This is a genomic window from Xenorhabdus szentirmaii DSM 16338 (assembly GCF_002632585.1).
Classification (GTDB): Bacteria; Pseudomonadota; Gammaproteobacteria; order Enterobacterales; family Enterobacteriaceae; genus Xenorhabdus; species Xenorhabdus szentirmaii.
Genome location: NZ_NIBV01000001.1, coordinates 113801 through 171471, shown reverse-complemented (window position 1 = coordinate 171471; position 57671 = coordinate 113801). Strand labels below are relative to the sequence as shown.

The 57671-nt window shown below is 42.5% G+C and carries 53 protein-coding genes and 1 pseudogene (2 of these 54 running past the window's edge); 25 read left to right on the top strand and 29 right to left on the bottom strand.

The genetic code is table 11. From position 1 onward, the window contains the following. Both Xsze_RS00875 and Xsze_RS00870 read left to right on the top strand, forming a co-directional pair. A protein-coding gene (locus tag Xsze_RS00875) for an ABC transporter substrate-binding protein (RefSeq protein WP_084616244.1) crosses the window boundary here: on the top strand, positions 1-794 show its 3' portion. Its footprint begins 841 nt before the window's first position; only the last 794 of its 1635 coding nucleotides appear in the window; its start codon lies off the left edge, out of view; it ends in the stop codon at positions 792-794. A gap of 99 nt (positions 795-893) precedes the next feature. After that, complete coding sequence (locus Xsze_RS00870) at positions 894-2504, top strand: ABC transporter substrate-binding protein (RefSeq protein WP_038238551.1); 1611 nt, start codon at positions 894-896, stop codon at positions 2502-2504. 80 nt (positions 2505-2584) lie between these two features. Here Xsze_RS00870 and Xsze_RS00865 read toward each other — a convergent pair whose 3' ends face one another. After that, a complete protein-coding gene (locus tag Xsze_RS00865; RefSeq protein ID WP_038238549.1) occupies positions 2585-3025 on the bottom strand; it encodes a VapA/VapB family virulence-associated protein in 441 nt (146 codons plus the stop codon). 904 nt (positions 3026-3929) lie between these two features. Here Xsze_RS00865 and Xsze_RS00860 point away from each other — a divergent pair. Then, positions 3930-5552, top strand: coding sequence for an ABC transporter substrate-binding protein (locus Xsze_RS00860; RefSeq protein WP_038238547.1), 1623 nt, complete (start codon positions 3930-3932; stop codon positions 5550-5552). A 57-nt stretch (positions 5553-5609) separates the two neighbouring features. Here the strand turns inward: Xsze_RS00860 and Xsze_RS00855 are convergent, their stop codons facing one another. The 4 genes from Xsze_RS00855 to sbcD form a co-directional block, all read right to left on the bottom strand. Next, positions 5610-5846 (bottom strand): type II toxin-antitoxin system HicB family antitoxin, encoded by a 237-nt coding sequence (locus Xsze_RS00855; RefSeq protein WP_051462399.1) that lies wholly within the window; start codon positions 5844-5846, stop codon positions 5610-5612. Positions 5847-5939: 93 nt separating this feature from the next. Beyond that, on the bottom strand, positions 5940-6017 hold the full coding sequence (locus Xsze_RS23265; protein WP_408672827.1) for a hypothetical protein: 78 nt from the start codon (positions 6015-6017) through the stop codon (positions 5940-5942). A 194-nt stretch (positions 6018-6211) separates the two neighbouring features. After that, positions 6212-9892, bottom strand: coding sequence for an AAA family ATPase (locus Xsze_RS00845; RefSeq protein ID WP_038238545.1), 3681 nt, complete (start codon positions 9890-9892; stop codon positions 6212-6214). A 17-nt stretch (positions 9893-9909) separates the two neighbouring features. Continuing rightward, on the bottom strand, positions 9910-11127 hold the full coding sequence (gene sbcD / locus Xsze_RS00840; RefSeq protein ID WP_038238543.1) for an exonuclease subunit SbcD: 1218 nt from the start codon (positions 11125-11127) through the stop codon (positions 9910-9912). A 269-nt stretch (positions 11128-11396) separates the two neighbouring features. Here sbcD and phoB point away from each other — a divergent pair, with 269 nt between their 5' ends. The 3 genes from phoB to brnQ all read left to right on the top strand — a co-directional run bounded on the left by phoB (position 11397) and on the right by brnQ (position 15252). Beyond that, the gene (phoB, locus tag Xsze_RS00835; protein ID WP_038238541.1) at positions 11397-12086 is read left to right on the top strand and encodes a phosphate regulon transcriptional regulator PhoB; all 690 of its coding nucleotides are present in this window, start codon (positions 11397-11399) and stop codon (positions 12084-12086) included. A gap of 119 nt (positions 12087-12205) precedes the next feature. Next, a complete protein-coding gene (phoR, locus tag Xsze_RS00830) occupies positions 12206-13516 on the top strand; it encodes a phosphate regulon sensor histidine kinase PhoR (RefSeq protein ID WP_038238538.1) in 1311 nt (436 codons plus the stop codon). 383 nt (positions 13517-13899) lie between these two features. Continuing rightward, positions 13900-15252: a branched-chain amino acid transport system II carrier protein gene (gene brnQ / locus Xsze_RS00820; protein ID WP_038238534.1), complete on the top strand. Its 1353-nt coding sequence runs from the start codon at positions 13900-13902 to the stop codon at positions 15250-15252. A gap of 124 nt (positions 15253-15376) precedes the next feature. Here the strand turns inward: brnQ and ggt are convergent, their stop codons facing one another. After that, positions 15377-17137, bottom strand: a complete 1761-nt coding sequence (gene ggt, locus Xsze_RS00815) for a gamma-glutamyltransferase (protein ID WP_038238530.1) — start codon at positions 17135-17137, stop codon at positions 15377-15379. 190 nt (positions 17138-17327) lie between these two features. After that, positions 17328-17672: pseudogene (locus tag Xsze_RS00810) on the bottom strand (helix-turn-helix domain-containing protein); the annotation flags it as partial. Between the two features lie 434 nt (positions 17673-18106). On the opposite strand from Xsze_RS00810, the gene Xsze_RS00805 reads away from it, so the two are divergent. Further along, entirely contained in the window at positions 18107-19600 is a 1494-nt protein-coding gene (locus Xsze_RS00805) for an APC family permease (RefSeq protein WP_038238527.1), read from the top strand. After that, entirely contained in the window at positions 19575-20168 is a 594-nt protein-coding gene (locus Xsze_RS00800; RefSeq protein WP_244431796.1) for a DUF3156 family protein, read from the top strand. Before Xsze_RS00805 ends, Xsze_RS00800 begins: the two co-directional genes overlap by 26 nt. 75 nt (positions 20169-20243) lie before the next feature. On the opposite strand, the gene Xsze_RS00795 is transcribed toward Xsze_RS00800, so the two are convergent. Continuing rightward, a complete protein-coding gene (locus Xsze_RS00795) occupies positions 20244-20846 on the bottom strand; it encodes a peroxiredoxin C (protein ID WP_038238524.1) in 603 nt (200 codons plus the stop codon). A 156-nt stretch (positions 20847-21002) separates the two neighbouring features. Next, on the bottom strand, positions 21003-21626 hold the full coding sequence (locus Xsze_RS00790) for an acyl carrier protein phosphodiesterase (RefSeq protein WP_051462398.1): 624 nt from the start codon (positions 21624-21626) through the stop codon (positions 21003-21005). A 104-nt stretch (positions 21627-21730) separates the two neighbouring features. Here Xsze_RS00790 and queA point away from each other — a divergent pair, with 104 nt between their 5' ends. The 11 genes from queA to pgpA all read left to right on the top strand — a co-directional run bounded on the left by queA (position 21731) and on the right by pgpA (position 31817). Further along, positions 21731-22816, top strand: a complete 1086-nt coding sequence (gene queA, locus Xsze_RS00785) for a tRNA preQ1(34) S-adenosylmethionine ribosyltransferase-isomerase QueA (RefSeq protein ID WP_038238521.1) — start codon at positions 21731-21733, stop codon at positions 22814-22816. A gap of 114 nt (positions 22817-22930) precedes the next feature. Beyond that, positions 22931-24055 (top strand): tRNA guanosine(34) transglycosylase Tgt, encoded by a 1125-nt coding sequence (gene tgt / locus Xsze_RS00780; protein WP_038238518.1) that lies wholly within the window; start codon positions 22931-22933, stop codon positions 24053-24055. Between the two features lie 141 nt (positions 24056-24196). Next, positions 24197-24535 (top strand): preprotein translocase subunit YajC, encoded by a 339-nt coding sequence (gene yajC, locus Xsze_RS00775; protein WP_038238515.1) that lies wholly within the window; start codon positions 24197-24199, stop codon positions 24533-24535. A 28-nt stretch (positions 24536-24563) separates the two neighbouring features. Beyond that, entirely contained in the window at positions 24564-26411 is a 1848-nt protein-coding gene (secD, locus tag Xsze_RS00770) for a protein translocase subunit SecD (RefSeq protein ID WP_071991783.1), read from the top strand. A gap of 10 nt (positions 26412-26421) precedes the next feature. Next, positions 26422-27390, top strand: coding sequence for a protein translocase subunit SecF (gene secF, locus Xsze_RS00765; RefSeq protein ID WP_038238512.1), 969 nt, complete (start codon positions 26422-26424; stop codon positions 27388-27390). Positions 27391-27512: 122 nt separating this feature from the next. Further along, positions 27513-27962 carry a transcriptional regulator NrdR gene (nrdR, locus tag Xsze_RS00760; RefSeq protein WP_038238510.1) on the top strand — a complete coding sequence of 150 codons (450 nt, stop codon included), beginning with the start codon at positions 27513-27515 and terminating at the stop codon, positions 27960-27962. A gap of 31 nt (positions 27963-27993) precedes the next feature. Further along, a complete protein-coding gene (gene ribD / locus Xsze_RS00755) occupies positions 27994-29100 on the top strand; it encodes a bifunctional diaminohydroxyphosphoribosylaminopyrimidine deaminase/5-amino-6-(5-phosphoribosylamino)uracil reductase RibD (RefSeq protein ID WP_038238507.1) in 1107 nt (368 codons plus the stop codon). A gap of 168 nt (positions 29101-29268) precedes the next feature. Further along, positions 29269-29739, top strand: a complete 471-nt coding sequence (ribH, locus tag Xsze_RS00750) for a 6,7-dimethyl-8-ribityllumazine synthase (protein WP_038238504.1) — start codon at positions 29269-29271, stop codon at positions 29737-29739. A 29-nt stretch (positions 29740-29768) separates the two neighbouring features. After that, positions 29769-30185 carry a transcription antitermination factor NusB gene (gene nusB, locus Xsze_RS00745; protein ID WP_038238501.1) on the top strand — a complete coding sequence of 139 codons (417 nt, stop codon included), beginning with the start codon at positions 29769-29771 and terminating at the stop codon, positions 30183-30185. A gap of 101 nt (positions 30186-30286) precedes the next feature. Beyond that, complete coding sequence (gene thiL, locus Xsze_RS00740; RefSeq protein WP_038238498.1) at positions 30287-31333, top strand: thiamine-phosphate kinase; 1047 nt, start codon at positions 30287-30289, stop codon at positions 31331-31333. After that, positions 31326-31817 (top strand): phosphatidylglycerophosphatase A, encoded by a 492-nt coding sequence (pgpA, locus tag Xsze_RS00735; RefSeq protein ID WP_038238496.1) that lies wholly within the window; start codon positions 31326-31328, stop codon positions 31815-31817. Before thiL ends, pgpA begins: the two co-directional genes overlap by 8 nt. Positions 31818-31852: 35 nt before the next feature. Here the strand turns inward: pgpA and pcp are convergent, their stop codons facing one another. The 3 genes from pcp to Xsze_RS00720 are packed head-to-tail and all read right to left on the bottom strand — an operon-like array spanning position 31853 to position 34286. Beyond that, positions 31853-32506 (bottom strand): pyroglutamyl-peptidase I, encoded by a 654-nt coding sequence (gene pcp / locus Xsze_RS00730; protein WP_038238495.1) that lies wholly within the window; start codon positions 32504-32506, stop codon positions 31853-31855. Between the two features lie 23 nt (positions 32507-32529). Beyond that, positions 32530-33546: a DUF979 domain-containing protein gene (locus tag Xsze_RS00725; protein ID WP_176553690.1), complete on the bottom strand. Its 1017-nt coding sequence runs from the start codon at positions 33544-33546 to the stop codon at positions 32530-32532. Next, positions 33543-34286 carry a DUF969 domain-containing protein gene (locus Xsze_RS00720; protein WP_038238489.1) on the bottom strand — a complete coding sequence of 248 codons (744 nt, stop codon included), beginning with the start codon at positions 34284-34286 and terminating at the stop codon, positions 33543-33545. The genes Xsze_RS00725 and Xsze_RS00720 overlap by 4 nt, the downstream gene beginning before the upstream one ends. Positions 34287-35127: 841 nt before the next feature. Between Xsze_RS00720 and Xsze_RS00715 the strand changes: the two genes are divergently transcribed. The 3 genes from Xsze_RS00715 to Xsze_RS00700 all read left to right on the top strand — a co-directional run bounded on the left by Xsze_RS00715 (position 35128) and on the right by Xsze_RS00700 (position 36565). Then, a complete protein-coding gene (locus Xsze_RS00715) occupies positions 35128-35409 on the top strand; it encodes a type VI secretion system baseplate subunit TssF (protein ID WP_038238486.1) in 282 nt (93 codons plus the stop codon). After that, positions 35388-35576 (top strand): hypothetical protein, encoded by a 189-nt coding sequence (locus Xsze_RS00710; protein WP_038238484.1) that lies wholly within the window; start codon positions 35388-35390, stop codon positions 35574-35576. The genes Xsze_RS00715 and Xsze_RS00710 overlap by 22 nt, the downstream gene beginning before the upstream one ends. A 635-nt stretch (positions 35577-36211) precedes the next feature. Further along, positions 36212-36565: a hypothetical protein gene (locus tag Xsze_RS00700; protein WP_038238480.1), complete on the top strand. Its 354-nt coding sequence runs from the start codon at positions 36212-36214 to the stop codon at positions 36563-36565. 229 nt (positions 36566-36794) lie between these two features. On the opposite strand, the gene Xsze_RS00695 is transcribed toward Xsze_RS00700, so the two are convergent. The 9 genes from Xsze_RS00695 to xseB form a co-directional block, all read right to left on the bottom strand. Then, entirely contained in the window at positions 36795-38021 is a 1227-nt protein-coding gene (locus Xsze_RS00695; RefSeq protein ID WP_038238478.1) for an MFS transporter, read from the bottom strand. Positions 38022-38026: 5 nt separating this feature from the next. Continuing rightward, a complete protein-coding gene (locus tag Xsze_RS00690) occupies positions 38027-38752 on the bottom strand; it encodes a 2OG-Fe dioxygenase family protein (RefSeq protein ID WP_038238476.1) in 726 nt (241 codons plus the stop codon). 11 nt (positions 38753-38763) lie between these two features. Then, the gene (locus Xsze_RS00685) at positions 38764-40125 is read right to left on the bottom strand and encodes an ATP-grasp domain-containing protein (protein ID WP_038238474.1); all 1362 of its coding nucleotides are present in this window, start codon (positions 40123-40125) and stop codon (positions 38764-38766) included. 67 nt (positions 40126-40192) lie between these two features. Further along, positions 40193-41362: a KamA family radical SAM protein gene (locus Xsze_RS00680; protein WP_038238472.1), complete on the bottom strand. Its 1170-nt coding sequence runs from the start codon at positions 41360-41362 to the stop codon at positions 40193-40195. Between the two features lie 277 nt (positions 41363-41639). Then, on the bottom strand, positions 41640-41807 hold the full coding sequence (locus Xsze_RS22025; protein ID WP_156935882.1) for a hypothetical protein: 168 nt from the start codon (positions 41805-41807) through the stop codon (positions 41640-41642). Positions 41808-41810: 3 nt separating this feature from the next. Continuing rightward, positions 41811-42275 (bottom strand): hypothetical protein, encoded by a 465-nt coding sequence (locus tag Xsze_RS00675; RefSeq protein ID WP_038238470.1) that lies wholly within the window; start codon positions 42273-42275, stop codon positions 41811-41813. Positions 42276-42714: 439 nt separating this feature from the next. Then, positions 42715-44580: a 1-deoxy-D-xylulose-5-phosphate synthase gene (gene dxs / locus Xsze_RS00670; RefSeq protein WP_038238468.1), complete on the bottom strand. Its 1866-nt coding sequence runs from the start codon at positions 44578-44580 to the stop codon at positions 42715-42717. 301 nt (positions 44581-44881) lie between these two features. Further along, positions 44882-45799 carry a (2E,6E)-farnesyl diphosphate synthase gene (gene ispA, locus Xsze_RS00665; RefSeq protein WP_038238466.1) on the bottom strand — a complete coding sequence of 306 codons (918 nt, stop codon included), beginning with the start codon at positions 45797-45799 and terminating at the stop codon, positions 44882-44884. Between the two features lie 4 nt (positions 45800-45803). After that, the gene (xseB, locus tag Xsze_RS00660) at positions 45804-46061 is read right to left on the bottom strand and encodes an exodeoxyribonuclease VII small subunit (protein ID WP_038238464.1); all 258 of its coding nucleotides are present in this window, start codon (positions 46059-46061) and stop codon (positions 45804-45806) included. A gap of 228 nt (positions 46062-46289) precedes the next feature. On the opposite strand from xseB, the gene thiI reads away from it, so the two are divergent. Continuing rightward, the gene (gene thiI, locus Xsze_RS00655; RefSeq protein ID WP_038238462.1) at positions 46290-47738 is read left to right on the top strand and encodes a tRNA uracil 4-sulfurtransferase ThiI; all 1449 of its coding nucleotides are present in this window, start codon (positions 46290-46292) and stop codon (positions 47736-47738) included. 65 nt (positions 47739-47803) lie between these two features. Here the strand turns inward: thiI and yajL are convergent, their stop codons facing one another. Both yajL and panE read right to left on the bottom strand, forming a co-directional pair. Beyond that, positions 47804-48400 (bottom strand): protein deglycase YajL, encoded by a 597-nt coding sequence (gene yajL, locus Xsze_RS00650; protein WP_038238460.1) that lies wholly within the window; start codon positions 48398-48400, stop codon positions 47804-47806. Next, positions 48360-49280 (bottom strand): 2-dehydropantoate 2-reductase, encoded by a 921-nt coding sequence (panE, locus tag Xsze_RS00645; RefSeq protein ID WP_038238664.1) that lies wholly within the window; start codon positions 49278-49280, stop codon positions 48360-48362. Before panE ends, yajL begins: the two co-directional genes overlap by 41 nt. A gap of 176 nt (positions 49281-49456) precedes the next feature. Here panE and Xsze_RS00640 point away from each other — a divergent pair, with 176 nt between their 5' ends. Both Xsze_RS00640 and Xsze_RS00635 read left to right on the top strand, forming a co-directional pair. Beyond that, the gene (locus tag Xsze_RS00640; protein ID WP_038238457.1) at positions 49457-49948 is read left to right on the top strand and encodes a YajQ family cyclic di-GMP-binding protein; all 492 of its coding nucleotides are present in this window, start codon (positions 49457-49459) and stop codon (positions 49946-49948) included. 387 nt (positions 49949-50335) lie between these two features. Then, positions 50336-51832 (top strand): glycoside hydrolase family 18 protein, encoded by a 1497-nt coding sequence (locus Xsze_RS00635; protein ID WP_038238453.1) that lies wholly within the window; start codon positions 50336-50338, stop codon positions 51830-51832. Between the two features lie 79 nt (positions 51833-51911). Here Xsze_RS00635 and Xsze_RS00630 read toward each other — a convergent pair whose 3' ends face one another. The 6 genes from Xsze_RS00630 to cyoA all read right to left on the bottom strand — a co-directional run. Continuing rightward, the gene (locus Xsze_RS00630) at positions 51912-53279 is read right to left on the bottom strand and encodes an MFS transporter (protein ID WP_038238450.1); all 1368 of its coding nucleotides are present in this window, start codon (positions 53277-53279) and stop codon (positions 51912-51914) included. A 134-nt stretch (positions 53280-53413) separates the two neighbouring features. Beyond that, complete coding sequence (gene cyoE / locus Xsze_RS00625; RefSeq protein WP_038238447.1) at positions 53414-54298, bottom strand: heme o synthase; 885 nt, start codon at positions 54296-54298, stop codon at positions 53414-53416. A gap of 12 nt (positions 54299-54310) precedes the next feature. Then, complete coding sequence (locus Xsze_RS00620; protein ID WP_038238444.1) at positions 54311-54643, bottom strand: cytochrome o ubiquinol oxidase subunit IV; 333 nt, start codon at positions 54641-54643, stop codon at positions 54311-54313. Beyond that, entirely contained in the window at positions 54643-55254 is a 612-nt protein-coding gene (locus Xsze_RS00615) for a cytochrome o ubiquinol oxidase subunit III (protein WP_038238441.1), read from the bottom strand. Before Xsze_RS00615 ends, Xsze_RS00620 begins: the two co-directional genes overlap by 1 nt. Next, entirely contained in the window at positions 55254-57242 is a 1989-nt protein-coding gene (gene cyoB / locus Xsze_RS00610; RefSeq protein WP_038238439.1) for a cytochrome o ubiquinol oxidase subunit I, read from the bottom strand. Before cyoB ends, Xsze_RS00615 begins: the two co-directional genes overlap by 1 nt. A 4-nt stretch (positions 57243-57246) precedes the next feature. After that, positions 57247-57671: the 3' portion of a cytochrome o ubiquinol oxidase subunit II gene (gene cyoA / locus Xsze_RS00605; RefSeq protein WP_038238436.1), read on the bottom strand. The gene runs 541 nt beyond the window's last position; the window shows 425 of its 966 coding nt (coding positions 542-966); its start codon lies beyond the right edge, outside the window — the gene reads right to left on this strand; it ends in the stop codon at positions 57247-57249.

Sequence of the window (57671 nt, the reverse complement as noted above, 5' to 3'; positions counted from 1 at the left end):
CGCTGGAATCATTTCAATCTATAAAACAAAAATTAGGCGACCAAGTTCATATCACGCCGGGGCTGGCTGTTTATTATTATGCATTTAATGTGGAAAAGCCGCCGTTTAATGATGTTCGTGTCAGACAAGCTCTGAATCTGGCATTGGACCGAGATGTGATTTCACAGAAAGTTTTGGGGCATGGGCAAATCTCAGCCTATGATATTTTGCCACCGGATATTGGTGGTTTTAATTTCAAACGACCGGATTATGCATCATGGACACAAGAGCAGCGCATCGCAAAAGCGAAGGCGTTGTTGAATGAGGCTGGATTTAATCAAAGCAATCCACTCACCGTTAATCTGTTGTATAACACGCTGGAGTCACATAAAAAAATTGCGATTGCTGCCAGCTCAATGTGGAAGAAAAATCTTGGCGTCAATGTCGTCTTACATAATCAGGAATGGAAAGTGATGCTGGATACTATGCATCAAGGCAATTTTGAACTCGTCAGGTATACATGGGTAGCTGATTTTAATAGTCCGATATCATTTTTAGATATATTTACATCTGGGAACACCCAAAATACTCCAAAGTATAAAAATAAGCATTTTGACAACCTGATTTTCAAAGCTAAAGAAACGAATGAATTAAAATATTATCAACAGGCGAGTGATATTTTTAATCACGATGTACCGGTTATCCCTTTCTATTATTATGTCAATGTAAAATTGGTGAAGCCTTATGTGGGTGGGTATTATATAAACCCGACGGGATATATCTCGACAAAAGATCTTTATATTATTCAACATTAACGATGTAACGGATAAAGGGTTTGTACCAGCAGGCTCTTATTATGATGGACTAAACTTGTAGAGAGAAAAAATAAAATGAAACACAAGAAAATAAAATTAATGATAACGAAACCCATCCGGGTATTATCTTGTTCAATTGCCATGATATTGGGCAGCATAGCGTTATCCCATGCGGCAGTGATTCCGGCTGGCACTCAATTGGCGGATAAACAAGAAATTGTACGAGCCAATGGCGCAGAGCCGGCATCACTGGATGTCCATAAAGTTGAAAGTGAAGTTGAGTTCAGTATTATCCATGATTTTTTTGACGGATTGGTTTATACCAATAATCAAGGCAACATCACGCCCCGGTTGGCGGAACGCTGGGAAACGAAAGATAATCAAACATGGGTCTTCCATCTAAGGAAAGGGAATCAGTGGTCTGATGGTTCACCGATTACGGCACATGATGTGGTATTCAGCTGGCGGCGTTTGGTGAGTCCTGAGGTGATATCACCTTATGGTAGTTATCTCGGGAATGCCTCGGTAGTGAATGCAAACCAAGTGCTGGCCGGAAAGAAAAAAGCAGAAGAACTTGGCGTAAAAGCATTGGATGATTTCACGGTAGAAGTGACTTTAGATAAACCTGTCGCCGATTTTTTACAGATAGTCGCACATCCGGTCATGGCACCAATCAGTGAAAAAGCAGTCACAAAATATGGTGATAAATGGACTCAGCCGGAAGTTTTTGTCAGTAGTGGACCGTTTAAATTATCTGAATGGAAAGTGAATGAAAAAGTGGTCGGTGTCAGAAATTCCCGCTATTGGGATGATAAAAACACCGTCATAAATAAAGTGACTTATCTCTCCCTTGCTTCAGAAAAAGCTGAGCTTAATCGTTATCTGGCGGGAGAAGTTGATATAACAAAATACATTCCTTTGGATTCTTTTTCCCATCTCAAGAAAACAATGGGTGAGCAAGTCCATGTTTCTCCAAAAGCCAGTATTTACTATTATGAATTCAACAATAAAAAACCTCCTTTTGATGACATTAGAGTCAGGCAGGCATTAAGTTTGTCTTTGGATAGGGAAATTCTTACTGACAAGGTTTTAGGGCAGGGGCAAACACCGGCTTATAACATAATCCCACCGAATACAGGTGGTTTTGATTTGCAACAACCCGATTATGCTTCATGGACACAGGAACAACGTATTGATAAAGCCAAAGCATTGTTGAATGAAGCGGGTTTTGGGGAAGATAATCCACTGAAATTTAATCTTCTTTATAATACTCAGGAAATGCATAAAAAAATCGCTATTGCTGCCAGCTCTATGTGGAAAAAGAACCTTGGTGTGGAGATTTCCTTACAAAATCAGGAATGGAAAGTTGTTCTGGATAATATGCAACAAGGTAAATTCGATTTGGTAAGAAGCGGATGGGTGGGTGATTATAATAGCCCAATGGCATTTCTGGGTATTTTTATATCAAGCCATTCTAATAATACAGGTTTATACTCAAATAAAGACTTTGATAATTGGGTGAAAAAGTCTGGTGAGACGAATAAACAGGAAGATTATCAGCAGGCACTTGATCTCATAACAAAAGACACACCTATTATTCCGGTTTATTATTTTGTAAATACAAAAATGGTTAAACCTTATATTGGTGGTTTTTATATTAACCCAAGGGGCTATATTTCAACAAAGGATTTGTATGTTATCAAACATTAAGAAAAGTCATTTTTAAGAAATTTCAAGCTGCATCTGAGAAAGTTGCAGCTTGAAATAGTATGGAAGATAAGCTTAAATAGCTAATACCATTCACCATGACCAGAAGCCAAACCTATCATTAGTTTCCCTACTCCTGCAAAAGTTCCTAAAGGCTCAAATGATGCACTAGAAAATAATATACCAACTCCTCCAGCAGTATCCACCATACTAAAATAATTTCCTTCTGTGGTGAGCTTATCAATATCATTTGTTAATAACTCGCCATAAAAAATAGTCTTATTCCAAGACTCAATACCCCAAGAATTTCCTGTAAATTTCTTTCCAATTTCAAGCTGTAATTCAAGCGTTGTGTAAAAAACACTACTATCTATAGTCGCTGTACCTGAGTAATTATTTATACCGAAGTTCAATACTTTTTCTTTTATATTGTTAATGGTATTATTGTCTGGTTTTTTATCCATGCTATTAACCAGTTGATTTACTAGTTTAATTTTGCCATCTATAGAAAGTAAATTCGTCATATAATTATTCCTGTGTTTTTTAATGATAATAAATTAATAACATTTAAATTTATTATTGATGAGTTAAAATAAGAGGATGAGAATTAATTTTTGATTCCAGTATCAGAACTGATTCTTCCTGCTGTTCTGAAATATTTTCAATTAATGATTTTTATTTCACAACCACTTCTATATTTTAATTTTAAAAAATATTTAAAATATTTCGATTAATATGTGTCAGTTAGATAGTTTTGTGGATAGGCTTTTTTGTGAAAATTTTTATATTTAAATTAAAGTAGATGTTCAAATGTTTTCAAGGTGAAATCATATTGCTTTTTGTGATTAAGATTGAGTTTAATATGAGGTGGTCATTATTGATTGTTTTTTATTACCATTATAGTAGCTGAGTTAAGGTTTGATAAATGAGTCGATATGCCCATAGTGTCGTTTACAGAAAGTAATAAGTGATTTAGCCATACATTTATTTTTGTCAGGTAATGTAAAATAACTGCATGATTTTTAAAGTGACTTTGAAAATACCTAAATTAAATAATTGGTTAGATAAAACAGCTACGCTAGAGTGGGGATATGCGGAAAAAATTATTAATTTTATACTAATATTATATTAGCTTTAAAAGCTAGAGCGCGATGAGAAATTTTCTCCTTTTTATTATTAATATTACCATGTTAATAACTTCACTTGCGCAGTTGTAAATAGAAAATCATCTTATCTTCTGAATACTTATTTTTTTCATCGCCTTACATTCTGAAATCAATGGAATATATTTGAATATGAAATATTTCTCACTAGGTTTTGTTTGCTAATGTGCTTTTATAATTAATAAAGATATTTTATGTATTAATTTATGCCTAAAAAGACTTAAATCTAATAAAAGCACCCTTGGTGTAATTATGGGTGATTGATATGTCCAATAAAATTAGAATTAATGCCATGAAAACATTATCTTACTCTATCAGTATTATGTTGATGGGCATTACATTATCTTATGCCGCTGTGATCCCACCCGGAACACAATTGGCAGAAAAACAAGAGATTGTACGCAATAATGGAGCAGAACCAGCATCGTTGGATGTTGATAAAGTTGAAGGAAATGTAGCCATTAATATTATAAATGATTTTTTTGATACATTGGTCAGTGTAGACAACAAAGGAAATATCGTACCTAAACTGGCTGAGAGCTGGGAAACTAAAGATAACAAAACGTGGATTTTCCATTTAAGGAAGGGGATCAAGTGGTCTGATGGCACCCCCATTACTGCCGACGATGTTGTGTTCAGCTGGCGACGTTTAACCGATCCTAAAACGTTATCTCCATACGGCAGCTATTTTGTGGATGCTTCTGTGGTGAATGCAAAAGAAATTTTAGCTGGAAAGAAAAAAGTGGAAGAGCTTGGTGTTAAGGCATTGGATGACATGATATTGGTAATAACCTTAGAAAAACCCGTTGGGTATTTTTTACATATGCTGGCTTTCGCTATTACATCTCCGATTGATGAAAAAATTGTCAAAAAATATGGGGATAAATGGACCAATCCTAAATATTTTGTTTCCAGTGGTGCATTTAAATTATCTGAATGGAAAGTCAATGAAAAAATCGTGGGTATCAGAAATCCTTATTATTGGGATAACAAGAATACGGTCATTAATAAAGTTACCTATTTGCCCCTTACATCAAGTATTTCAGATTTAAACCGTTATCTGGCCGGAGAAATAGACATGACATTTACTATCCCGCTGGAACATTCCTCATCATTAAAAAAACAAATTGGCTCACAAATTCATATTACTCCCATTCTTAGTACATATTACTTTAATTTTAATAATAAAAAGCCGCCCTTTAACGATGTCAGAGTCAGGCTGGCATTGGGCTTGGCTTTGGATAGAGATATTATTGCTAATAAAGTTGTGGCTCAAGGGCAAATACCCGCTTATGCAATTCTCCCTCCGGGAATCGGTGGTTTTAATTTTAAAAAGCCGGATTATGAATCTTGGACGCAAGAACAGAGAAATCAAAAAGCTAAGCAATTATTGAGTGAAGCTGGTTTTAATAAAACACATCCACTGACATTCAATTTAGTTTATAACTCGTCAGATCTTCATAAGAAAATTGCGATTGCAGCGACGTCAATGTGGAAAAAAAATCTTGGTGTCATTGTTAACATGCAAACTGAAGAATGGAAGGTGTTGTTAGATAATGAGCATCAAGGGAAATTTGATGTTGTCAGGGGGGGATGGGTTAGCGATTATAACAATCCAATGTCTTTTTTAGTTATTTTTACAACAAATCAGACAAATAACACTTCATTTTATTCAAATAAGGATTATGACAGTTTGGTGAGGAAAGCGGGAGAAACCAATAATCAAGAGGATTTTCAAAAGGCAGCGGATCTTCTGACAAAAGATATGCCTATAATTCCTGTTTATTATTATGTCAATGCGATATTGGTGAAACCTTACATTGGGGGATATTCTTCTAACTCTTTGGGGCAAACATTAACAAAAGATCTTTATGTTATTAAACATTAAGCACATTCATTTTTCGATTTCACTGAGAGCCTGCTGATGCAGGCTCCATTAGGCGGATTATTGCAATGCCTTGCGGGCAGCTAAGGCTAAAAAACCACTGCGACTGCTATATTTAGGGTATTGTTTAACTTTTGCATCGATGCGGCTAATTAAACGTAGTGGCAATGTAATATTAATACGCTCGATTTTGCCTTCAAACTGGCTCAAATCGACAGGAATCAAAATCCATTGTCCATTTTGGTATTCATCAATACTTGCTGCAAGATGCTCTTGCATGGTTTTTGGCACTGCCATCTTGATCTAATTCGATAAATGCAGGATATAACATAAATTTTTCCATTTTTGCGTATGCGATTTTTAAGAGTAATTCATTATTTATTAAATATATTATTTAAGTTTTGCATCTTTTAAACTCTTGTTCAGAGTTCCTTGTTTTATATCTTTACGGGGATGAGGAAGCGTTATGACGATAGAAAACTCAGGATGAAAGCACTGATAATGGCTTCCTTTATTCGCTTAAGTTTCCAGCCATTTATTTCCAGTAATTTCATTAGGTCTGAGCTATTCAAGCAGCCTCCTTTCCGCTTGGGATATCATATACACAATACACATTGTTCAAGTGTATGCTAGTTAACCATGTTGCTATCTGCCGTTATGGGTTAAACCCGAAATTCTGGTGCTAATTGGCTAAAACCCAATCCATTCTTTTTTTCTACTTTTATTTGGATCGGAATACGTTCTTTTAATGCTTCAACATGGCTAATGATTCCGATGGTTTTTCCTGATGCATTGAGGTGATCCAAGGCATCCAGGGCAATATCAAGGGTTTCAGGATCAAGTGTGCCAAAACCTTCATCAAGAAACAGGGATTCTATTTGTGTTTTGTTGCTTACCAGATCAGATAAAGCAAGGGCAAGAGCAAGGCTGACAAGAAAACTTTCCCCGCCTGAAAGGGTTTTGGTATCCCGGATGGCATCGGCCTGCCAAGTATCAATGACCTGTAATTCCAGACTGCCATTATCTTTGCGTAGTAAGTCGTAGCGGCCATGTAATTTTTCCAGACGGATATTTGCCAGATGTACGAGGTGATCCAGTGTTAGTCCTTGGGCAAAACGACGGAACTTAGCGCCATCTGCGGAGCCAATGAGGTTATTGAGGTAACTCCAGTCATCATAATTTTGTTGTGAAAGTGCAATTTGTGCCAGTAATGTTTGCTGCTGCTGGCGACGAGTAGCATCGCTATTCAGTTGTGTCCTGACTTCGCCTTGGTGTTGGTTGTTACGTTTTAGTTGAGCCGCAGCATCGGTCAATATGGCGGATAATTGCGGTGCGTCAAGTTGCTCAAGCAATGAGGGTTTGATTTCTGTATGTTTCTGTAATGCTATTTCTGATTCATGGTGCCTTGTTTTGGCCTGCAATTGTTGGTGTTCGAGTTTTTCTTGTAACTGCTGTAATTTTTCCCGTTGTTCCGGCGTTAATAATGCATGTTCAAAAGTGCGTTGATCCGGAAAACCTTGTTGTGACAATCCGTTCCGGAAGTGTTCGGCAGCAAGGATATATTCTGCTTCTGTGGCAGCAAGGTTCTTTTCAATTTCACTGGCTGCACCGGTTAATTGATTCATTTTATTTTGCAGTTGTTGCAGGTGGAGGAGACTGTGTTTATAGGTGTTTTCCAGTTCATTGGTTTTTTGTTGTAAGGTTTGATGAATGTCAGAGATGGATTGATTGCCAAATAAGTGCTGACGTTCCCGGCGTGTCTGCTCCAATGTCTGCTTTTGTTTTTGCTGCTCTTTATTCAGGTCGTGGCAATGAGCGGTTAGTTTATTTTTTTGTTTTTCCAGCTCACCGAGTTTGCTTTGCAATCCCGCCAGCTCTGTTTGCAGGAATTGCCATCTTTCACGTGAGTCATGGTAATTTTTCATTTCCTGCTCGCGTTGTTGCAGCCAGCTTGCTGTCTCTTGATGAGAAGGCAATGTAAAAGGCAGATGCTGCAATTGGTCGCTTAATTGCTGTGTTGTTGCTGAAACATCTGCTTCTATCTGCCGGAGTTCGGCTGTTTTTTCTGCCAGCTGTTTTTCAGCAGCCTCCAGCCTGACCTTTTCCAACATGATCTTCTGTTCAGATTCCTGATATTGTTCGCGAGCCAGTGCCCATGTTTTTTCTGCTGACTGGCAGGCTTTTTCTGCCTGTAATAACGCTTCTTTTTGGTGCTGGTATTGTTGATAAGCAGATTGTCGCTGGCCGATAAAATCGTTGACCTGTTCTGTATCCATCGGCAGCTCTGTGATTTGCAAATACTGGCAATGCTGATCCCATTGTTTGATCAATCCGGCTAACTGAATGCTGTGTTGTTCGATATTTTGTTGCAATTGTTCGCAATGTTGCTGATGAATCTGCTGTTTTTGTTGTAATTCAGTGCGCTTTTCTTGCAGTTGTTCAATTTGTTGACGCAGATTTTTTAATCGTGCTTCTGATTCTGGCAGGGCAATAGTCTGGTATTCATTGATTAAAGGATGATGAGTTGCGCCGCACAGCGGGCAGGATTCACCTTTTTTCAATTGTGCCCGCTCTTGTTCCAGACTGACGATCCGCTGCTCCAGACGAATTCGATTGTTGAGATCGTCATAATGTTGCTGTTTTTCTGCAAGTTTCTGATTGAAGGTTGTTATCTGAACAGGCAAGGATTGTACTAATGCCTGAGATTGTGTCAGTTGAATCTGTGAGGCTGAGAGAGTTGCCTGATGCTGTTGGATCTGAGGCAGCAATATCTCAAGTTGATTTTGCGATGCCAGTTGTTGTTGATAATTTTCCAAATATTTCTGTAAATGTGCCAATGGATGTTCTTGCTGCAAGGCTGCGAACAGTTTTTCAGCTTTGGCAAGATCGCGCTGTAATATTTGGTTTTGATCTTTTTGTTTTGCCCATTCAGTATGTAATTTATTTAATTGATCAACTGAGTGAGTCACCTCTGCGGCAATGTGTTGAGTGTTTTGTGTGAGCTGGTTTATTTTTGTTTGTCGTTCATTCTGACGGGCGAATAGTTGCTTCCATTCAGGCAGCTTGCTCTCCAAATCACGGTAATGAGGGTTAGCCTCATAATAGTTTTCCAGTGATTTTTGTTCTTTATTCATCGTATCTGTTTGATTTTTTGTATTTTGGTATTGGGATACGATGTCAGATAGTTCGTGCTTTTTCCCCGCAATATCTTTTTCTAGTGTCAGCAAATCTTTTGATTGAATATCAATTTTATGATCGAGCGGCATAACGTGTTCAGAAATGAGTTTTTCCTGCTGTTGCTGATAGTGTTTATGCTCTTCCCGATGTTTTTCCAATAGGGTGAGTTGCTGTTCGGCTGGTTGTAGCAGGGCCAGTTGCTGCTGACGTTCATTTTCTATCTTTGCCTGTTGCTCTATGAGCCGCTGTTTTTCATTCCGGATACGGTTTTGTCTATCCCACAATGGGCGAATTTTTTCTGCTGGCTCACTGGCAGTAAGTTGCTGTAATTGAGGCTGTGCTTCCTGAATGGCTTGTTCTGATTGTTGTAAGAGCAGTGTATTTCGGGTCAGTGATTGCTGGAACTCATCCCGTCTGGACAGCCATTGCTCAGCAAGTTGCCATGCCTTGATTTGCTGGCTGAGTTGCGTTTCTTCTGCAATTAATTGCTGTTGCTGCTCTTGGTACGACTGCTGCTGTTCTGGTGTCAGCAATTCAATGGAAGCTGCTTTGGCCTGCTGGATATTCAGTTCAGACTGGGCCTCTTTATGGCGCTGATAAATCTCCTGAGACAAAATGCCGTAAATTTCAGTGCCGGTCAGTTCTTCTAATAGATCCGCCCGATCTATATCTTTGGCATTTAAAAATGCAGCAAAATTCCCCTGCGACAACAGGATGGATTTGGTAAAACGGTAAAAGTCCAGGCCTGTGATTTCAGCGATTTTTTCTTTTTTTTCCGGGAGCTTGTCAGCCAGAATTTTTCCGTCTGCTTTGAAAACTAATTCTCCTTTTGGTGACTGAAGTTTGCCGTTTACCTGATTGCGGGCGCGGCGCTGGCTCCAGAATGCCCGATAGGTGATGCCCTTGACTTCGAATTCCACTTCCGCAAGGCACTCTGCGGTATGTCGGGTCATTAATTCGTTTTGAGAAGCAGAGATGATACCGAGCCGTGGGGTTTCATGGTACAGGGCAAGGCAAATGGCATCCAGCAAGGAGGTCTTACCTGCCCCAGTTGGGCCAATGATGGCAAATAACCCGTTGCTGGCAAAAGGTTCTGCGGTAAAGTCAATTTTCCATTCACCTTGCAGGGAGTTGATATTTTTCAACCGTAAACTAAGAATTTTCATGGCATATTCTCTTGGTGTTATTGCTGAGAAATATCATCCAGCGTTTGTTTAAAAAGGGTGGTCAGGCGTTGTTTTTGCAACATATCGTCTATTTCGGCCAGCGCCAAACGGCGTTCAAAAACGTCAGTTACACTTAATTCAGTCAGGGTTTCTTTATTTTTTTCAGAGAGTGGGAGCTGACGAGTATTTTTGCTACGCCGAAGCAAAATGATTTCAACAGGCAGATTTTCACTCAGGCTCTGGATACGCTTCTGGATATCGTGCAGGTAATCTTGGGTGACAACTTCAATATCCAGCCAAACGGGTCGCTCTCCTTGGTATTGTTTGAAAGCCTGTAACTGCTCTTCTATTTGCTTTAAATTGCCGCGAATAAGCTGCATGGGTTGATAGCATGGGATGGGTAACAATGTGATGCTATTAAGCTTGTCAGCGTTAAAGTCAACCAAGCAGACACTTTTTTCCTGACCCACTTCATCGAAGCTCAGAGGAATGGGCGAACCACTGTAGCGTATGTGTTCTGATTTACCGACAATTTGCGACCGGTGAATATGCCCGAGTGCGATGTAATCAGCAGGGGGGAAAGCCTGTGCAGGAAAGGCATCAAGTGTACCAATGTATATATCACGGACAGAATCCGAGGTAGATGCTCCCACCGTGGTGAGGTGTCCGGTGGCAATGATTGGCAAGGGGGGATCAAATTGTTCCCGCAATTCAGAAGCTTGTTGATAGAGTTGTTGGTAGTGTTTGGTAATGGCATCTTGCAAGGCTTGCTGTTTTTGCATACCTGATTGCCCTGCCTGACTGGTCATAATATCTCGCGGGCGAAGGTAAGGGATAGCGCAAAGAATTGCGCCAGCACTGCCGTCTCGATTATTCAATACCTTGATTTGTTGCTCTGGAGCGTCAGATTCAGCATTGGCAATGACAGTTGTATTTAAATAGGAGAGAAGCGCTTTTGATTCATTGAGTGTAGCCACTGAATCATGGTTTCCTCCGAGGACAATAAGCTGGCAGCCTGTGGGCTGTAGATCCACAATGAATTTATTATAAAGTTCACGGGCATAGCTGGGAGGGGAACCTGTATCAAAAATATCCCCGGCGATGATCAGTGCATCAACCTGATGCTGAATGATCTGCTGGATAATCCATTGCAAAAAGGATTTATGTTCTGCGGCTCGGGTTTTGGTAAAGAAGTATTGACCAAGATGCCAGTCTGATGTGTGAATGATATGCATGTTTTTCGCCTATGCTTTCTCTTACCTATGACAAGCGCTAATTATAATAGGGATATGAGGGATGTCCTGTGTCATTTTGTTTTCATTCCTGAATTTTCGAGCAGGTTCGCATCCATAATGCAATATGACAAAAGTGCCATATATTCTCCGTGAATCTGATCGAAGCTTGTTAATCAAGGAGTAAGGTTTTTCATAAAATTGTCATAAAATTAACTCATAATGACATAAAGTGAATATTACTGACTTCAATGATATTGACAGGATTAACCATGGTTAAACGTATTTTGGTAGTTGAAGATGAAGTACCGATTCGTGAAATGGTTTGTTTTGTACTGGAGAAAAATGGTTATCAGGCTGTTGAAGCTGAAAATTATGATGCGGCAATAAGCCGGCTATCAGAACCTTACCCTGATTTGGTGTTATTGGACTGGATGCTTCCTGGTGGCTCGGGGGTACAGATCATTAAGCAAATGAAGCGGGATAATGATACCAAGATGATCCCCGTCATTATGGTAACGGCGCGAGCAGAAGAAGATGATCGGGTATGTGGCCTTGATGCCGGAGCTGATGATTATATCACTAAACCTTTTTCACCGAAGGAACTGATTGCTCGCGTTAAGGCAGTTCTCCGGCGAACATCTTTGGAAAAGTCAGGGGAACTCATTGATATGGAAGGCTTGGTTTTGGACCCATCATCTCATCGTGTTTCCAGTCTGGGGCAGGATTTGAAGATGGGGCCGACGGAATTCAAACTTCTTTACTTTTTTATGACCCATCCTGAGCGGGTTTACAGCCGTGAACAACTGCTTGATTATGTGTGGGGTACGAATGTCTATGTGGAAGATCGCACTGTAGACGTGCATATCCGGCGCTTGCGTAAAGTATTGGAAGTCGGTAACCACCATAGAATGGTACAGACTGTTCGCGGCACGGGATATCGTTTTTCTACCCGTTATTGATGGCACTGAAACAGTAGCCGTGTTGGTTCGGGTGACTATGCTAATGGAAACTCAGAGTCACGGTATTTTCGGGTAACAGAAGTATCAGATAATCATGTTTTCATGCCGGAGAAAATAGTGTGCTTGAGCGTTTATCTTGGAAAAAATTGGCATGGAGTCTCATGCTTTTTTGCCTGCCCGTTGTCATTTTGTCTCTTTTCGTTGGTCATCTGGCATGGTTGCTTATTATCGCTATGCTCTTAGCGCTGGGGTGGCATGGCTATAATTTGCTGAAGTTATCTGATTGGTTATGGTTAGATCGCAGTTCGTTACCTCCTGCCGGACGAGGGGAATGGGAACCCATTTTTTATGGTATTCATAAGATGCAACAGCGTAACCGTAAACGGCGTCGTGAACTTGCGTTGTTGATCAAGCGCTTTCGCAGTGGGGCTGAATCATTGCCGGATGGTATTGTGATGATCACAACAGAAGGCAATATTTTCTGGTGCAATCGCCTGGCTTTGCATTTACTCGGATTTCGTTGGCCTGAGGATAATGGTCAGCATATTTTCAATTTACTCCGTTATCCGGATTTTAGTCGCTATATCATGGCAAATGATTTTTCCCGCCCTTTGTCCATCGAGTTAAATAACGGAAATATGATGGAGTTTAGGGTAATGCCTTACTCTGAAAGGCAGTTATTGATGGTGGTACGCGACATTACTCAAAAAAGGTTGCTGGAAAATGCCAGACAGGATTTCTTTGCCAATGTTAGTCACGAGTTAAGGACACCACTCACTGTATTGCAAGGCTATCTGGAGATGATTCAGGATCAAGATCTGGACAGCAAAAGCAATAAAAAAGCAGTGAGTACTATGCAGGAACAGATAAGAAGAATGGACAGTCTGGTTAAGCAATTGTTGCACCTGTCCAGAATTGAGGCTGGGCCGCAAATTGATATGAATGAAGTGATTGATGTTCCTGAAATATTGAAGTTATTGCGGCAGGAGGCATTGGCTCTGGGAAATAATCAGTACGATATTGTCTTCCATATCGATGAAAAACTAAAAGTGTTTGGGAATGAAGAACAACTGCGCAGTGCGATGTCGAATCTGGTCTATAACGCCATCAACCATACTTCTCCGGGGACGCGGATTGAGGTAAGTTGGAAGAGTCTCTCTCTGGGGGCACTGTTTATGGTTAAGGACAATGGCAATGGAATTAATGCTGAACATTTGCCGCGTCTGACAGAGCGTTTTTACCGTGTGGATCGCGCACGCTCACGGCAAACCGGGGGCAGCGGGCTTGGGCTTGCGATAGTGAAACATGCATTGCATCACTATAATACGCATCTTGATATTTCGAGTATACCAGGCAAAGGTTCTGCTTTTAGCTTTCTACTGGCGCCTAGGCTTATCGTTTCTTCTAAAAATAACCAGATAATAAAATAATCAGTTAAATGGAGCCAAATGGTAATAAGATGGACAAAAAATGATTCATTTAGCTACTGGGAACAAAAAATATACAAATCATATAGTGTGTATTCAATGATAGATAACAATAACATCTAATTTTAAAAATTAGTTTGAAATATTGTTCTGGTTTTTGGTTTGTCGCTTGCCTTTTGACGCTATAAAAGTTTTACTTGGGGGCAGTTGTTGGCGATTCTAGCTATTATTACCACTATCATTCTGTATCTTGCGATTATCAGTGCATATTATGTTGATCACTGACTGTTACATCAGAATTCAGTCTCGCCAGTGAAAAATCAAGTATTTGCGGTAACTTCTATCGCACATGCAATTCTTTTGGCAATAATACATTAATAATCATTATGGCATACCGTTTATCATCTAAGGATATTTGGGCATTGGGCTTTATGACTTTTGCCTTGTTCGTTGGTGCGGGAAATATCATTTTCCCGCCTATGGTTGGCTTACAAGCGGGAGAAAATGTTTGGATTGCAGCTCTCGGCTTTTTGGTAACGGCGGTTGGCCTGCCAGTTATTACCGTCATTGCTTTGGCAAAAGTAGGTGGTGGCATTGAAGCGCTCAGCTCACCTATTGGTAAAACCGCAGGCCTGATTTTGGCAACAGTTTGCTATATGGCGGTTGGCCCTCTGTTCGCAACACCAAGAACAACGACAGTCTCTTTTGAAGTTGGGATCGCACCGATTACCGGAGACGGTGATCTTCCGTTACTTATTTATAGTATTGCTTATTTTTCACTCGTTATTTTGATTTCATTGTATCCGGGTAAGCTACTGGATAATGTCGGACATATATTGGCGCCAATCAAAATCCTGGCCTTGGCCGTTCTGGGGATTGCTGCTGTGTTATGGCCTGCGGGTAGCCCTATTTCAGCCGTTGAAAGCTATCGGGACGTTCCATTCTCAAATGGTTTTGTCAGTGGTTATTTGACTATGGACACGCTGGCCGCGATGGTCTTTGGCATTGTTATTGTCAATGCTGCGCGTTCCAGAGGGGTTGAATCTTCTTCTTTGTTGACCCGTTATGCGATATGGGCAGGTATCATTGCCGGTTTGGGATTGGCACTGGTATATCTTTCTCTGTTCAAATTAGGAGAAAACAGTGGTTCACTCGTACCCACAGCTGAAAATGGTGCACAAATTCTGCATGCTTATGTCCAGAGTGTGTTTGGTAACTACGGCAGTTTCTTCCTCGCGGTTTTGATTTTCGTTGCTTGTATGGTAACTGCGGTGGGGTTGACTTGTGCTTGTGCTGAGTTCTTCAGCCGCTATTTGTCACTGTCTTACCGCTCTTTGGTACTGATTCTGGGCACTTTTTCCATGCTGGTGTCTAATTTGGGACTGAACTATCTGATCAAGTTCTCAGCGCCAGTACTGACAGCAATTTATCCGCCATGTATTGTTCTGGTATTGCTGAGCTTTACTATAAGCTGGTGGAAGAACTTTACACGCATTCTGGCTCCGGCCATGTTGGTGAGTTTGCTGTTCGGGATCCTGGATGCGGTGAAATCTTCTGAGTATTTGGCGCACTTATTGCCACAATGGGCGAAACACCTGCCGTTGGCAAATCAAGGGTTGGCATGGTTGCTGCCAACATTGCTGACTGTTGTTGGATGTGCCGTTTATGACCGTGTGATGGGAAGTGCCAAGCTCCCAAAGTATAAAATGCAATATGAAGAAAAACAGGAACACAATTAATTCGTCGTTTTCTGTGGGTTGTCGTCCGCCCGCTTCATAGTGCTTTGTAATATCAATAGTACGTTGTGATATCAACAACAAGGGTGAACAAGTTAAAGCTGTCCACCCTTGTTTATTTTATGCGTCAATAACCAATGGCTGCGCCTGCCGGCCTGCGTGCGTCATTTGCTCCGTAAATATAACCTTCACGCACGGTATCTGATACAGCAGAGTCATTGCCTGAATCGGCTGGGGTCACTCCGGCCGCGTCCGGTAGCCCGACCATGATTAATTCTGTTGCTCCCCATGGTGTTTGTTCTATCATTTTGTATCCCATTTTCTCCAGTAAGTTCAGTGTATCTTTCGATAATCCACGTTGCTCATAATAAACCTCATCCGGTAGCCATTGATGATGAATACGCGGACTATTGACGGCATCTTGTGGCGGCATATTGAAGTCGATGATATTCAAAACACTTTGCAGTGTGATAGAGATAATGCGCGATCCTCCCGGAGAACCTAAGACCAGAAAGATTTTGCCATTTTTTGTCACGAGTGTCGGGCTCATTGATGATAGTGGGCGCTTACCCGGTGCAATGGAGTTGGTTGCACCTTGTACAAGGCCATACAGGTTTTTTTCACCAACCTTGGTTGTGAAATCATCCATTTCGTCATTCAGGAAAAAACCGGTTCCCGGAGCGATGACAACTGCACCAAATCGACCATTGACAGTGTAGGTCGTCGAGACGGCATTACCTTCTTTATCAACCACAGAATAATGAGTCGTTTCTGTTTTCTCATGGGGGCCTAAACTGGGCTGGACATTTGTTGAAGGTGTGGCTTTATTCGGTTGGATCTCTTTTCTGATAGAACTCGCATAGCTTTTACTTAACAGCTGATCGAGTGGGTTTTTGATAAATGCCGGGTCACCCAGATAGGTATTTCTGTCCATGTAGGCATGACGCATGGCTTCTGTTAATGTGTGAATATAGTTTGCGGAATTGAGACCCATTGATTTCAAATCGTAACCTTCAACAATATTTAATATTTCACATAATGTAACACCGCCTGAACTTGGAGGAGGCGAAGAGATAAATTTGTAGCCACGATAGCTACAGGTTACAGGGGTAGTCTCTGTAATGCGGTAATTGGCAAAATCTGCTGCGGTAATAATTCCTCCTGACTTTTTTGAAGTTTCTTCAACCAGTTGGGGGATTTTTCCGTGATAGAAAGCATCTGGCCCTTTTTTAGCGATCATTTCCAGCGTATTGGCTAAATCGGTTTGAATGAGTCTGTCTCCGGGTTTGAATGGTGTTCCGTCTTTATGCAGGAAAATACGTGCAGCTTCAGGATTTTGCGCAAAACGTTTAATTGTGGTGTCCAAAATATCAGTATCACCGCGAGTCAGGATATAACCTTCCCGCGCCAGTTTGATGGCCGGCGCCATGACTTGTTCGCGGGTTAAAGTCCCATATTTTTTTAATGCCTCTTCAAATCCCATAACAGTACCGGGTACAGCAACGGCAGTGTAGCCATACAGACTGGCGTTCTTGATAAGGTTACCGTCTTTGTCCAGATACATGTTGGCACTGGCTGCCGCAGGGGCTGTTTCGCGGAAATTGATGAAGGTATCTTTGCCATTGGCAAGATGGATGGTCATGAAACCACCGCCACCAATGTTTCCACAGCAGGGATTAACAACCGCTTGGGCATAACCCACTGCAACTGCGGCATCAATGGCATTGCCTCCCATTTTGAGAATATCGATGCCCACTTGCGAAGCAAGATGTTGTGCACTGACAACCATTCCTTGTTTCGCTTCGGTAGCGGGCTCAGTTGCAGCATGAAGGGGAACGGAAATAAATAGGGCGATGGCTATAAAGGGAGTTCTCCATATCAGGGGCATAAGTGTTGTTCTCCTAATCTGAATGAATAGTGATAGGGATAATTTTGTTTGTAATTTTTTTGTTAAAGCAGAGTGATTCACCTTATCGGAAGCCCTGAATTTTGGAAAGATGATTTTCTGAATAGAGGCAGATATACCCAATGGGAGGCAAGTAAAGTGGGGTGACAATGTGTCATTCAGATGACGGAGATTATTTAAAGATCCAAAAACAAGAGGAAACCAATTCTGTGCGGTTAGTGACATTCGCTTTAGTAAAGATATTGCGCAAATGGGTTTTTACGGTGGAAAGTGAAACGTGCAGTTGTAATGCGATACGTTTATTGCTGGCTCCTTCCCTGACCAGATGAATAACTTCCTGTTCTTTGGGGGTAAACGAAATCAGGGGATCGGGGAAAATGTCGAAAGTCATCAATTCAGCAACGGGAAGGATCGCGTTTAACCTCAACATTTCCTGATGTTGAAACGGGCTATCTCTCAGAACTGAGATGCCGGCAATAATCTTATTCCTGCGGCGGATAAAAATTTCGGCCATGTCCGTTGATGATGACTGAAAGGGGCTGTTTTCATTCGTCATTCCACTCTGGTCAAGCTCTATATTTATCATGCCTGCTTTTGTTTTCAATACAAATACACATGTTAATAATGTGATATTGATTGCATTATTTTAAACTTATTTGTTTGATTTTATAGTCTGTTTTATCTCTGAAAAGGTATAATGGTCATGCATTTTATTAATATATTAATAATTTGCATTTTTATTATTGATTGATAACATTTGAATTATGGTGTTTTTTGGTTTTTCTCAAGTACTTTTCGACAAAAATACGTAGGTACTGTCTTGCTGTGGTCATCGTTCTTTAGAACGATAGCGACCTTTTTCCTCTTATTTCTATAGTTAACCTACAGTTATCTTTTGGGTAACAAAATATTTACAATCAAGTGAGCTGTATGCCAGAGGGGAGAAGTAAAATGAGTAAGTCCTCAAAATTAATATCACATATTGAGAAAGGCAAGATAGGTTTTCCGACCACCCTTGCCAGCTCTGTTGGGGTAATTATGGCAAGCCCGGTGATTTTGACGGTAACCAGTGGGTTTGGTATTGGTGGTGATACATTTGCTTTAGCCGTGTTGCTTAGCTTTATCATGATGCAGGCGCAGCTAACCACTTTTTCTGAAGCAGCGGCAATCTTGCCGACTTCTGGGTCAGTATATGACTATATTTCCTGTGGTATGGGGCGTTTTTGGGCAATAACCGGCTCACTTTCTGCTTACCTGATTGTGCATGTTTTTGCCGGTACGGCAGAAACCATTCTCTCTGGTGTTATGGCATTGGTTAATTTTGAAAGCCTTAATACAGTGATGGGGAACAGTAATACGTCTTGGATGGTTGGAGTGGGTTTAGTCATCATCTTTGGCTTGCTCAATGCATTCGGGATTGAAGCTTTCAGTAAAGTGGAAATCATACTGACATTCAGCATGTGGAGTACATTGGTTATTTTTAGTGTGTGCGGTTTATTGATGCCGTTTCATACATCAGTCGATGGCTGGTTTGGTCAGGCACTCAACATTTCTGAGCCAACAACGGTTTTGAGCCTGATTGGTATGGCAATGTTTATGTTTGTTGGCTGTGAACTGGTCACGCCGATGGCCCCGGAAATTAAAAACTCAGCCAGAGTTATTCCGCGCGCGATGGCAATCGGTTTGTGTGGCGTGGCGTTCTGTATGTTTATGTATGGGGCGGCGATGACGCATCAAGTAGAAAATATCATTGTTGATCCTGAAAACAACATCAGCCTACTGGAAACGCCGATGGCAATTCCTGCTTTTGCAGGGCAGGTGATGGGGGATTTTGGTAAATACTGGATTGGTATTGGTTTGTTGCTGGCAGGTGCAGCAACGATTAATACGCTGATGGCGGCGGTTCCCCGCATTTTATACGGAATGGCGCTGGACGGTGCTTTACCCCGCGTTTTTGCCTATCTTCATCCACGCTTTAAGACGCCGGTATTCGGCATCTTAGTCGCCGTATTAATCCCTTGCGTGCATGCATTTGCTATTCAAGGGGATTTGAGCCGTATCATTCCATTGGTATTGGCGGCGGTGTGTTCATGGGGAACGGCTTATTTGCTGGTCACCATTTCAGTTATCCTACTGCGCATTCGACGTCCTGATTTACATCGGGCTTATAAGTCACCGTTCTTCCCGTTGCCACAGATCATTTCAAGTGCAGGGATTATTTTGGCAATTGTTTACATCACGCCACCCGGAATGAATAAAGCAGATGTTTATATTCCTTTCGTGATGATGTTAGGTCTGACAGCTTGCTATGCATTGATTTGGACGATATTTGTTCAGAAAATAAATCCATTCAGGCCTGTTGATGTGGAATCGGTTTTGTCTAAAACGTTCTCTGAAACTGAGTTGAAGGAGGTTCAGCTTGAACCATTGCGCAACCTCGACTAAACCCACTTTTTGGCAAAAAATCAGTCAACAGCGCCTGCCTGCCGGTTATCAGGCGGGAATGACTCTTAACAGGCTAGAGCATGATCTCCGGCCATATCCTTGTGAGCGGCCGGGTATTGGCGAGCTGCTTGTGAAGCCTGATGAACAATTAACAATACAGGTAAGTGAAAGGGTAAAAACGCTGTTTATGGCGTTTATTGTCTATACCCGTTTTTCGGTTTCAGGCACGATAAGCCAGTCTTATCATGCAGATATACAAGTCAGAACGGGCGGGAGCCTGCGAAAAAAACAGGTGCGATTTATTTCAAAGCAAGAAGATGGTTTTGCCGTGATTGAGCAGCTGGAGCAATATCCCATTATCCGGAAAACCTTAGAGGAGCTTGATTTCCGGTTTTTTAACCTGACAATCAGAGAAGGAAAATGGTGCTGTGAAATTGAGCACTTCGCTGCATCTGAAATGGTTTGCCGGCTCCCAATGGCTCGCCGTTATCTGCGTTTGATTGAGGAACAGCGCTATCGTTTGTTGAGTGCATTACATTTAATGCATCAGCTAATGAAAAAATTATAGATAAAAAAAACCAGCCAATAATATGGCTGGTTTGAGAGAGTTCAACAATGTGAACCCATCTGAATTTAAAAGCGATTACAGTTTATCAGCGTTTTTGGTCAGATATTTTGCTACGCCTTCTGGGGAAGCGCCCATACCTTCCTGACCTTTTGCCCACTGTGCTGGACAAACTTCGCCATGTTCTTCGTGGAATTGCAGAGCATCAACCATACGTACCATTTCATCAATGTTACGGCCCAGTGGCAGATCGTTAACCACCTGATGGCGAACAACACCATTTTTGTCGATCAGGAAAGAACCACGCAGAGCAACGCCAGCTTCTGGATGCTCAATACCGTAAGCTTTCATGATGTCACGTTTGATGTCAGCAACCATTGGGTATTTGACTTCGCCAATACCACCTTCGCTGATTGGAGTTTTACGCCATGCGTTGTGCACGAACTCAGAATCGAAAGAAATACCAACAACTTCAACACCACGTTTCTGGAATTCTTCATAACGGTGATCAAATGCGATCAGCTCAGAAGGACAAACAAAAGTGAAGTCCATTGGCCAGAAGAAAATAACGGCAGGGCGGCCATTTAGGTGTTTTTTAAGATTGAAGTTATCAACGATTTCACCGTTACCGAGAACAGCTGCTGCTGTAAAGTCAGGGGCTTGGCGGGTGACTAAAACCATAATTGACTCCTGTGATTTTAAAAAGGTGTTATGTAGGAACGGGTTACAGCATAAGGAATTAGGGTATAGCAATAAAGGACAAAATACCAATTGATATAATAGGTTTTACCTATCAATAAATTGATTTCAATTTTCTTTGGCCTACATAAGATAAAACTATTTGGGAAAAGTGCAAGGCTCTGCATACATTTCCTGAACAGATTGGCTATTATTTGATGCAAATTCCATCATTTGTGGGTAGAACTGCCAAAATAGGGTTTCGAAATCAAAATAATGTTTCTCTATATCCTGATATGATCCTGCCAGCGCCGATAATTTGGGCCGCCTGTGCGCTATGCTTTGCAGTACATTGGCAATGCATGACATATCTGCATAACGAATCAGCAAGTTTTGTGCCCAGAGATAGTGGTTGAATTCTTGGAATTTCTCAGGGGTATCCTCAAGGTGAGGTTCTATCTTGCTGCGGGCTAAATTGACGAATTCAGGCAGAGAGTAATTTTTCTCAATTCTGCCCCAATGCAGGGAAAGAAAGTGATCCCACAGGATATCAAGGGTAATTGGGGCAACACGGCGATATTCACTGCGGAATAACTTACAGGCTTCAAGGACAAGTGGATGTTTGTCTGTCAGGCTGTCTACCCGCCGGTGCATGCGGATCCCGGCTACAATGTCAGGGCTGAATAACCCCTCAGGTGAGCCCCGGACAAAATCCGCCATCAGATTGCCCAATAGTGAGCTTTTTGATAATGCGGCTAAATGAAGGTGTGCGAGAAAGTTCATAGTGGGAGTATATCGCAATTTATTAAATGAGTTGCTTCTTTGTTGCACCCGTGGACTTGCAGCACTAGACTAGTCCGCCTGTTTTTTTGAATGATACAGATAAAATGCGTGTCGCTGATTTTACTTTTGAATTGCCAGAAGAGCTGATAGCTCATTATCCCCAGCCGCAGCGAAGTGGTTGCCGCTTGCTTTCCCTTAATGGTGAAACGGGGAAACTGACACACGGTATTTTTACTGATGTGTTAAATAAATTGGAAGCCGGTGATTTGCTGGTTTTCAATAATACTCGCGTCATTCCTGCCCGACTGTTCGGCCGCAAGGCGACGGGGGGCAAATTGGAAGTTTTAGTCGAAAGGATGCTGGATAATAAGCGAGTACTTGCTCACGTAAGGGCATCCAAGGCGCCGAAAGAAGGGGCTGAATTGATTCTCGGTGAGGATGTTTTAGGTGAAGGGCAGAGCGTTAAGGCAACTATGCTGGCTCGCCACGATACCTTATTCGAAATCCGTTTTGACGATGAGCGCGATGTATTGGCTATTTTGGATCAAATTGGTCATATGCCATTGCCTCCCTATATTGCACGCCCTGATGAAGATGCCGATCGTGAGTTATATCAAACGGTCTACAGTGAGCGTCCTGGCGCGGTCGCTGCACCAACGGCCGGATTGCATTTTGATGAATCCCTTTTGGCTGCTTTGAATGAAAAGGGGGTTGAAATGGCTTTTGTCACCCTGCATGTTGGCGCGGGAACTTTTCAGCCAGTTCGGGTAGAAACCATTGAAGACCATGTGATGCATGCTGAGTACGCAGAAGTGCCGCAGAACGTGGTAGATGCGGTATTGGCATGCAAAGTGCGCGGCAATAGAGTCATTGCCGTGGGAACCACGTCAGTGCGTTCATTGGAAAGTGCTGCGAGGGCTTGTCAGGATGGTATTATCGCGCCATTTTTTGATGACACCCAAATTTTTATTTACCCTGGTTTTGAATATCAGGTTGTTGATGCATTGATTACCAATTTCCATTTACCAGAATCCACTCTGATCATGCTGGTATCTGCATTTGCGGGTTATAAAAATACCATGAATGCCTATAAAGAAGCGGTAGAGGAAAAGTACCGCTTTTTCAGTTATGGTGATGCGATGTTCATTAGCCGTAACATGCAGGCATCAAAAGAAACGGTATCAAAATAAAGATATTGCAATAAAATATTATATTGAAATCAAAAAGATCATCATCTCAGCTACGCTGATTTGAATGGCGTTTAAACATAGCATCAGACTGTTTTTCTGATGTCTGGAGGTTAAGTGAAATTTGAGCTACAAAAGACAGACGGAAATGCCCGTCGTGGTCGTTTGATTTTTGATCGTGGTGTTGTCGAAACCCCGGCATTTATGCCCGTGGGAACTTACGGTACAGTAAAAGGAATGACGCCGGAAGAGGTGAAAGAAACGGGGGCTCAGATCCTGTTGGGGAATACGTTCCATCTTTGGTTGCGCCCGGGTCAGGAGATCATGAAATTACATGGCGATTTGCATGATTTTATGCAATGGCAGGGGCCAATCCTGACTGATTCCGGCGGTTTTCAGGTTTTCAGCCTCGGGGCGATGCGTAAAATCAAGGAAGAAGGTGTTCATTTCCGCAATCCAATCAATGGAACGCCCGTTTTTCTCAGCCCTGAAAAATCCATGGAAATCCAATATGATTTGGGTTCCGATATCGTCATGATTTTTGATGAATGTACGCCATATCCTGCTGACTGGGATTATGCCAAGCGTTCCATGGAAATGTCACTGCGCTGGGCTGCACGCAGCCGCCAACGTTTTGATGAACTGAATAATAAGAATGCCTTGTTTGGCATTATTCAGGGCAGCGTTTATGAAGACTTGCGTGATGTTTCCGTCAAGGGACTGGTGGAGATAGGTTTTGACGGCTATGCAGTGGGTGGTCTGGCTGTTGGTGAACCGAAAGAAGATATGCACCGCATTCTGGAACATGTTTGCCCGCAAATCCCGCAGGATAAACCCCGTTATCTGATGGGGGTTGGTAAGCCGGAAGATTTAGTTGAAGGTGTTCGCCGTGGCATTGACATGTTTGATTGTGTGATGCCAACACGTAATGCCCGCAATGGTCATTTGTTTGTGACAGAAGGTGTCATTAAAATTCGTAATGCTAAACACAAGGAAGACACTTCCCCGTTGGATGAGCATTGTGATTGCTATACTTGCCGCAATTATAGCCGTGCATACCTTCATCACCTTGATCGCTGTAACGAAATTCTTGGTGCAAGGCTGAATACGATACATAATTTAAGGTATTATCAGCGTTTGATGGCCGGAATTCGCAAAGCCATTGAAGAAGGCAAACTGGAACAGTTTGTTGGCGAGTTTTATCAGCGGATCGGGAAACCTGTTCCGTCGTTAAATATATAATTTGGCGTGACTAATCAGCCTCAATATGTGTAGCATATTGGGCTGGTTTTTGATCGAGCCACTGTCGATTTTCGACAACACTTATTTTCGATTACAATTATTTTCGATAACTATGTTTTCGATAACAATGAGGGACATTTGATGAGTTTTTTTATTTCTGACGCTGCGGCAGCTGCTGGCGCACCAGCAGGCTCTCAGGGAAATCCATATTCTCTGATTATCATGCTGGTTGTTTTCGGTTTGATTTTCTATTTCATGATCCTGCGTCCACAACAAAAACGCACCAAAGAACATAAGAAACTGATGGATTCCATCTCCAAGGGAGATGAAGTACTGACTTCTGGTGGTTTGGTTGGTCGTGTCTCTAAAGTGTCTGATACAGGCTATATTGTGATTGCCCTGAATGACACCACAGAAATCACTGTCAAGCGTGACTTCGTTGCCGCCGTTTTGCCGAAAGGTACAATGAAGGCTATTTAATTTTCCGATTTTCCCGAAGGGAACTGCCGTGTTGAACCGTTATCCTTTGTGGAAGTATCTGATGCTGATCGCTGCGATCCTCATCGGTTTGCTTTATGCACTTCCCAACCTTTATGGTGAGGATCCGGCTGTACAAATCACTGGCGCGCGAGGTATCGCCGCCAGTGAAAAAACGCTGGACCAAGTCCGTAATGTTTTAGAAAAAGATCATATTAATAGTAAGTCCATTTCATTAGAAAATGGAATGATCCTGGCCCGTTTCAATAATACGGATGTGCAACTCCGTGCCCGTGAAGCATTGGTTTCTGCATTGGGTGAGCAATATGTCGTGGCATTGAACCTTGCACCCGCGACACCGATGTGGCTGAGGGTCATTGGTGCTGAACCCATGAAACTGGGGCTTGATCTGCGTGGTGGTGTTCACTTCCTGATGGAAGTAGATATGGAAACCGCACTGGGCAAGTTACAGGAACAAAACATTGATAGTTTCCGCTCCGAATTACGCGAGCAAGGCATTCCTTATTCTGCCATCCGCAAAATAAATAATTACGGTGTTGAAGTTCGTTTCCGGGATAATGAAACGCGCTCCAAAGCTGAAAGTTATCTTGAATCTCGCCATCGTGATCTAGTGTTTTCTGCAAGTACAAACAATGCGCTGAAAGTGGTCATGAGTGATGAGCGTTTGCGTGAAGCCCGCACTTATGCGGTGCAGCAGAACATCACCATTTTGCGTAACCGTGTTAACCAACTGGGGGTTGCGGAGCCACTTGTTCAGCGCCAGGGGGCCGATCGCATTGTTGTTGAATTGCCGGGCATCCAGGACACAGCTCGTGCGAAGGAGATTCTGGGGGCGACAGCAACATTGGAATTCCGTCTGGTCAATACCAATATTGACCAAAATGCGGCGTTGTCCGGTCGTATTCCGGCTGATTCAGAATTGAAGTACACCCGTGACGGCAATCCCGTTATATTGTACAAACGCGTTATCCTGACAGGGGATCACATCACTGACTCCACTTCCGGCACGGATGAAAATGGTTATCCTGAGGTGAATATTTCTCTGGATAGTGCTGGTGGTACAGCGATGTCGAATTTCACCAAGGATAATCAGCAAAAACCAATGGCAACGCTGTTCGTGGAATATAAAGACAGCGGCAAGAAAGATGCCAATGGCCGTGCAATCATGGTCAAAAAAGAAGAAGTGATCAATGTTGCGACCATCCAGACACGTTTGGGCAACAAATTCCGCATTACGGGGATAGGCAATCCGGCTGAAGCCCGTCAGTTGTCACTGTTGCTGCGTGCTGGTGCGTTGATTGCCCCCATCCAGATTGTTGAAGAGCGTACCATTGGTCCGACACTGGGCTTGCAGAATATTGAGCAAGGCTTCGAAGCGTGTTTGTGGGGATTGATTGCGTCCATTCTGTTCATGGTGATTTACTACCGCAAATTTGGCTTGATTGCGAGTAGTGCACTGTTGGCTAACTTAGTGCTGATCGTCGGTATTATGTCACTGCTGCCGGGGGCAACACTGACGATGCCCGGTATTGCCGGTATTGTCCTGACACTGGCTGTTGCGGTGGATGCGAACGTGTTGATCAACGAACGTATCAAAGAAGAATTGCGCAATGGCCGTACCATTCAGCAGGCGATCCATGAAGGTTATAAAGGGGCATTCTCCAGTATCATCGATGCAAACCTGACGACGCTGATCACTGCCGTCATTTTGTATGCAGTTGGCACCGGCTCTATCAAAGGCTTTGCGATCACGACCAGCATTGGTGTGGCAACGTCGATGTTCACTGCCATTGTCGGAACACGTGCAATCGTGAACTTGCTGTACGGTGGCAAGCGTATCAATAAGTTGTCAATTTAAGGAGCACGTTGTGGCACAGGATTATACTGTTGAACAATTAAACTACGGGCGTAAAGTGATTGACTTTATGCGCTGGGACAACGTTGCTTTCGGAATTTCATTCCTGCTATTGATTGCTTCGATCATGATGATTGGCACCCGTGGATTTAACTGGGGGCTTGATTTTACTGGTGGTACGGTTATTGAGGTCAAGCTGAGCAAGCCGGCCGATTTGGACAAAATGCGCGATAGTCTGGCTCAGAATGGTTTTACTGATCCTCTTTTGCAAAATTTTGGCAGCAGCCGTGATGTCATGGTGCGTATGCCTCCGGTGAAAGGCCAGGGCGGGCAGGAGCTGGGCAATAAAATCATTTCGGTCATTAACCAGCATATCGATGAAGATGCAACAGTCAAACGTGTAGAGTTTGTTGGTCCGAGTGTGGGAAGCGAGCTGGCCCAGAGCGGAGCAATGGCACTGCTGGTTGCGCTGATTTGTATCCTGATTTATGTCGGTTTCCGTTTTGAATGGCGTCTGGCATTGGGAGCCGTTATTGCACTTGCGCATGACGTGGTGATTACATTGGGTGTACTGTCGTTGTTCCATATCGAAATAGACCTGACTATTGTGGCATCATTGATGTCCGTTATCGGTTATTCGCTGAATGACAGTATTGTTGTATCGGATCGTATTCGTGAAAATTTCCGCAAAATACGTCGTGGTACACCTTATGAAATCACGAATGTTTCGCTGACCCAGACATTGAGTCGCACGATCATGACATCTGCAACGACATTGCTGGTTGTAGTCATGCTGTACATTTTTGGCGGTGAAATGCTGAAAGGCTTCTCGTTGGCCATGTTAATCGGTGTTTCCATCGGTACAGTTTCTTCCATCTATGTTGCTTCGGCATTAGCCTTGAAACTGGGTATGCAGCGTGAGCATATGATCCAGCAAAAAGTTGAGAAAGAAGGGGCGGACCAGCCTTCTATTCTTCCTTGATAATTTAATAGGCTCCTGCGCTGATATCATTTAAACACCCTGTGAGTACTTACTGACAGGGTGTCTTTCATTAGCACTTCAAGGTACACTGTTATCCCTTAGGTTAACTGTCAGGAAACGATATGCATTGCCCATTTTGCGCAGCCGTTGATACTAAAGTTATTGATTCCCGCTTGGTTGGGGATGGCTCACAAGTGCGCCGTCGCCGTCAGTGCCTAGAATGTCATGAACGCTTCACTACGTTTGAGGTTGCAGAACTAGTGATGCCGCGAGTCATTAAGAGTGATGATATTCGTGAGCCTTTCGACGAAGCAAAATTGCGTCGTGGCATGCAAAAGGCACTGGAAAAGCGCCCTGTCAGTTCTGATGATGTGGAAATCGCAATCATCCATATAAAATCACAAGTGCGGGCAACAGGGGAGCGAGAGATCCCGTCCAAAATGATCGGAAACTTTGTCATGGACGCACTGAAAAAATTAGATAAAGTTGCTTATATTCGTTTTGCATCTGTTTACCGCAGCTTTGAAGATATCCGTGAATTTGGTGAAGAGATCGCCAAATTACAAGATTAAACTATCAATCAGGATAATAAGGCAAAACATCATGACACTCGATGAGATATATATGTCTCGTGCGCTGGAACTGGCGTATCGGGGGCGTTTCACAACATCACCCAACCCGAATGTCGGTTGTGTCATCGTTAAAGATGAACAGATAGTCGGAGAAGGTTTCCATCTGCGTGCAGGTGAAGCCCATGCAGAGGTACATGCCCTCCGTATGGCCGGTGAAAAAGCCAAAGGTGCGACCGCTTATGTCACACTTGAACCGTGCAGCCATCACGGTAAAACGCCTCCCTGTGCTGATGCTTTGATTACTGCGGGAATAACCCGGGTCGTTGTGGCAATGCAAGATCCCAATCCACAAGTTGCCGGACGAGGTTTGCATAAGTTGCAGCAAGCAGGCATTGTTGTTGAGCACGGCCTGATGATGGGGCAGGCGGAATCCTTGAATAAAGGGTTTCTTAAACGCATGCGCACGGGATTTCCCTATCTGCAACTGAAGCTGGGTGCATCATTGGATGGTCGCACGGCATTGTCCTCCGGGGAAAGCAAATGGATTACGTCCCCACAAGCCCGTCAGGATGTGCAGAAATTGCGGGCCCAATGCAGCGCTATTCTGAGTTCAAGTGCAACGGTATTGGCTGATGATCCTTCACTGACCGTTCGTTGGAATGAACTGGATGCAGAGACTCAATCGATTTATCCTCAAGACCATCTTCGTCAACCTATTCGCATTATTACCGATAGCCAGAACCGGGTGACACCACAGCATCAGGTTGTTCAACAAGCAGGGCAATGCTGGTTAGCACGTACCAATAAAAATGAGCAATTATGGTCTGATAATGTGGAGCAAATTTTGTTGCCGGCACACGGTGGCGGGGTTGATTTAGTGCTGCTGATGATGCAGTTGGGCAAACGCCAAATAAATTCAGTTTGGGCGGAATGCGGCCCTGCTTTAGCCGGGGCTTTATTGTCGGTGGGGCTGGTTGATGAGTTGATCCTTTATATTGCCCCCAAGGTGTTGGGAAATAATGCCCGTGGGTTGCTCGATATCCCTGAATTGAAAAAATTATCGGATGCCCCCGAATTTACTCTGCTTGATGTAAAACAAATTGGGCCTGATGTCCGTCTTCGTTTGCGTCCCGTTTAGCAAAATCCGCCGCAAAAACGGTTGCGGCCTGAGACGCGGGCAGCTTCGCCGTTGACGGCAAAGAACAATCACGTTCTGATTTAAGTTTGAACATAAATCAAGACGCAGAGAAAAATAATATGATAAGATCCGCGCCCCTGCGGATATGAAAAGGTATTAAGGAAGGCTATGAACGTAATCAAAGGTGTTGTTGCAGCTCCTGAAGCCCGCATCGCTATTGCGATTGCCCGTTTTAACAACTTCATTAATGACAGCCTGCTGGAAGGTGCAGTGGATGCACTGGAGCGTATCGGCCAGGTTTCTTCAGACAATATTACCGTAGTGTGGGTTCCGGGGGCTTATGAGTTGCCGTTGACGGTCAAAGCCTTGGCGGAATCCAAGAAATGCGATGCGGTTATTGCTTTGGGGACTGTTATCCGTGGTGGCACAGCTCATTTCGAATATGTGGCTGGTGAGTGTAGTTCCGGGTTAACCAGCGTGGCAATGTCCAGCGATATTCCTGTTACATTTGGTGTTTTGACGACTGAAAATATTGAACAGGCAATTGAGCGTGCTGGCACTAAAGCGGGTAATAAAGGAGCAGAAGCTGCCTTGACCGCACTGGAAATGATCAATGTACTTACAGCTATCAAAGGCTGATTTTTTTAGTTTTAATTAAGGGGAATTTTGTGAAACCTGCTGCTCGTCGTCGTGCTCGTGAGTGTGCTGTCCAGGCAATTTATTCATGGCAAATATCTAAAAACAACATTGCTGATGTTGAATTGCAGTTTCTGTCAGAGCAGGACGTAACCGGTGTTGATGTCACCTATTTCCGTGAATTGCTGTCCGGGGTAGCGGTCAATGCGACAAAATTAGATGCTCTGATGGCACCTTATCTTTCCCGCCAACTCGAAGAGTTAGGCCAGGTGGAAAAAGCCATCTTGCGCGTTTCAATGTTTGAACTAAGCTTTCGTGATGATGTTCCCTACAAAGTGGCTATCAATGAAGGCATCGAACTGGCAAAAACGTTTGGCGCTGAAGATAGCCATAAATTCGTGAATGGGGTATTGGATAAAGCTGGCCCGGCAGCACGCAAGAAGAAGTGATTGCTTGTCAGGAGTTCCCCATTATAACTCGATGATTTTACAGATGAGGCCGGAGAACCGGCCTCATCTGTTCATCATTAGTCACTCTTTGGAATTCTATTATGGCATGTGGTGAATTTGACCTCATTGCACGTTATTTCAATCGCCATATCAGCCGTCGCCGGGATGTAAATCTAGGGATTGGTGATGATTGTGCACTGATGAGCGTTGCAGATAAGCAAGAATTAGCAGTAACAACAGATACACTGGTTTCTGGCGTTCATTTTCTTCCTGACATTTCACCGGAAGATCTGGCGTATAAGGCTCTGGCTGTCAACATCAGCGACTTAGCTGCTGTTGGAGCCGATCCAGCCTGGGCATCACTGGCCTTAACGTTGCCTGAAGTCAATGAAGACTGGTTAAAGCGATTCAGTGACAGCCTATTTGAACAACTGAATTATTACGGTATGCAGTTGATTGGCGGGGATACCACAAAGGGCCCCATGAGTCTGACCCTGACTGTCCATGGCTTGGTTCCGGCAGGCAGAGCCTTGCGGCGAGCTGGTGCGAAAAACGGTGACTGGATTTATGTTACCGGAACCTTGGGAGACAGTGCGGCCGGGCTTTCATTACTGCAAAATCACCTAACGGTAGAAGATCCCGTGATCCGCAATTGGTTGGTGAAACGCCATCTTCGTCCTCAACCGCGGATTTTACAGGGGCAAGCGCTGCGTGATCTTGCATCTTCAGCGATTGATCTGTCTGATGGATTAATTTCTGATCTCAACCATATTTTGGCAACCAGCCAATGCGGTGCACGCATTAATCTGGATGCGTTGCCTTATTCCGAAGCGATGCAGAACTATATTCCTTCTGATCTGGCGTTAAAATGGGCGCTGAGCGGAGGGGAAGACTATGAGCTGTGTTTTACAGTCCCTGAGCTTAATCGTGGTGCACTGAATATGGCCTTGGCTCATACTGGTGCAAGTTTCTGCTGTATTGGACAAATCAGGCCCGAATCGGAAGGTATCCGCTACTTTAACAATAACGAAGAAATTGAATTGGATCTGAACGGCTTTGACCATTTCAAAACGGATAAAAAACCGGCAGTGCCTTGTTCGGGGTCATGGCAAGCAGAGAATGACCAAACGGAGGGAACTCATGGATAATGCGAAACACCGCTTAAAAATGAAAAACCCGTGGCACTTGCTGGCGACGGGATTCGGAAGTGGTTTATCGCCAATTATGCCTGGTACGATGGGATCTGTTGCCGCAATCCCTTTTTGGCTATTGCTGGTACAGTTGCCGGTTTGGGCGATTTGGCTGGCGATTGTGTTGGGAACGGTAATAGGTTGCGTGATTTGCCAGAAAGCCGCAGATGCCATGAATGTAGAAGATCCCGGTTGTGTTGTTTGGGATGAATTCATCGGTATGTGGATCACATTGATGGCAATCCCTGTGCTTAATTGGCAGTGGATTTTGGTTGGGTTCGTTGTATTCCGTATCTTTGATATGTGGAAACCCTGGCCAATTCGTTGGTTTGACCGTTACGTGAAGGGCGGAATCGGCATTATGCTGGATGATATTATTGCAGCGATTTTTGCCGTTGCAGTTATCTGGTTGCTGAATGTATACCATCTGTTGCCTTTCTGATGTCACCAGCCACTGGCATTCAGTGGCTGGTTTTCTCATCTTGTTGTCCCGCCTGTAACACTCATATCCTTTTCGTATTTCAAAGTAGATTCAACGGCAATTTTCAAGGCAGCTGTCATTTGTCCTACAACCATACTTGGCGCACCTGAATGTTTTACGGCTTGTTCTGGCAAATAAGGCACATGAATAAAACCGCCGCGGACAGCGGGATAAAGTGGGTTCAGGCTCAGATAATGCAATAAACCATACATCACATGATTACAAACAAACGTTCCCGCAGTCTGAGAAACTGATGCAGGAATTCCGGCGAGTTTCAATTCATTGACGATTGCTTTGATGGGCAGGGATGAGAAATACGCAGAAGGACCATCCTTAATAACAGGGATATCAATCGGTTGTTTTCCGGCATTGTCAGGGATACGTGCATCATTAATATTGATGGCAACACGTTCAACTGTGATATCAGGCCTACCCCCCGCTTCTCCAGTGGCGATCACCACTTCAGGTTTAATGCGCTCAATAGCGGAGTAAAGGCGTTCAAGGGAATCATCGAAAACACAGGGCAATGAGTAAGCTTCAATATGTGCCCCGGCAATCTGACACCCATGTAATGGTTTGACGGCTTCCCATGATGGATTTACGGTTTCACCGCCAAAAGGTTCAAAACCCGTGAGCAAAATGGTTTTCATGGTAGTTCCTTGTTGTTGTTTTATTAGAACATGAGGAAATAGAGTAAAAACACATTAACAAGCAGCAAAGTACAACCTGTGGGAATTTGTGCCTTGATAACCGCATTGCGATCAGGAAGTTCTAACAAAGCGGTTGGAACAATATTAAAGTTGGCCGCCATTGGCGTCATCAACGTGCCGCAATAACCAGAAAACATACCAATGGCGGCCATTACGGCAGGATTGCCGCTGTGTTGTAAGATCAAAATGGGAATACCAATGCCAGCCGTGACGATAGGAAAAGCGGCGAAAGCGTTCCCCATCACCATGGTTAACAGTGCCATGCTGAACACATAGGCAGCCACAGCGATAAAACGATTATCAACGGCCAAATAATTTTCAGTTAAATAGGAAACTACAGTGCCGACCCCAGCCGCAGTAAACAATAAACCGAGCGTTGCCAGAATTTGGGGCAGGATAAATACACAGCCAATGGAATCCAATAAACGGCGGGTTTCTTGTATTGGCTGTGTCATTGTCTCACGGCTCATGAGCATGGCGATGACTAACCCGATCCCACAACCCAGCGTAATGGAGAAAAGCGTTACCAGCGTGGAATGGTTGCCTGTACCAAAGATAGCTTGCTGCAACCCGGGAATATGGTTAAACATCAGAACACCGAACATAGTAACAATGGGAATGAGCAAAGCAGGCAAAAATAACTTATTGCCAAGACGTTCCGCACTTTGTTGACGTTGTTCTGGTGTTGGTTGATGATAATTCCCCATGCGAACCCCGCCAAATCCTGCTAACAAAGCCATCATAACAACCAGTAAACCCACCGTGATATTAGCGACTTTTTGAGCATGCATTTCATCATCTATCCAGATCGCCGCCAGATGCCCACTCCATTTTCCCATGAGAAAAATAAGGCCGTATAACCCCCAAAACAGCCCTGTGGTTAAACGACGGGGATTGGCGTTGTCACGCCATGACATAATGGCGACAGCAATCAGGAGAATTCCTGCTATTACATAGAGATACTGTAGCTGAAACATTATTTTTTCTCCTTGCTGTTCAGTCGATTGCTATTTAATTGATTGCGAGTCAGCGATCTCAGTTCATTGGCAAGGCGATAATCAAGGCGGTATAACCGAACTGAGTGGATGAGGAAAGCACAAATAGCCGTGGGAATGCCCCAAAGAGCGATGTGCAGCGGTTCCGTATGAATACCGCCTGATTCCAGCATAAAATTGTGCATAAAAATAATTGCCCCAAAGGCGACAAAAATATCTTCACCGAAAAACAGGCCCGTATTATCCGTTGCTGCTGACATGGCACGAATGCGGTAACGCACGGAATCTGGCAGATCGCCATACTGGTTTTCGGCTGCGCCTTCCGCCATGGGCGCCAGCAAGGGACGAACCATTTGCGGATGCCCACCCAGACTGGTTAACCCTAAAGCAGCGGAAGTTTCACGGATAAACAAATAGATAATCAACAAACGGCCGGTTGTCGCTGATTTGATATGAGAAATGGATTTTTGTGCTCGCTCTTTTAATCCGTGCCGTTCCAGCAAGCCAATAATGACGAGAGGGAACAAGAGAGTCAGGGATAAATTTAAGGTATTGATAAAGCCTGAACCGAGCTTCTCCAGAATATCCAGAATTGGCATCTGGGCGGTTAATCCTGTGATAAATCCTGCAATTGTGACCACTAAGACAGGATTAAATCTGATGATAAACCCGATGATAATGACCGCTATCCCGATGAGGGGCCAGAAATTGACAGCTTGCTGCATATTTTATTTTCCGATAGCTAAATGAGTCTTGTTTAATTTTTTGAAAAAACAGTGTTTTTTAGAAAGCAGTCTTGTTGATAAAGCAATATCGTAGGTTAAAATTGCATTGGTGGTTAAATTATTGTTTGTATGTTATTGAACAACAAATAAAAGGCTATTAATAAATAGATAAATAAAATTTTCCTGTAATTTTAAAAATGTTATCTAGATCACTTATGCGATTATTATTTTTGACATCGAAAATGTGTTGCTATGAGTGAGCTATAATTTGTTTTTTTATTTTGTCATTGTGTCATGGCCTGATGACCACTAGGTTGTATTTATAGAGTCAATTAATAAGCATGTTATAAATTTATATTTGTTATTAATTCATTTTAATTAACCAATTGAATATTAAGTTATTATGTGCATTTTGTGTTATGTATTGTTGATTAATTAAATATTTTCAATTCAAGATATTGCGTGGGTTAAATTTAAAAATTTGTATTAATGGTATATGAATGCCTGATAAATAGAATGATTGCTGCGATTAAATAATTATTTTGATTTTATGATAAAATTATTTTGGAGCGATGTTGGTGGTTTTTTTTGACATATTTTTGTTAGTATTGAATATTTAAGTCTATCTTTTATTGATAAATTAAGAGGTGCTTTAGTTATCTCGATGATGGCTATTATTGTTTTAAATTAGACATATCTAAAATTAACCTTGACTTTAATTAGAAAATAACTCTTCTGTAAAAATGGGGGTTATTTTTTCTATTGTAAATTTAATTTTCTTTAAATAAGAGGTGAATATTTTTGCCGTGCAGGGTTTTTCTTTAAGGAAGAGGAGTGAGTGGTGAATCAGTTTGAATATTATTATCAGTGGGAACTTGATTATTTAAGGCAACTGGCAAAGACAGTCAGTGAAGAGCATGAACATCTCAGGGATTCGTTCATTCGGCGTGATCCTGATGTAGAAAGACTGAATGAAGGTTTTGCGGCGTTGATGGGGCTCCACTTGTACCTGCTTCACCGAATGTTGTTTCATCAAATATTAGTACACAGCTATCAGCTTCAGATGATTTTGCAGAGCTGCTGGAAGCCGATTATAAGAAATTGTCTGATGAACGTGGGTTAGCAACGTTGACTATTGAAATGGATTCTATTCAATCTAAGAATATTAAAATATTTTGGTATTATATGCCAACTGAGGATATCATTTCTCCTCTTCGTTATAAATGGAGTGAGAAACCAATATTAGAAAATGCTATTTATGGCTATGATGATGAAGTAATGCGTAAATGATTTTATAGATAAAAATAAAAGGATTATCTTATGAGTAGAAAATATTCCCTTATGAAGTATATTATTGAAACAGATGTTTTTTCAGAAGCGTATCCTCATGTTATTAACGAAAAACTAGAGAAAATAAATAAAAAAGAAGCAAAAAAATAGCGTGTTTAGAGAGTGTTAATGATACAGAATGTCGCTTAGCTAATAGTTTAAATACTACGAGGCGATTTTATTTATATTTGTATCTTTTGGGTTCAATAATTTCTTTTGTATTGTTTTTGAATAACTATGTAAAAACATGGCATGCAAATGAGGAGGCATATCTTGAAGGGGTGGGTTATGCAAGGAAAGATCATGGAGAGTATTTTTATTTAAATCCAAAATTGCCAGAGTATCAAAAAAAATATGAATATATTGCTCACGATAAGAGTATTTCATTTTTCAAGTATTGAAATATTCGTTATTCAAAAGATATTTTTTATAGTAAGGAACGTACAAGGGAGTCGTTAATAATAGATGCTGGTTTTTTCTCCCTGTATCTTTTATTTATTATTCTTTCTATTTATTTTTTGTTTAAGGTTTGCAGTATTCCACCTTTTATCATAGATAGAGAAAGACAGATTTTTTATACTTGGCATAAAGGAAAAGTGTATGCAGCAAATTATTCCCAATTGGAAGTGTATAATTCTGCTGGTAATTTAGGATTAAAAACGTGTGGATACGATAAAAATAATAATCTTATCAGCTACTTTTATTCACCTAAATTTCCCGGTTTTTTTGATAAAAGGGTAGGTAAAGACTATTTGTTGGCTTTTGTAGCGAAATATTTCCTGCAAGGAAAAGATGCGGTTAGTTCGGTTGATTATAAACGCAGAAAACCTTTTTTCCGGTTACGTGAAGAGCCAAAACCTGTAGATTGGGAATTGCAAGTCGAGAAAATTTTGGCTGAAGTTGAGCGGCTCAGGTCGCATAATATTTCTGTATCGGATGAAAATAAATAGAAAAAATCAAGGTGATGAATTCCTTGGCTTTTCAATGGAGCGTTTAACAACGCTCTATCCCCCTTTTTTGGAAAAATCTTTGTGTTATGTGCTTGGTGTATGGAAAAAGATTTTAAAAGATATGGATGATAAAAAGAATAATAATGTTATTAGATGAGTATATCATTGGGAAAAATCAGCATCATAGAGTTATCGCCCTAACCGATGCTGATGATTTAATTCCCGGTCATTATGCCTGATGTGTTGTCGTTCGTCGTACCCAGAATAAAACCAGTACTAACACTGTCAGTGGCAAACCATGGAATATCAGGATCACGATGGAAGGTGGCAACCAAATGTAGAATGGCGCAACCAGAAGCATACCTATCCCAAACCCTGTCATCTGCAATAATGTCAATAAACTGAAAATCGGCAAGCGCAAGCTTTCCGGTTCACTTTGTGCTCGTGATATCAGGCTAACTTCGGCAATACCATCCCCAATTCCTGCCCAAATGGCAAACAGCATCAGCCAAAATACGGTGCTTTGCTGGAAAGTAAGGATAAATCCTGTCGACATTAACGCAACACCGATAAAGAACAGTTTCTCCATTTTCAATAGGTCGCGACTGCGCAATAGATAGTTCGTCAATCGTGCTCCACTGAATTTTCCGATTGCCCATGTTGCCAGCAACAATCCCATTGTCGTACTGGCATTATCGGGAGTGAGAAGTTTCGAAATGATGGGAAAACCCACGTTATGGGCAGCGCTGCCCAATGTGTCAGCCAGGCTGAGGAATAGCATTCCTGCCAGCATTGGCGCACTGCGTAAGCCAAGGCGTAATTCTCGCCATTCATTACCCAGCTCTCTTGATACTTTTTGCTCGGGTAAGGTGAGGAAACGCAGGGGCATAATCAGGATTGCAGCCAGCAGGTAAGTGAAGATATTGACGGTAAATACCATTTCATAACCGCTGCTTGCGACCAGAAGCCCCGATACAAGGCTGCCGAATACAGCCCCCGTTGCGGCAACAGAGGTCAGCCAGGAGTTTGTTGAGATGCGTTGGGAAGGATGCACCCAGTAGGGTAACTGGCTGTTCAGCCCGATGGCGAACATTGAGTTGCCTAAGCCAATGCCAAAGGCGATCATGGGTAAGATTAACAATTGCTGTGCGACGGGGATCACCAATAGCAGGGACAGCAAAACAACGCGGACGAGATCAAAAAAGACCAACGGCCATCTTCCGGCAAATCGTCTGAAAAATGGTGTTCCGATCAGGCTGGCAATCAGGCCACCCGTAACACGACAGGCGAGAAAAATGCTGACGTGCATAACGCTGTTGCTGAGCAGGTACACATAAGTGGAAAGTGCGACCATATTCAGAAAAGCACCAAAATCGGAAACGAACCGGGCACTGACAATCAATAAGGCATTAAAACTGGAGCAACGTAAATTCAAACTATTTTCCTGGCTTGACATTATTATTAGCTCTTTGGTTGTTCTGGAAGCTGCCGGAAGGTCACCAGCAATAAATCCCGGAATGCCGCATGCGTAAGAGATATTTGCCGAACACCGCTTGCCCGATGATAGAGTTGTTTATCATTGATTGCGAGTGTTTCAAGAAAGTTTTCCATGGCGGTATACAGCAAAGGGGGCGCTTCATCTTCTGTTGCGTGAACTTCTGAAATCACGGGTTCAGTATTGTGGCTTTGAATAAAGTGCATAAAGATCCAATCTTGGCCGTCTTGATGGATCCCTGAAGTCGTCGGGCTTTCTTTACCTTCTTGGGCTTTTATACGAAATAGATGGATATCAATCGCGTAATTGTGCTCTTTAGTGAGTTTCTTATCTAAAATGGCAATATCAGTGACGAGGATATTCTGCATAATGGGATGAGTGATAAATGCCTCATTTGCATAATCGAGCTGATTAACGCCTTGTTTATATTCTATTTTGTAGTTCATGGATGAGTGATATGCAGCGTCTCGATTTAATTGAAGCGGTTGTTCTGCATAAGGGCGATAATAATAGCGAAGAATACGTCTTTCCCGATGAGTGTAATTCTTGAAATTTTCATCCAATACTAATCCATTCCAATGCGCCTTGAATGTGTTCATTGTTTCCGGATCATGGGAAATTAATTTATTGAAATGTGGAATATGGCAATAGTGTTCATTCATTAACTGCGCCGATATGTTTGTAATTTGCATAAGTTGGCACCTTATGGAATAGGAACAATAATGGGTTTAACGTGTTCAATCATTTCTTGATGCAGGGCATGAGCGTGGGATGAGCCATCGACTTTTGCCCAGCATCGGAGTAAGTAATGCTCCTCAGTTTCAGCATTGATATTGTAGTTTGCAGGTTGAGGAATGCACTCGAGTACATGGGGATGGTTTTTCATGTATTCAATATTTTCAATGCCTTGAAAATGCCCGCTTTGTTCGGGATATATGGCTAGCATTGAATAATGCTGTCGGGTTGTGGAGGCGCGATGTTGGGCGAGTCGCAACCGTGCGTCAATATCGGGTTCTTGCAAGAGAATGGAGAGATATAGCTGGTATGGATCTAATCCGGCGATATCACGGAAAGCCGAATTAACAAATAATCCACCAAGGCGGGGATTAATTTCAATGACAACAGGGCCATTGCGGGTCATGCGGAATTCAAGATGCGCAATGGCGTAATTCAGGCCAACCGCTTTGATACATGCGATGGCATAGTCTCTGATTTGTTCTTGCTCTGCCGGAGAAAATGAAACAGGCGGGCAAATCAGTAAGTTTTCCAGAACCGTATTTTCTTTTTCAGTCAGGATAAGTTTTTCATTGATTAATATCGGATGTATTTCATGTTGGCTCATGACACATTCAACCGTTCCTTCGATGCCTTCAAGGTATTCTTCCAATAGCAGGCTCTTTCCAGGATGGTTGATATATTCATTATTACCAGAGATAAAGCATGTTTGTTCTTCTCCTAAAAAATCGAATAAAGCAGAATGTAAATATTGGCTTGTGAATGTCTGGTAATGGGCTTGTAATTCAGGCCAGTCATTGCATTTCTTTATAAAAGCTGAACAAGCACCAAAAGGTGGTTTTGCTATGACAGGATAACCTATCTCTCTGGCTTGCGAAAATAGCTCTTCTTCGTTACTGCAGAGTGCATAGCGTATTGATTTAACTCCTTTTTCTTGCAGTACCTGACGCATTGAGAATTTGTTGTTGCAGGCTGTAATTGAGGCGGAAGATGCATGAGGTAATTTTAATTTCTGGCATGTTTCGGCGACGATACAACCAATTTGACCATTGGAGGATGCATGTCCTGCATGGCAGAAAATAGCCAATAGAATGTACTTTTGTTGTAATGTAATGATGAGTTCTTGTAAAGCTTCTTGCGTTAATGATTCTAGATAGAAAACAGCATCGCTATCAGTGAAAAGGCGTTCTGTATGTTGTCGTCCTCGGAGTGCGGCTGTCAGGCAATTTATTCCCATTTGTTTTGCTGCAATGAAATGAGCTTCCCGATAGTTATAATGAGGAATTTTGGCATCATCAATATCAACAAACAAAATTGAATTTGGTTTCATTGGGTACTCTTAAAATGAATAAGTTTGAAAATTAATTAAGTAACATGCTAAGAAAATCAGGGATAACCTAGTTATCCAGCCATTCGCATTGCTCGTTTTTCCAGTTGGTAAAGCGGTAATAACGCCTGCCATTGATGGTTTCGAAATAAGGCATTTCTTCTGCATTGGTAAATAAAGGTACGGTGAATTTGCCTTTCATATGGGGAAGGACATATTCCGGCAAGGCAATATTGGAAACGCGGCGTTTTAGTTTGCTCATAATGGCAATGGCATCATTGATTGAGGCTTTATATTCTGAAGAGCCGGGAGAGAAGGGCATGAAATGGTAGAGATAATAAGGTTTCACCCCCATCCGGTATAGGTCGATAAACAGTTTATGGAGCGTTTCTTCATTGTCATTGATGCCACGCAAGAAAGGCATATTGGAAAACACAATGGGAACGACACTCTGGATGCGGCGAACCGCGTTTTGGAATTCGTTGCTTAATTCGAGTGGATGGCAAACATGAACACCAAAGGCGTTAACACGGTGTTTTTTCAGCGTTTCGATGAGGGCATCGGTAATGCGGTAAGGGTTGAATGTCAACGCCCGGGAATGAACGCGGATGAGCAGATCTTCTCTGATTTCCCTGATGGCCGCCAACGATTCATCCAGCTTGTTATCGGTCAGCATTAAAGGGTCACCGCCGCTTAAGATCACTTCTTCTACTGATGGCGTGTTTTTGATGTATTCGAGGGATTGCTGAAAGGAAGTACGGCCGGCATTTGATTTATCTGAATTGACCTTTAATGTACGTAGCGCCTCAAAACAAAATTGGCAGTAGGAGTTACAGGCATTGACCATGCGTAAAATCACGCGGTTGTCATATTTATGCTGGCAAATGGGGGTTTTCATCTCCTCATTGAGTTCCCAGTTCTCGGATTCGCCATCATACCCATTAAGCTCTTCTTCTCGCCAGAATGGAACGACTTGCCGCCAGAGAGGGCTTGTCGTGATATCGTCAGATTGTTTAGTGGCCAGAATTTTACTGAGGTAATAGGGCGTAATTTGCATTTTCTGGCCCTGCAAATTCTGTTGAATGCGTCGGGCTATTTCATCACTCCACCCTCCACAGGCAGTACGTAGTGATCCTTCATCACGTAATGCGTTTTTTTGCTGCCAACGCCAATCAGTCCAATTTTTGTTAAATTCAGGAAAGAATTGTTGTGAATCGGGGAGGACATGAATAATATCCATGATGGTTCCTTAATTTAATGATATTTGAAATTTATTATTACTTGTAATATTGTGAGGTAATGAATAAAAACAGTTATTATTATTGTGATTACTTTAATTCATATAATGTATTTGATTTGAGAGATAACAGGGTGTTTTCAAATATTGATGCATCAAATATTGATAATGAATATTAGTTTTTTGAAAGTGTTTTGAGATGAACTTTATATCAAAAAAAGATATTAAGAAGAGAAAGTTTGAAGGAACAAGAGTAGGTATAAGGGAAAGTGAATGTGTGTTAAAAAAGAATATATATCAATTGTAATAGGTTATTTTGAATTGTAAGCACTGTGACTTTTCTTTCAGCGGATTCTAAGTCATCTATATTTTTAATACCTAACTTATTTATCAAAGTTGATGAACCTTGATAACAATAATGATCATTTGTTGCATCATATTTATCCATAACTCACCTGTTTCGATATTCTTCTAAAACACTTTGTAGTGAAGTAGACTCATCTGGAATAGTTAACTCTATACCTTCTAGCCTTGAGCTATCACAAAATTTCTTCATCTTATTATTTTCATAATATTCATGCGGATCAAAAGGTTTTGTTTTAACCAGAGTGATAATGTTAGTTAATGTCAACTCAAGGGCATTCCAACTTCTGGTTTTTATCTTTATTTTAAGTATTTTTGATATGTATTTTTTAGACTCAGTAAATGTTTTTCCTTCATAGATGGATGTAATGTTTTTTTTAAATGAACGAATAAAATCATTAATGGCGGATATTTTATCATAAAGAGAGTTCCATCCACTCACTCCGAGTTTAATATTAAGTTCACTTTCTATATATCTTTTTGTTTCATAATAAGATCCTAATGATCTTAATTCATCGACATTTTTTACTTTAAAAATTGCATTTAATTTCATGTTAAATTACCAATAGTTTGCAATACAGCTTAGAGTCTTACTATATCGTTTTTTTAGAAGCAAATAAAGCTTAAAATAAAATTATAACCAATTGAAAAATAATGAATAATAACTTCTGATTGTGTTGGGTAGTAATCACAACTTGGCCATTTTTGTAATATTTATCCATCGTTATATCTTCATCAACTCAATGAATGTTGAAAAAACGCATTTAAACAAAAATTCAAGAAAGGAATACTCCTTCAAAGCAATAAGTAATGTGTTCGTTTAAAATGGCTAACAGAGATATATTTATATTTTTGTGGAGAGAATGTTTTCTTTGAGAAGTTATTTTTAGCGGTTTATTCATTGCCTGTTCCTCCCCAAAGCGGTTTTTGGTGTTCACCAAGGCTTTGTGTTTGGAACAGGCACTTCATTAATTTCTTATCAAGATATAAGGCTACTTAGCCAAGTATTTCTCGATACTGTTTTGGATACCAGCTGCATCCAAGCCTAAATCAGCATGCAGTTCTTGCTGTGTTCCTTGTGGGATAAAATAGTCCGGTAAGCCAAGGTTCAATACAGGAACTGGCTGTTTTTCCTGCATCAGAAGTTCGTTCACACCACTTCCTGCTCCGCCCATAATGGCATTTTCTTCCAAAGTGACCAGCAAATCGTGGCTGGCTGCCATTTCAAGCGTCAGTTCTTTATCCAGTGGTTTGACAAAACGCATGTCAATAACCGTTGCATTCAGATTCTCAGCCGCTTGTAGTGCGTAAGGAAGCAAGGTACCAAAGTTCAGGATCGCAATTTTTTCTCCCTTCCGACGGATCAGGCCTTTGCCAATTGGCAATGCTTCCAGTGGTTGAAGCGCCTCACCTGTTCCTGCGCCGCGCGGGTAACGGACGGCTGTAGGGCCGGATTGATAATGATGCCCGGTGTGCAGCATTTGGCGACACTCGTTTTCATCGCTGGGTGCCATAATAACCAGATTCGGGATACAGCGCAGGAACGAGAGATCAAATGCGCCTTGGTGGGTTTGCCCATCTGAGCCGACAATGCCGCCACGATCGATGGCAAATAACACGGGCAAGTTCTGGATGGCGATATCGTGGATCACCTGATCATAACCGCGTTGCAAGAAGGTGGAGTAGATGGCGACAATCGGTTTGTAGCCACCAATAGCCAAGCCCGCGGCGAAGGTGACGGAATGCTGCTCAGCAATCGCGACATCAAAATATTGCTCAGGATATTCACGGGAGAAGCGTACCATGCCAGAACCTTCCCGCATGGCAGGCGTAATTGCCATCAGTTTTTTGTCCTGGGCGGCTTCTTCACATAGCCAGTCACCGAAGATCTTAGAAAAGGTTGGGCGGGTATCTGCACTTTTGGGAAGCGAGCCGGTGGCCGGATCGAATTTTGGTACGGCATGCCAGCTGATGGGATCTTTTTCCGCAGGCGCATAGCCACGGCCTTTTTTGGTCATGATATGCAAGAACTGTGGCCCTTTCAGTTCCCGCATATTTTTCAAGGTTTGGGTTAATGCGAGTACGTCATGACCATCAATGGGGCCAATGTAGTTAAAACCGAGCTCTTCAAACAATGTTCCGGGAACAACCATGCCCTTGAGGTGCTCTTCGGTTTTTTTCAGCAACTCTTTGATAGGGGGAAGGTTAGAGAAGACTTTTTTGCCGCCTTCACGCAAGGTGGTATAAAGTTTGCCGGATAGCAGTTGTGCCAGATGATTATTCAATGCCCCGACGTTTTCAGAAATGGACATTTCATTGTCATTGAGGATCACCAGCATATCGGGATCGATATCTCCCGCGTGGTTCATCGCTTCGAAAGCCATGCCGGCGGTGATGGCGCCATCACCGATGACACAGACTGTTTTGCGGCCTTTGTTTTCATGCTTTGCCGCGATTGCCATGCCTAAACCCGCGCTGATTGAGGTGGATGAGTGACCGACACACAAGGTGTCATATTCACTTTCATCCCGCCACGGAAAAGGGTGAAGCCCGTTCTTTTGACGAATGGTATTAATGCGGTCGCGGCGTCCAGTCAAAATTTTGTGTGGATAAGCTTGGTGACCAACATCCCAGACTAAATTGTCAAAAGGGGTTTTATAAACATAGTGAAGTGCGACAGTCAGCTCGATTGTGCCAAGTCCGGAAGCAAAGTGACCACTGGAACGGCTAACACTGTTCAGCAAAAATTGACGCAGTTCATCGCATAACTTTGGCAAAGTGTCTTTAGGTAGCAGGCGAAGCTCTTCTGGGGTTTCTGCCAATGCCAATGTTGGATATTTCGCTATATCAATGCTCATGCTATGCCTGTATAAAATGCTATATACCCTTTATCTTGAAATCTGGTGGGTATACCCGTCTTAAGTTGAATATTAAGAACCCGTTATTATCGAAGTGTAATTTCTGGGTTCATCCCATGAGATACATTTATTGATTATTGGGTTTATATAATTGATGCTACACCAAAGTGGTATTTAACCCTTTTGTCTTTCAAGCGGCAGATTTGCGGGTTGCCGGGCAAATGCTTTCCCTTATCACCGCGCTGTCACTTGTCATCCATGGGGTATATACCTGTTGTTTTGCAAATTTCAGCTGATTTTTTCAGCTATTTCTTTCAATAATGAAACCAGCCAGTCTTTTTAACGTCGTGGTGTTATACGATTTTTTATCCAGCTCTGCGAGTGCTGCTATTGCTTCTTCGTACAGATCTCTGGCTTTTTGCTGGGCTTGTTCCAATCCCAGCAGGGCAGGGTAAGTGTTTTTGCCAAGCTGTTGATCGTTACCCTGACGTTTACCAATAATTTCAGTATTGCCAATGACATCTAGAATATCATCATGTACCTGAAATGCGAGGCCGATGGCTTGAGTATATTGATCCAGCAACGGTATCACGTCATGACCACGTTGCCCGGCACTGTAAGCACCCAGTCTGGCAGCTGCACGTATTAATGCCCCGGTTTTGTGCTGGTGAATTTGTTCCAGAGCGTCAAGATCGATTTGTTTACCCTCGGCTTGCAAATCCAATGACTGACCGCCGCACATGCCGGCAAAGCCGCTGGCACTTGCCAGTTCTGCAATCATAGTGAGACGGTCCGATAAAGCGACATCAGGCATGTCTTGTTTAGCCAGAAGCTCAAAGGCCAGTGACTGTAATGCGTCTCCCGCTAAGATGGCCTGACTTTCGCCAAATTTTATATGACAAGTCGGTTGACCACGACGTAAATCGTCATTATCCATTGCCGGTAAGTCATCATGAATCAGTGAATAAGCATGGATACATTCCAGCGCAAGGGCTGCGGCATCAAGGCTCTTTCGGGAAAGGCCAAACAATTCGCCTACACTGTAAACTAAAAATGGGCGCAGCCGTTTTCCGCCCAATATAGCCCCATGCTGCATTGCTATGCCTAATGGACTGTCTAAAAAGGGTAATGAAGAGAATATTTCTATCAGTTTGCCATTGATATGTTGTTGGCAGTTGATCAGCATCTCTTCAAAAGGAATTTCATATTGTTCAGGCATAAATTTACTCAGATTCAGACGAAAATTCATCAAGTGATGACTGTGCATCATGGTTCAATAAAATCTGTACTCGCTGTTCCGCCTGCTGAAGCGTTTTTTGCCCTTGTCTTGCAAGCTGAATACCACGTTCAAATTCATTGAGTGCATCTTCTAGTGGGAGTTCCCCTGATTCCAGCCGAATAACAATGTCTTCCAGCTCTTTCAGAGAAGTTTCAAATGCTGGGGCCTGTCCGGTTTCTGATGTTTGATTTGCTTTAGACATAATGACTTAACTTATGGTTATTTAACGAATTACAGCAAAGCAAGTTCGTTGCAGAATTGCAGAGTACCCTACTACACCAAGAAAAATAAATCATGTGTTACCGCTGTTTTTTTACAGGCGATATAATGAGATGATGTTATACTCTGCGACCTATCCAACTGAACACTTATGAATCATCATTGATATTGTTTGTGATGGTTCAACATTGAATGACTACTATATCTTACTATGAAGTTTATCATTAAATTATTCCCAGAAATTACGATCAAGAGTCAGACCGTCCGATTACGCTTTATTAAAATACTTGCCAGCAATATTCGCAACGTACTTAAAACACTTGGAGAGGGCATTGCTGTTGTTCGCCATTGGGATAATATCGAAGTTCGGGTTAAAGATGATAATCTCGGTGCAGAAATTTGTGATGCACTGACACGTATTCCGGGAATTCATCATATCCTGCAAGTAGAAGAGCGAGATTTTCGTGACTTGCATCATATCTTTGAACAAACTTTTGAAACGTATGGCCATTTATTGCATGGCAAAACGTTTTGTGTCCGGGCGAAGCGTCGTGGAAAACACAGTTTTACCTCCAACGAAGTTGAGCGCTATGTTGGCGGTGGTCTGAACCAGCATATTGAATCCGCCAAAGTAAAACTGACCAAACCCGATGTGACGGTAAATTTGGAAATTGATCAGGATACACTGATTCTGGTCAAGGCCCGTCATGAAGGCATTGGCGGGTTTCCAATCGGGACTCAGGAAGATGTGTTGTCGCTGATTTCCGGGGGATTTGACTCCGGTGTATCCAGCTATATGCTGATGCGCCGTGGCTGCCGTGTGCATTACTGCTTCTTTAATCTGGGTGGTTCTGCCCATGAAATCGGCGTGAAACAGGTTGCGCATTATTTGTGGAATCGGTTTGGCAGCTCGCATAAAGTTCGGTTTGTTGCCGTTGATTTTGAACCTGTCGTCGCTGAGATTTTAGAAAAAATTGATGATGGTCAGATGGGGGTTGTACTGAAACGTATGATGGTTCGGGCATCATCCCAAATTGCTGAGCGTTACGGGGTTCAGGCCATTGTCACTGGTGAAGCGTTGGGGCAGGTATCCAGCCAGACTCTGACGAACCTGAGATTGATTGATAATGCCTCTGATACGTTGATCCTCCGTCCTCTGATTTCTCATGATAAAGAACACATCATTAAGTTGGCCCGTGAGATCGGTACAGAGGATTTCGCTCGTACTATGCCAGAATTCTGTGGTGTGATTTCCAAAAGCCCGACAGTCAAAGCAGTTAAAGCCAAAATCGAAGCTGAAGAGAGCAATTTTGATTTCGAGATCTTGGATCGCGTTGTCAGGGAAGCTAAGAATCTGGATATTCGTGAGATTGCAGAGCAGGCGAGTGAACAGGTGGTCGAAGTCGAAACGGTCACTGAATTTGCTGCGGATAATGTGCTGTTGGATATTCGATCTCCCGACGAGCAAGATGATCGTCCGTTAAGTATGGATGGTGTTGAGATCCATTCGTTGCCTTTCTATAAATTGGGTACTCAGTTTGGTGATCTGCCAAAAGAGAAAACCTATTTACTCTATTGTGAACGTGGCGTGATGAGCCGTTTACAAGCTCTGTATCTGCGTGAGCAGGGTTTTAAAAATGTGAAGGTTTATCGCCCATAATTTGAAACAAAAATATCGGGCCACTTACGCTGGAATAATAAGCGGCCCGGTATTTGATGAGGCGATTACTGAAGATTTTGGTAATTATTCACACCGGGAGGTAAAACAAGTTGAGCTGCAACTTCTGCCGCTTTTTCTTTCCCCTCCAGCAGTTCAATCAGCTTCAGGGCAAAATCAAAAGCTGTGGCAGGCCCCTGACTCGTCAATAAATTAACCCTTTCATCGAAGTAGACGCGTTTATCGATCCATTTCTCGGGGGCAATTTTATCCCGCATACTCGGGTAGCCAGTCATATTTCCGACAGGGAAAAGTTGGTGATGCTCCAGTACAACTGCGGGAGATGCGCAGATGGCTGCGATGATTTTCCCTTGGCTTTGTGCGATACGGATTTTTTCTACTACTAATAGGCTGTCACGAAAACATTCTGCACCTTTTATGCCACCGGGTAGGATAATAGCATCGAATTCTTCGTCAACGACATTCACCAAAGGAACATCAGCAACGATTTTAACGCCACGTGAGCAAATCAAGGTGAGGTTTCCATCGGCTTCGGTACTGGCAATGGTCACATTAATTCCGGCTCTGACAAGCAAATCAATGGTAGTTACCGCTTCTGTTTCTTCACTGCCGTGGGCCAGAAAAATGAGGGCTGAAGCACTCATATTCTTCCTCCTTACGTTTAATTTTTTGATAAACAATCGTATTTTCTGAAATTGTCAGTCCATGGATACGAGCTTTGCGTATTAAAAAACCGGTAATGTAGTCAATTTCTGTGTGTCTTTGTGCCTGTATATCTTGCAGCATAGATGAATAGTTTTCAGATGATTGTTCAATCACATTCATGACGTAATTAATGAGAGCCTGTTTGGTTGTATGGATACCTTCATGTTTCATAACATCATGTATTTCATGACACAATTGCTGAATTTGCTGATAGTGGTTTTTTAATTCACCATTTTTACAATCATATATGGCGGTGAGTGGGTTAATGACGCAATTGACAGCCAGCTTCATCCAGCTGACAGGATATATTTCATTATGCCATGCAACATCAGGCAAGGCATTGTGCAAAATATCAGCTAATCCGCTGAGGTTATCTGCATTCGGTGTCAGTGAGCCAATATGAGTGATGCCCTGTGCTTTGTGATACACAAGGTCATTTTGTTGATAGGCACCTTGCGTGGTAACACCCAGTAAGAGAGGATTAGGCAATGGTAGAAATTCGTCTCGTGCTCCCATCCCATTCTGTATCAACAAAATGGGGCAACGAGGTGACATTTTAGGGGTAAGTTCATTAATGGCATCTGAAGTTTGCCATGCTTTTAAGCACACAAGGAGTAACTCGCTTTCAGCGAGATGTTTTTCATCATTAGCCAGAATTGGTTGATGAAATAATGTTTCCTTGCCATTAAGATTTTCTATCTGGACAGAGATAGATGGTTGCGGAACTCTAAGCCATCCCTGAATTCTATGCCCTTGCTGGAATAATGCAGCAAGCCACAATTTACCGATAGCGCCGCAGCCAAGAACGGTTATTTTCATATCTCCTCCTTGAAGGACACTTTCATGAGTAAACCTCGGTTTGTCTTTATAACGCAGAATGGTCACAAAACCGGATAAATTTTCACAGTTCACTCAGGCTCCTGAGTATAGATCTTTTGCCAATAATGGAAAGCGGTTATCATGCCGATTTGTTGATTAGCTGGAGGTGACAGGTAATGCCATCATTTGATATTGTTTCAGAAGTTGATATGCAGGAAGTACGTAATGCGGTCGAAAACGCACAGAGAGAATTAACCAACCGTTGGGATTTTCGTAATGTCAGCGCAAGTTTTGAATTAAACGAAAAGAATGAGTCCGTCAAAATAGCGAGTGAATCTGATTTTCAGGTCAATCAATTAGTTGATATTCTTCGTGAAAAATTCTCTAAGCGTGGAATTGATGGCTCAGTGCTTAATATTCCTGAAAATATGGTTCATAGTGGTAAAACATACAGTGTAGAAGCGACGCTGCTGCAAGGTATTGATACGCCATTAGCTAAAAAAATTGTGAAGCTCATTAAAGACAGCAAGCTGAAAGTGCAGGCTCAGATCCAGGGTGAGCAAGTTCGGGTAACAGGTAAAGCGCGTGATGATTTGCAAAGTGTTATCTCATTGGTTCGTGGGGCAGAATTAGGCCAGCCTTTCCAGTTCACTAATTTCCGCGATTAATGACAGTAGTTTTTAATACTGCTTTTCAAATCAGGACTGAAAAATCAGAAGCTATAGATTTATTCAGTAGGAGAGGGGAAACTCCCCTCTCTTTAATTTGTTTCTTATTCATTAATCTTATTCAGATTAATTAGTGTATCTGTATTGTATGAAATGGTGTTTTTTATTTGATTTTTCATGTGCTTTGAATTAAATGTAATGACTAAATATATAAAGTTATTATATTTTAATTGCAGTTTTTTATTTTGTTTTTCTTATGGTATGTGTTTCATAACATACTAATTATAAATGATGATGTATTAAATGAAAACGATGTCAGTTAAATTGTTTTTTGAAGTTGTAAGGTCAGACATGTAATTCTAATTTTAATTTTAAAAAGGAAAGTATATGTCAAAGATAACAAAACCAGACAAACTGACATGTGAATCATATTGTTTAGATCGTTTTAATCCGGCAACTGAAACAACAAAGTTCAGTTATACCTCAGGAAGGGTTGCTCTGCCCGTCTATAATAAATATAACGTTAAAAATAAACCTAAAGTAATAGGTTATTATACCGATTGGTCTCAATATGACGGACGGTTGCAAGGTCATCAACTTCCTCAGGCCCGTGGGAGGGGAATTGATCTACAGCATTTGTTAGACAATCCTTTTGCCTATGATAAGTTGATTATCGGCTTTTGTGGAATACTCGGTGACAAAGGTGATAAAGGCCATGTTATTTCTCTGGCTGCTCCAAAATTCGGCCGGCACAGTAAAGGTGAAGTGACATTTACTGATGAATGGGGAGATTGTCAATCTTACGTTAACTGTACTTTCCCAGTCTGGAAAGATATTAAAATGCCCAGAGACTTCAATCAAGAGAAGTCCATGGGTGTATTGGGGGGATTGGCGAAAGTACAGAGTGCCGCAAAAGCAATGGGTCATGATCTGGCGATATCATTCAGTGTTGGTGGGTGGACCATGAGTAATGGATTTTACAAAATGGTCAGAGATAACCAATTAAAATCCAGATTTATTTCCAGCCTGTTGGATATTTTTAAGCGTTTCCCGATGTTTACTGAAGTCGATATCGATTGGGAATATCCCGGAGCACCCGGAAATAGTAATCCATATGATGATGAAGATGGCAACTATTATATTAGTTTGATCCGGGATTTATCCGCAGAATTCAAGAAAGCAGGGCGATCTGATATTAAAATAAGTATCGCTTGCTCGGCAGTTCCTGACATTATGGCGAAATCGAAAATACCTGAATTATTAAATGCAGGGCTATACGGCATTAACGTCATGACGTACGATTTTTTTGGAACTCCATGGGCAAATAAATTGATGCATCATACCAATCTTCGCCGTTATCCTGATAGTGAAAATAGTGTGGAGAAAGCCGTTGAGTATCTATTGAGTGTAGGTGTTCCATCTCAGGCGATTAATATTGGTTATGCAGGATATTCTCGTAATGCAAAACAAGCGGATATAACGAGTTATTCTCCCTTATCAGGCAGCTATTCTTCGGGAATAAATACGACAACCGGAACATTTGAGTCAGGTACAACGGAATGGTATGACACAATATATAATTATCTTGATTTAGAGTCTCAAACAGATAGAAATTATTTTACGCTTTATACTGATGAAACAGCAGATGCAGATTATCTGTATAATCCGTATAACAAACTATTTTTATCAATCGATACACCACGTACAGTAAAAGCGAAAACAAAATATGTGTTGGAAAAAAATCTGGGTGGAATTTTTACCTGGACAGCGGACCAAGACAATGGGTTATTGCTGAATGCCGCTCGTGAAGGCCTGGAATGCCCATTATTGATTAGGAAGATCGATATGGAACCTTTTTATTACAAAGGAAAAACAAATAAATAATACGCTTTAATGCCAGAAAGTACGGTATTGGTAAGATGGCCTATTACCGTACTTTCTGGGAAGCCTTACAGCAGAGCAGTTACTGATGCGATAGTATAATTTTCTCTAATTGTTCCCGATTGGTTAATTTAGTGTCGACCTTGATGTACGCGCTGAATTCTTCTGGTGCGATGGAAACTTCTTTTATACCGGGTTGTGCCAAGATATCTTTTTTCAATAGATCAGGATCACTCAATTGATTAGGTAAAGTAATTCTGATGCTGCTGACATATGGGGGCTGCCGTAATGTCAGGCTGAGAATAAACCAAAATGCTGTCAGTACGATGCCTCCCATGAAGACCAACGCTGCCCCCTGTAATTCATAGAGCATCCCACCAAGAAAACCGCCTAAAGCAACTCCAAGGAATTGGCTGGTCGAATAGATGCCCATGGCGGTACCTTTATAGCCAGCAGGGGCTTCCTTACTGATAAGTGAAGGTAAAATAGCTTCCAGTATATTAAATGCAAGGAAGAAGATTTGAATGCCGATAAAAATGCCCCAAAGATGTGACTCTTGTGACCATAAGACAGTCTCAGCAGCAAATAGCATAGCAATGCAAAGTAAAAACACCTGTTTCATGCGGCGTTTAGTTTCTGCATAAATAATAAAAGGTAAAACAGCAACAAACGAGATAAGTGTGGTAATTAAATACACTTTCCAGTGTTTTTCTGGAGGAAAACCGACTTTCTCCATGATGAGGGGGAGGGCAACAAAACTCGACATCAATAAAGTATGCAGGCTAAGAATCCCGAAGTTGAGTTTCAATAATTGGGGATTAGAGAGGACATGCTTGAAGCTGCCTCGGACGATCCCTGATTCACGGTTCAGCACATGTTTATGGGTATTTGGTACAGCAAATAATGTGATTAAAATTCCACAGCCTGCGAAGATGGCAATTGCGCTAAATAGACCATTTAAACCAATTTTGTGAGTAATAATAGGGCCAACAACAATAGCAAAAGCAAATGTAATGCCAAAGCTGATGCCAATAAATGCCATGGCTTTTGTACGATTCTGTTCTCGGGTCAGGTCAGAAAGCAGAGCCATGATTGCCGCTGATATTGCTCCCGCACCTTGCAAGGCACGCCCGATGATGATCCCCCATATGGAATCACTTAAGGCGGCAATGATACTGCCTAATGCGAAAATAAGCAGCCCGCCGATAATTAAAGGTTTTCGACCAATTTTATCTGAAAGTAGCCCAAATGGAATTTGGAATATTGCTTGTGTTAAACCGTAGATACCAATGGCGATCCCTATTAGTGCTTCGGTTGCATCATGCAATTCCAAGCCATAGGTCGTCAGAACGGGCAGGACCATGAACATGCCTAACATGCGCAGAGAGAAAACAGAGCCTAAGCCCCATGTCGCTCGAAGTTCAAGCGGGGTCATTTTATTATCGTTCATGGATACCTCAAAAAATCTGATATGACATTCCACTCGGATGGAGGCAAACGACAAATGTGTCTGTCACCGTCAGTTGTCATTGAATAGAGATAAGAGAAAGGAAAATATGACAGGCCGAGGCCTGCCATAGGATATTACCAGACGTAAGTCAGAAGGCTTTCTGGTGATGCTGATGAATCTACAGACATCATCACGCTCAATGACATAATAGCGATGATAGAAAACATAAATAACTTACGGGCCCAAATACGATCATCAGAGGTTTTATAACCTGATAATGCCATACCCAGCCACCAGAGACTGACTACTGCTGCTACGACGAGGTATTTATAACCGGCATAGCCACTGATAGTCAGCATCAGGGTAGCAACCATAAAGGCCAGAATGTACAAAGTGATGTGGTTTTTCGCGACGGAAATACCTTTAATCACCGGCAATACTGGAATATTGGCGGCCTGATAATCTTTGAACCGAAAAATAGCAATGGCGTAAGAGTGAGGCATTTGCCACAAGCTGAAGATCAGCAATAAGATCAGCGCACCTGCATCAAAATGCCCTGTTACTGCGCAGTAGCCAATAACGGGAGGAGCTGCACCTGACAAGCTACCAACCAGCGTGCCATAAACAGATTTCCTTTTCATGTAGAGGCTATAAACCCCGACATAAATGATAAATCCGATAAACGCTAACCACATTGCTAAGGCATTGGCTGCTACATAGAGCAGCACCATGCCAGCAATACCTAACACTGAGGCGTAAATCAGGCTGATTTTCGGATCGATAAGCCCTTTCACAAGGACCCTTTCTTTCGTTCTTTCCATGATACAGTCGATATCGCGGTCGATATAGTTGTTGAATACACAACCTGATGCTACCACCAGCGATACCCCGACCATCGTTGCAAAGAATAAGGGGTAATCTATTACTCCCTTGGAAGCGAGTAGAAAACCACCAATCACAGAAATTAGATTTCCGAAAATAATTCCTGGTTTGGTCACTTGCAGGTATTGCTTAATCATGCAACTCAACCCTTAATCAACCATCATATTGATGTTCAGGTTGTACATAATCCACAGGGAGCCAACAACTACGATAGCGATGACGAGTAATGTGAATAATAAAGCAACGAGATTCCAACGCTCTTCAGACGAAGTATTCATATGCAGGAAGCAGATGAAATGAACAAAGATCTGAACAACAGCCATTGCGATTACTGTTAACAGGATGGTGCTGTGCGAAGCGGTGTTTTCCATTACCATCCAGAATGGGATCACGGTCAGTATAACTGACAGTACAAAACCAATCATGTAGGTTTTGAAACTACCGTGGCTGGCGCCAGTATGAGAAGTATTTGGATGACTCATCACATCGCTCCCATCAGATAAACGACAGTAAATACACAGATCCATACAACGTCTAAGAAGTGCCAGAACAAGCTCAGGCAGTTAAGACGAGTACGGTTCACCTCGGTTAAACCACGGCGTGCAACCTGAACCATCAGAACGATAATCCAAATCAGGCCGAAGGTGACGTGTAAGCCGTGCGTCGCAACCAGTGCAAAGAAAGAAGACAGGAATGCACTACGATCCGGACCAAAACCTTCAGAAATCAGTTTATGGAATTCATAGACTTCCATTGAAACGAAGCCCAGGCCAAGCAAGAAGGTAATGAACAGCCACAGGTTGACCTGAGCAGCTTTACCTTTATTCATGCACAGCATGGCGAAACCATAGGTAATACTACTGAACAACAGTAAGAAGGTTTCGACCAAAACAAAAGGCAGTTCAAAAATCTCTTTACCTGTTGGGCCGCCAGCAGTGCCGTTAACCAGCACTGCATAGGTAGCGAACAGACTTGCAAACAGAACCAAGTCACTCATCAGGTAGATCCAGAAACCAAATACTTTGTTGGCTCCTGCATCGTGATGCCCATGATCATCATGGGCGGCTGTATTATTAAGGGTTTGAGTCGACATTATTTCACACCTGCCTTTCTCAGTTCTTCGTAACGCTGATTTTCAACTTTCTCGACTTCAGCTACTGGGACGTAGTAATCAACATTTTCATCGAAGCTTTTCACGATGCAGCTGATAACGATACCAGCAAAGCTGCCAATAGCCATCCACCAGATATGCCAGATCAAAGCAAAGCCTAATATCAGACAGAATGCACTGATGACCACGCCAGCTGCGGTATTTCTAGGCATATGAATCTCTTCATATTTAGCAGGGCGCTTATATTCGATACCTTTTTCTTTCATATCCCACCACGCATCACGAGTCTGAATGTGTGGAACTTCAGCAAAGTTATAGAATGGAGGCGGAGATGAAGTTGACCATTCCAGAGTACGAGCACCCCATGGATCACCTGTCAAGTCACGGTTTTGTTCACGGTCACGGATACTGACGTAGAACTGGATAACCTGGCACAGAATGCCTAAAGCAATCAAGACGACACCACCTGCTGCAACAACCAGCAATGGGTGGAATTCTGGGTTGATATTTTGGCTCAGGCGACGGGTCATACCCATGAAGCCAAGCGCGTATAGCGGCATAAAGGCAACGAAGAAACCCGTGATCCAGAACCAAAATGCACGAACACCCCATTTTTCGTTCAGGGTGAAACCAAACGCTTTCGGGAACCAGTAAGTTGTACCTGCGAAGCAACCGAATACCACACCGCCGATGATGACGTTATGGAAGTGAGCAATCAGGAACAAACTGTTGTGCAGAACGAAGTTTGCACCCGGTACTGCCAGCAGAACACCTGTCATACCACCAATGGAGAAAGTGACCAGGAAGCCAACCGTCCACAGCATTGGGGTTTTGAATTCGATGCGACCACGATACATGGTGAACAACCAGTTGAAGATCTTAACCCCGGTTGGGATAGAGATAATCATCGTGGCGATACCAAAGAAAGCGTTGACGTTCGCGCCGGAACCCATGGTAAAGAAGTGGTGCAACCATACGATGAACGACAGGATAGTGATAACGATTGTCGCCCACACCAGTGAGGTATAACCAAACAGGCGTTTTTTCGAGAATGTTGCAGTAACTTCAGAGAAGATACCAAAGACAGGCAGGACCAGAATATAAACTTCAGGGTGACCCCAAGCCCAAATCAGGTTGATGTACATCATCATGTTGCCGCCCATATCGTTGGTAAAGAAATGGGTGCCCAGATAACGGTCCAGAGTTAACAGTGCAATAGTCACTGTTAAGATTGGGAATGCAGCGATGATAAGTACGTTGGTGCACAATGAAGCCCATGTAAAGACAGGCAGTTTCATCATGGACATGCCTGGCGCACGCATGCGCAGGATGGTCACGAAGAAGTTAACACCTGTCAGCAATGTTCCGACACCGGAAAGCTGTAGACTCCATATCCAGTAATCGACCCCTACCCCCGGATTGTACTCCAGACCGGACAGAGGCGGATACGCCAACCAACCTGTTTGTGCGAATTCACCAATTCCCAGAGAAATGTTGATCAGTGCGACACCGACAACAAACAGCCAGAAGCTTAAAGAGTTCAAGAATGGGAAGGCAACGTCGCGCGCACCGATTTGCAGCGGAACAACGATGTTCATCAGACCGACAACAAAAGGCATCGCCATGAAGAAAATCATGATAACGCCGTGAGCGGTAAAGATCTGATCATAATGGTGCGGAGGCAGGAAGCCTGCATCATCGATACCTGCGGAAGCAATAGCTTGCTGTCCACGCATCATGATGGCATCAGCAAAGCCACGAAGCATCATGACCATAGCAACGACGATGTACATGACACCAATTTTTTTATGGTCAACGCTGGTTAACCATTCACTCCAGAGCCATTTCCATTTACGGAAATAGGTTAAGGTGCCAACAACGGCCAGCCCCCCAAGCAGAATCCCAAGCAATGTCACCACAATAATGGGTTCATGCAATGGGATTGCATCCAGTGTTAATTTTCCCCACATGCCTTTATTCCTCAACACCTGCATGAGCCGGCTGACTCATATGCATATTATGACCCGTAGCTTCACCATGTTCTGTTTTACTATGGCTTGGTACACCAAACATACCACCATGGCCCATTTCACCCATGAATTTGGCGATATCTTCTTGGAACAGATTTGGTTTCACTGTTTTGAAGTGCTCAACAGGATTGTTTTCGCTAGGTTTAGCCAACGCATTGAATTTTTCTGTGGTATCCAGGGATTTCTCAGATGCTTGTACTTTCTTCACCCAATTTTCAAAATCTGCGCGATTTTCAGTTGCGGTTGCCGTGAATTTCATGCCTGAGAAGCCATGACCACTGTAACTTGCTGAGAAGCCATCGTATTTGCCCGCAGAATTAGCAATTAAGTGCAGTTTGGTTTGCATACCTGGCATTGCATAAATCTGAC

Bases quoted from the DNA above. Each gene is read 5' to 3' on its own strand.
- Xsze_RS00870 (WP_038238551.1), top strand. From the start codon at position 894: ATGATAACGAAACCCATCCGGGTATTATCTTGTTCAATTGCCATGATA.
- Xsze_RS00865 (WP_038238549.1), bottom strand. From the start codon at position 3,025: ATGACGAATTTACTTTCTATAGATGGCAAAATTAAACTAGTAAATCAA.
- Xsze_RS00860 (WP_038238547.1), top strand. From the start codon at position 3,930: ATGTCCAATAAAATTAGAATTAATGCCATGAAAACATTATCTTACTCT.
- Xsze_RS00855 (WP_051462399.1), bottom strand. From the start codon at position 5,846: ATGGCAGTGCCAAAAACCATGCAAGAGCATCTTGCAGCAAGTATTGAT.
- Xsze_RS00845 (WP_038238545.1), bottom strand. From the start codon at position 9,892: ATGAAAATTCTTAGTTTACGGTTGAAAAATATCAACTCCCTGCAAGGT.
- sbcD (WP_038238543.1), bottom strand. From the start codon at position 11,127: ATGCATATCATTCACACATCAGACTGGCATCTTGGTCAATACTTCTTT.
- phoB (WP_038238541.1), top strand. From the start codon at position 11,397: ATGGTTAAACGTATTTTGGTAGTTGAAGATGAAGTACCGATTCGTGAA.
- brnQ (WP_038238534.1), top strand. From the start codon at position 13,900: ATGGCATACCGTTTATCATCTAAGGATATTTGGGCATTGGGCTTTATG.
- ggt (WP_038238530.1), bottom strand. From the start codon at position 17,137: ATGCCCCTGATATGGAGAACTCCCTTTATAGCCATCGCCCTATTTATT.
- Xsze_RS00805 (WP_038238527.1), top strand. From the start codon at position 18,107: ATGAGTAAGTCCTCAAAATTAATATCACATATTGAGAAAGGCAAGATA.
- Xsze_RS00795 (WP_038238524.1), bottom strand. From the start codon at position 20,846: ATGGTTTTAGTCACCCGCCAAGCCCCTGACTTTACAGCAGCAGCTGTT.
- Xsze_RS00790 (WP_051462398.1), bottom strand. From the start codon at position 21,626: ATGAACTTTCTCGCACACCTTCATTTAGCCGCATTATCAAAAAGCTCA.
- queA (WP_038238521.1), top strand. From the start codon at position 21,731: ATGCGTGTCGCTGATTTTACTTTTGAATTGCCAGAAGAGCTGATAGCT.
- yajC (WP_038238515.1), top strand. From the start codon at position 24,197: ATGAGTTTTTTTATTTCTGACGCTGCGGCAGCTGCTGGCGCACCAGCA.
- nrdR (WP_038238510.1), top strand. From the start codon at position 27,513: ATGCATTGCCCATTTTGCGCAGCCGTTGATACTAAAGTTATTGATTCC.
- ribD (WP_038238507.1), top strand. From the start codon at position 27,994: ATGACACTCGATGAGATATATATGTCTCGTGCGCTGGAACTGGCGTAT.
- ribH (WP_038238504.1), top strand. From the start codon at position 29,269: ATGAACGTAATCAAAGGTGTTGTTGCAGCTCCTGAAGCCCGCATCGCT.
- thiL (WP_038238498.1), top strand. From the start codon at position 30,287: ATGGCATGTGGTGAATTTGACCTCATTGCACGTTATTTCAATCGCCAT.
- pgpA (WP_038238496.1), top strand. From the start codon at position 31,326: ATGGATAATGCGAAACACCGCTTAAAAATGAAAAACCCGTGGCACTTG.
- pcp (WP_038238495.1), bottom strand. From the start codon at position 32,506: ATGAAAACCATTTTGCTCACGGGTTTTGAACCTTTTGGCGGTGAAACC.
- Xsze_RS00720 (WP_038238489.1), bottom strand. From the start codon at position 34,286: ATGCAGCAAGCTGTCAATTTCTGGCCCCTCATCGGGATAGCGGTCATT.
- Xsze_RS00695 (WP_038238478.1), bottom strand. From the start codon at position 38,021: ATGTCAAGCCAGGAAAATAGTTTGAATTTACGTTGCTCCAGTTTTAAT.
- Xsze_RS00690 (WP_038238476.1), bottom strand. From the start codon at position 38,752: ATGCAAATTACAAACATATCGGCGCAGTTAATGAATGAACACTATTGC.
- Xsze_RS00685 (WP_038238474.1), bottom strand. From the start codon at position 40,125: ATGAAACCAAATTCAATTTTGTTTGTTGATATTGATGATGCCAAAATT.
- Xsze_RS00680 (WP_038238472.1), bottom strand. From the start codon at position 41,362: ATGGATATTATTCATGTCCTCCCCGATTCACAACAATTCTTTCCTGAA.
- Xsze_RS22025 (WP_156935882.1), bottom strand. From the start codon at position 41,807: ATGGATAAATATGATGCAACAAATGATCATTATTGTTATCAAGGTTCA.
- Xsze_RS00675 (WP_038238470.1), bottom strand. From the start codon at position 42,275: ATGAAATTAAATGCAATTTTTAAAGTAAAAAATGTCGATGAATTAAGA.
- dxs (WP_038238468.1), bottom strand. From the start codon at position 44,580: ATGAGCATTGATATAGCGAAATATCCAACATTGGCATTGGCAGAAACC.
- ispA (WP_038238466.1), bottom strand. From the start codon at position 45,799: ATGCCTGAACAATATGAAATTCCTTTTGAAGAGATGCTGATCAACTGC.
- xseB (WP_038238464.1), bottom strand. From the start codon at position 46,061: ATGTCTAAAGCAAATCAAACATCAGAAACCGGACAGGCCCCAGCATTT.
- thiI (WP_038238462.1), top strand. From the start codon at position 46,290: ATGAAGTTTATCATTAAATTATTCCCAGAAATTACGATCAAGAGTCAG.
- yajL (WP_038238460.1), bottom strand. From the start codon at position 48,400: ATGAGTGCTTCAGCCCTCATTTTTCTGGCCCACGGCAGTGAAGAAACA.
- panE (WP_038238664.1), bottom strand. From the start codon at position 49,280: ATGAAAATAACCGTTCTTGGCTGCGGCGCTATCGGTAAATTGTGGCTT.
- Xsze_RS00640 (WP_038238457.1), top strand. From the start codon at position 49,457: ATGCCATCATTTGATATTGTTTCAGAAGTTGATATGCAGGAAGTACGT.
- Xsze_RS00635 (WP_038238453.1), top strand. From the start codon at position 50,336: ATGTCAAAGATAACAAAACCAGACAAACTGACATGTGAATCATATTGT.
- Xsze_RS00630 (WP_038238450.1), bottom strand. From the start codon at position 53,279: ATGAACGATAATAAAATGACCCCGCTTGAACTTCGAGCGACATGGGGC.
- cyoE (WP_038238447.1), bottom strand. From the start codon at position 54,298: ATGATTAAGCAATACCTGCAAGTGACCAAACCAGGAATTATTTTCGGA.
- Xsze_RS00620 (WP_038238444.1), bottom strand. From the start codon at position 54,643: ATGAGTCATCCAAATACTTCTCATACTGGCGCCAGCCACGGTAGTTTC.
- Xsze_RS00615 (WP_038238441.1), bottom strand. From the start codon at position 55,254: ATGTCGACTCAAACCCTTAATAATACAGCCGCCCATGATGATCATGGG.
- cyoB (WP_038238439.1), bottom strand. From the start codon at position 57,242: ATGTGGGGAAAATTAACACTGGATGCAATCCCATTGCATGAACCCATT.